Below are 51,004 nucleotides of genomic sequence, written 5' to 3' on the forward strand. Positions count from 1 at the left end.
TTATGCTGATTGCTAATCACCTCATCTTCTAATAAAATTTCTCCTGCTTGAATACTCTCTAATCCATTCATACATCGTAGCAATGTACTTTTTCCACAGCCAGAAGGTCCTAAAACGACGACGACCTCCCCTTTTTTTATCTCTAATGACAAATTAGAGAAAATAATCTGATTATCATAACTTTTTGTAATCTGGTCTAGTTTTAATATCGTTGAGCTCATCTCTTCACCTCACTCCTCCCAATGCTTTTCTAGTTTTGTTGCAGCCAATGAAATCGGATAACAGATTAAAAAATAAAGTAGAAAAATAACCCCATATATCCAAAGAGCTGCCGTCGGAACTGTTAGTCGTGAAGCCTCAATAATTTGTTGTCCTACCTTTACGACCTCAACGACTCCAATTAAAACAATTAATGAAGTCGTTTTGATAATACGCGTCACTAAATTAATCGTTTGTGGAAGTAATCGTCTAATCGTTTGTGGAATAATAATATATTGATAAATTTGACGCTGATTCAATCCAATCGCCAACGCTGTCTCATACTGATGTTTCGGGATTGAATCTAAAGCCCCTCGTACTAAATCTCCCATTTCAGCAATTCCCCAAAAAGAAAACACTAAAATAGAGGCCACTTCTCCTGATAAATTAATCCCAAAAGATTTACTCAAACCAAAATAAGCTAAAAACAATAAGACTAACTGTGGAACAATTCGAACCGTATTTAAATAAAGACGACAGATTAGACGAACGACCTTTGTCTTCACTCTCATGAACATCCCCATTACAAGGCCCAAAACAACTGAAATCATCACAGAAATCAAAGAAATTTCTAATGTCACTCCTAGTCCTTGTAACAATCGAATGAAATTTTTTCCTTCAAATAAAACACTAATTCCCCACTCCTCCATAACGCACCTTCTTCTCAATAACACTTAAAATTAATGAAATAGGTAATAACAGTACTAAATACGCAACAACTAACATCAACAAGGACTCGTCAGTTTTATAATAAAGCCCGATTAATCCTTTTGCTACATACATTAAATCTGCTAATGCAACGACACTAAAGACAGATGTTTCCTTGATTAAAAAAATCACATTTGCACTAAAAGCAGGCAGCGAGACTGCTACTGCTTGAGGAAAAATAATATAACGTAAGACTTGCCATTTGGTTAAACCAAGGCTCAATCCCGACTCCATTTGAATGTCAGGAATGGACTCGAGTCCACTTCGAAAAGCCTCAGCCATATAACTCCCACCTAAAAAAGTTAATCCAAGTACTCCACATGCATATGAACTTAAAAAGATCCCTAACTTCGGTAATCCAAAATATAGAAAAAACAATTGAATTAATAACGGTGTATTCCTTGAAAGTTCTATATACATCCCAATCACACGTTGTAAAATTGGAATCTTATAATATCGAATTAAACAACAGATAAATCCAACTAAAGTAGACAATAAGATTCCCAAAAGAGCGATACTCATGGTTAACTTAGCAGCCTCTACATACATCGGTGCATACGTTTTTATAAATTGAAAATCCATTATCTCCCTCCTAACTATAATCCTCTTGATATATAGTATATTAAGCCCAGAAAAATGTTCGTTAAAAATAAGAAAGTATTGAAATTAATCTACAAAAAAGCTCTCAAGAACAATCTTGAGAGCTTTTTTCATTTTTTAAAAGTAATCTGAAAAATAAGGTGTCTGTTGCTCAATCGCATCCTCTAACATATCTAATGTCTTTGAACTACAACTCAAACGACCAATCTTATGAAGATAATCAGGACGCTTATATCCAAGTAACATCGTCGTCATGGTTTGGATATCAATGCGATCCCCTGTTTTCACACTGGTACGTTTGATTTTACCGACACCCTCCGTATCAATACTTAGCGTAAAAGAGCCTTGATTCCACGAAAGAAGCGGATCATCCATTGTAAAAGTCCACTCCCTTGCAATCGTATCTGGCTTAAATGGATATTGTTCAATAAATTTTTCTAAGTCAACAATTCGTGCCATAAAATACGGTGAAATGGTCTCTTTAATATCGGCATCCTCAAGTAAAAAAGCTAATGGTTCATCCGTATACGTATTTCCAATTACTTTTTTTATCATTGAAAAATGGGCACTAATAAAATTCCAAAGTCCCGTCCTTGCTTCCTCATTTATAAAAATCATATCTTTAATATTAAAAATTTCGTCCTTAATAAAATAAAGAATATACCCATCGGCAAACCCTGCTTCATTATAATAAATAGCCGCCATTAAATCGTCACTATCCCATAGAAAATATTCATTCCATGCTAAATCATCACGAAGTAAGGCACCATGAGTTTGATAAGCAAAGCGTTCATATGCTTTTTTAATTTCTTCACTTTCAGCATCCACACGTTCAACTTCCCCACTCACGCGTCGATGCTTAGGCAATTGATAATCATTAATTTCATACACAATCTTATCTGATACAATCTCCCATCCTTTGCGTCTGTAATAAGGAATAGAATACGGATAAAGATAAGAAATAGGTTGGTTATGATTTTTCATATGTTTTAACGCTTCTATTAGTAATTTATGCATCAGTCCTTGGTTCGCATACTCAGGATAAGTTCCAACCCCTGTCACGCCCCCCATATCATATGTCTGATTAAAAATACGGACACGCATCGGATAAATCGCAACTTGCGAAATCAATTGGTCCCGATCAAACCAGCCAATCACATCTGCTCGCTCAAGCGTTGGGGATTTAGCTCGAATCATTTCTTTTTCCTGCCATCCAATTTCTTGAAGTTCTTGGTCTGTCACCTGAAATACATATCTCAGTAATTGATTGTACTGCTCTAAATGCTCTAATCCAACTTTACTCATTTTCAACTGTTTTTTTCTACTCATAAATCCGTCTCCCTTTATTTTTTACTATCTAAATAGCTGTTTAGTCATCCTTATAAATCGTTTTAATCTTTTTAAAATAAAACAATACGATAATCATATTTGTTAAAGGAAAAGCTAAGAACATTCCCTGTTCTGCTGAAATATTAAAAATATTAAATCTTGAAAAAAGAACCGAAAAAACAATAACTAAAGGAATGAGTAAAACAATTTGCCTTACCACCTCTAACTGGCTAGCCTTTGCTTCTTCTTTCGATACTTGCATAAACGTAATCAATGTATAAATGATTCCCATAAATGGAAATCCCGCTACCATAATTCTAAGGATCGGAATCGCAGACTGGATTAAACTCTCATCACTCGTAAAAATCATTAATAACGGTCTCGTCCATAAGAGACTGACTATCGTGATTACCAAAGCATAAATTAAACTATAATTCACAATTTTTTGTTTCGCTATTCTCTCAGATTGATGGTTCTGACGCCCATGGAAATACGCAATAACAGATTGACTCCCCTGTGTTAACCCAATTAATGGTAACAAAATCACCGTATTTATATTATTACAGATGGCGAAGGCTCCAATTGACGAAACATATCCAAGTCCAATTAAACGACGATTAATAACAAAGCCACTGACACTATTAAGAGCTTGCATCAAAAACTGCACAAATCCAATTTTAATAATAGAAATCAAAATCTCTTTCGATGGATTAATAATTAAATGGACCTTCTTCATCCACAGTTTTTTATGCATTAAAAATAAAACGGCGCAACTAAAGTAGATGACACTACTTGTTAGTGTAGCAAAGGCAATCCCAATAAATCCAAGTCCTAAAATAAACGTAAAGAGCACGTTAAAGAACACATTACTGAGCGTTGAAATAACCCCGATAATAATTTCCATTTTAGGATAACCAAACACCCTAATCATATTAACTAACATATAACCGAGCGAATTAAAAATATTGAAAATTAGTGCCAAATTTAAATACTGTAAAGCATACCGTCTAACCTCACCACTCGCCCCTAAAACAAATAGCAACGGATCTTGTAATAAAAAAATTAATAGTGAAATAGCAATGCTAAACACTCCACAACCATAAAATCCAATCGTAAACGTTTCATTTACCTTTTCTTGATTCTTTTCACCTAATCGTTTCGAAACGACAATACTTGTGGATACCCCAAAAATCAGTTGAGCTGCTAGTAAGATTTGTAAGATAGGTGTTAAAAGCCCCATTGCTGACAAAGCAATACTACTCATACTTCCAAGGTGCCCCGCAAATGCTGTATCAATCATTGAAACGAATGACTCCAAAACTAAAGAAAAAATAGTTGGAAATGAAAATAGAACAATCAAATGTTGAATTGACTTATTTTCAAACAACTTTTCATGACTCATTGTATAACCCCTTTTTTTGCTAGAAAACTAAAATGCTCACTTTCTAATAATATTATATTCACTGTATTTTTTATTACCAGTTTTTTGACATCTATCATAAAAATCCCACTGACATATCTTTTCAGTGGGATTTTTATTTACTTTTCCTCAACTACTTTACGACCAACAAAATCAGCATATTGTGGTGTTCCTAAATGATAACCACCTGATACCTCCATAATATGCCCCGTTACATAAGAAGAATCATCGCTAGCGAAAAATAGAACCGCATTCGCCATGTCTTCAGGTGTTCCCATGCGATTTAAAGGAACATGCGATAAGAAAGACTTAATAAATTGTTCTGGCATATTATCAAGAGCTGCATCGGTTGCTGTTAAACCTGGTAATACCGCATTACATCTTATATTATAGCGCGCATACTGCATAGCGATTTGTTGAGTTATATTGTTAACGCCTGCTTTTGAAACACCATAACCAATACGAGAAATATCTGGGACCGTTCCACCAATCGATGAAATATTAACAATGCTTCCTTTTCCTTGTTTAATCATATGAGGAATCACCAGTTTAGAGATACGATAAACTGATCCGATATTCGCTTCTAAAATATCAAAAAAAGCTTTCTCATCTCCACTAACTAAATCTAAATCTACTTCCGGTCTTCCAGTTCCAAAATTATTAACTAAAATATCAATCTTACCTTGTTCCCTAATCACTTCTTCTACCATCGTTTCATAAGAATCAATGTTGTAGGCATCAAAAAAGACAGGCTTCATTTTCAAACCCTCTTTAGCCACTTCATCACAAATTTCTTGAGTGACCTCTAAACGACGAACTCCCATATAAACAATGGCACCCTCACTCGCTAACTTCTTAGCACAAGCTAACCCAATACCTCTTGTTGAAGACGTGACAAGAGCTATTGCATTCTCTAATTTTCGCATAAAAAAACCTCCAATCTAATCATTATAATTGATATTATGGAGGTTTTTTATACTCGATTTTTTATAACGTTACTTATATTGACTATCTCATTTCGCAAAGATACAAACCCAGGAGTGATAATAGCTTACTTCGTAGAGCCAGTCATTTACTGAAGACCACTTCTCGCAGTAGCTCATAACCAATCAAGTTTCGCCTGTAGCTCACTTTCTTGGATGAACCTTGCATGGAGTGCGCTTATCCACACCAAAATTTCTTCTAATATTGGTCTCACGCAAGTGGCTTCATGCCATTTAGATTTCGCTTTTCAGCTCATCTTCATGGTGAAACTATTGCATAGAGTAGTGCTAACTGCTTACACGTTTTTACGTGTAAGCAGAGCCACTACTTCTACGTGACTTGTCTGAGGGAACATATCTACAGGTTGTGCGACTTCTAGTTGGTATCCACCGTCTACTAGAATTTTAACGTCGCGGGCTAGTGTTGATGAATCGCATGACACGTAGACGATGCGTTTTGGTGCTGCTTCTAGCATTGTGTCTAGTAATGTTTTATCGCATCCTTTACGTGGTGGATCGACGACGATGACGTCTGGAACGATTCCTTGTTCGATCCAAGCTGGAATAACTTCTTCTGATTTTCCTACTGCAAATTCTGTATTTTCGAATCCATTTAATTTAGCATTCATGTTTGCATCGGCAATGGCTTCAGGAATGATTTCAACCCCGTAAACTTTTTTGGCATGTTGTGCTAAGAATAATGTAATCGTTCCGATTCCACAGTAAGCATCGAATACGATTTCTTCTCCTGTTAGTCCTGCAAATTCAACGGCTTTAGAGTAAAGTGTTTCGGTTTGAACAGGGTTAACTTGATAGAATGAACGTGGTGAAATGGCGAAACGAATTCCGTTCATTTCATCATAAATATATCCTTCACCGTAAATGATGTTTGTTTTCTCACCTAAAATAGCATTTGTTACGTTTGGATTAATATTTTGAGCAATAACTTTAATCTGAGGAAATTTTTCTAATAAGCGTGACACAATACGATCCATATTAATGATTTTCTCTTTACGTGTCACTAAAATAACCATAATCTCATCCGTCTTAAATCCTGTGCGCACGATGACATGGCGTAAAATACCAGTATTCGACTCCTCATTATACGGACTTAGTTTTAAATCACGACAAATTCCACGCATCTCATGAATAATTTCATCTGAAATTTCAGTTTGAATTAAACAATGACGCATATCAATAATCTCATGGCTTCGTTTTTGATAGAACCCAGCCACTACATCACCATTAGCTAAACCAAATGGCACCTGCGTTTTATTACGATAACGCCAAGGTTCCTCCATTCCGATGGTCGGTAAAATATTCGCATCTTCAATATGACCAATGCGTTTGAACTGATTTACAACTGTATCATATTTCATTTGAAGTTGTCCTGGATAATTTAGATGCTGAACTTGACATCCACCACATTGTTTATAAATTTTACATGGCGGCGTCACACGGTCAGGACTCTCGACAAATAAATCAACTGCACGTCCAATGGCATACGTTTTTTTAACTAATGTTACTTTCATATTAACTTCTTCGCCTACTAGTGCATTTGTCACGAAAATAGGGAAACCATCAATTTTAGCAACACCTAAACCGTCATGTGTTAAACTTTCAATTTTTACATCATAATATTCATTTTTTACTACTGGTACACTTTTTTTCGACATTTTTCTATCACCTTTATTCACAAAGAGAGGGAGACTAAAATAAGCCTCCCCTGCCTTTTACTATTTCCAATCATATTTTCCTGTCTCAGGATTTAATGTTCCCCAACTTGGGTACTCTGCAATACTTGAAGGTTTAATTTCTTTATCTACTTCTAGCGTTGGAATTTCACCTAATGCTTCTTCTTGTTCTGCAGTTAACTCTGTTAAAGCATCCACACGTTTTTGAAAAGCGGCTGCTTCTTCAGGATAACTCGTTTGCATATAAGCGATATTTTTGTTAGCACGCTCAATATTAGCTACTGTAGGATATTCTTCAGCATATCCTACAACTTGCTCAACAATTGCAACGTCATGTTGTTTAATATAATCTAATTCTTCTGCACGATTTGTATCAACTAATGTCTTAGGATCTTCATTTGCCACAACTAATTGGAAGTTATAGGCCTGTGAAGAATTTGCATTAGCTTTATCCATTGCATCGATTAAATAATCTGAAATCTTCTCAGTGTTTGCCTGAGCAGTCGTAAGTGCTGTTGTTGAATCAACACGAACATCAATATAAACAATCATTCCTTCAACCGTAATATTAACAGATTGTACACCGGATAGACCACTTCCATAAGACTGTGCATCATTTATAATTGATTGATCAATTGTCACTAAACCATCTAAACGGTCACCATATTGCGGTTTTCCTGCTGCTTTAGTGGGTTCAATATAAAAATAACTGATGACATTGTAAGCAAATAAAACCGTTACAACCGCTAAGACTCCAATAAAACTATATAAGGCAATCTCATTTTTACTACGAGCTTTCTTTCCTTTAGACGTCTGAGTCTTTGGTTTTTCGTTCGTTGTGTTTTTCTTTTTCTCTGTTGCCATACGATCACTCCCTTTTCATGATTTGTTTATAAGTATCATCTTAGGATGTTATGATTTTTTTCATTTACAACTTATTATACCACACGTCGGCTTAGCATTCTGCAAAATGTTTTGCAAGACCACCTTGTGCTGTTTCACGATACTTCGCCATTAAGTCGTGACCTGTCTCTTTCATCGTTTGCATCACTTGATCAAGTGTAATTGTATGATATCCATCTGTTAACATGGCATATTTAGCTGCATCATAGGCACGTTTAGCCGCAACCGCATTACGCTCAATACAAGGAACCTGAACATAACCAAAGACAGGATCACATGTCATTCCTAAATGATGTTCAAGTCCAATTTCTGCTGCATACTCACAATGTAAGTTTGAAGCCCCTTTTAAATAAGCAACAGCTGCTGCTGCCATTGAACAAGCAGAACCTACCTCACCTTGGCATCCAACCTCTGCTCCTGAAATTGAAGCATTTGTTTTAATTAAGTTTCCAATTAATCCTGCTACTGCTAATGCATCAACTAATTGATCATCACTATATCCTTCAAATTGTTGAAGCGCAAATAAGGTTCCCGGAATGACACCAGATGCTCCACAAGTTGGAGCCGTTACAACAACATCTCCACTCGCATTTTGTTCAGACACGGCTAAAGCATAAGCATAAATTAAAACTGATAAATCTTCTGGCATTGATTTAGCATGCTCATGAAACTGTTTAGCACGACGTGGATAATTTAGTTTTCCAGGTAAATTTCCCTCAGCCTTTAAACCATTCTCTAACGTTTCACGCATCACCGTTAAAATCTCAACTAAATAAGGTTTAATATCCGATTCATGCTCATAGACATAGTCTGCTAATGTCCAATTTTTCTCTTCACACACTTTTAAAATATCAGCCATTGTTGAATCTGGATAAGCCGCTACTACTTCATTGCGCCCTTGTCCTTCCTCAATAATTGATCCTCCTCCAACAGAATAAACAGTCCAATCTCCTAATGCCTCACCTGCCTCGTTATACGCAATAAATTGCATGGCATTTGGGTGGAATGGACGGAAGTCTTCTGGACGCCATGTAATTTTAACAGGCTTTGGATCCATAGTTTTAATAATGATATAGTCAGTTAGGTGCCCTTCACCTGTTGCCGCTAAACTTCCATATAAAACTGCCTCATAAGATGAAGCCTCTGGATAACGTCCCATAAAAACTTTTGCTGCACGTGCTGGACCCATTGTATGAGAACTCGATGGTCCATTTCCCACTTTATATAATTCACGTAAACTTTCCATATCTTTACCTCTTTCCTTACTAAATGTCCGACAATGTTGTATACCTCAAGGTTTTCTATACCAATAAGACGTTAACAAATTCTTCCTCATTATCTTATTATAAGCCTAATTCAATTTTTAATTCAAGCATTGCATCACGTAACGTTGCAGCTGTTTCAAAGTCAAGTGCTTTAGCAGCTTCCTTCATTTCTTTTTCTAATTTAGCCATCAGTTTTTCTTTATCTTTACGCGACATTTTCTTATCATATTTAGCTTCTTTCTCAACAACCTCAGTCGCTCGAATCACATCTCGAACATCTTTACGAATTGTCATTGGAATAATGCCGTGTTCTTCATTGAAATTCTCTTGAATTTCACGACGACGACTGGTTTCTTCAATCGCACGTTGCATTGAACCGGTCATCTTATCTGCATATAAAATAACACGACCATCTGCATTACGCGCAGCACGTCCAATCGTTTGGATTAATGAGCGATCACTACGTAAGAATCCTTCTTTATCTGCATCTAAAATAGCGACTAAGGATACCTCTGGAATATCAAGTCCTTCACGAAGTAAGTTGATTCCGACTAAAACATCATAAGTTCCAACACGTAAATCACGAATAATCTCAATACGCTCAAGCGTCTTAATTTCAGAATGTAAATAAGCGACTTTAATTCCAAGTTCTTTTAAATAATTCGTTAACTCTTCTGACATTTTAATCGTTAATGTTGTCACTAAAACACGCTCATTTTTTTCAATACGTTTATAGATTTCACCCACTAAATGATCAATTTGTCCACGACTTGGATGAAGCTCAATAATTGGATCAAGTAATCCAGTTGGACGAATAATTTGCTCAACCACTTTATCTGTACGGGCTAACTCATAATCACCTGGTGTTGCAGAAACATAAATCGCCTGATGAATTTTTTCTTCAAATTCATTAAATTGTAACGGGCGGTTATCAAGAGCTGAAGGTAATCTAAATCCGTGATTCACAAGTGTCTCTTTACGCGCACGGTCACCATTGTACATTCCTCTGACCTGAGGTAGCGTCACATGTGATTCATCCGCTACTAACAACCAATCATCTGGGAAGAAATCAAGTAAGCAATACGGAGTTGCTCCACGTTCACGAAGTGATAATGGACCAGAATAATTCTCGACTCCAGAGCAGAATCCCATCTCAGCCATCATCTCTAAATCGTAACGCGTACGTTGCTCAATTCGTTGCGCTTCAATTAACTTTTCTTCCGACTTAAAATATTCAATTTGTTGCTCTAATTCTTCTTCAATATTCTTAAGAGCGATTTTCATACGCTCTTCACCTGTTACGAAGTGAGAAGCTGGGAAAATGACAACATGTTTACGTTCACTTAACACTTCACCCGTCAACGTATCAATTTCACGAATACGATCAACTTCTTCTCCAAAGAACTCAATACGAATCGCATTCTTCTCTGTTGCAATCGGTAAAATTTCTACGATATCACCTCGAACTCTAAACGTCCCACGGTGGAAATCAATATCATTACGCTGATACTGAATACGAACAAGCTCTTTTAATAAATCATTACGTTCCATTTCCATTCCGACACGAATCGAAACCATCATACTCTTATATTCTTCAGGATCTCCAATCCCATAAATACACGAAACTGAAGCAACTACAATTACATCATTTCGTTCTAATAAGGCAGCAGTTGCCGAGTGACGTAATTTATCAATTTCATCATTTGTCTTCGCATCTTTTTCAATAAATGTATCTGAAGATGGAACGTAGGCTTCTGGTTGATAGTAATCATAATAACTAACAAAATACTCAACCGCATTATTTGGGAAAAATTCTTTTAACTCACTATACAGCTGACCAGCCAATGTTTTATTATGCGCCAGTACTAAAGTTGGCTTATTAACAGCTTGAACAACATTTGCAATCGTAAATGTCTTACCCGTTCCAGTTGCTCCAAGCAAAACTTGTTCTTTAACTCCATGCTCAATATTCTCAACTAGTTGCTTAATTGCCTTTGGTTGATCACCTGATGGAGAGTATTTCGAAACAATTTCAAACTTATTATTTGGCATTAAACGTCACCTCACATTATCCCCATTATATCATACCTAAAACACACGTACTATCTCTATATACAAGACGATAAACAATTCATAGTATTAAAACGACTTACTCCCCTAATCCTTTTAATACTAAGTCATCTATGCTATGGAATTCATGTTTTTCCGTAACTGATAGGAAATAAGATATTCTATCTTTATACTAAAAATTTTTAACCTAGCAGTTAAAAATTATTTAACAAACAAAATGCTAACGTCCAGTATTCAAACACAATCCCTTTATCTCATTATTAAATCTTTCCACTTTTAACATTACTTTAAACCTTTTTCGTTAACAAAAAAACTCACCACTTTTATGTGGCGAGCGTCCTTGTTATTCTTGTATTAAAACTTCAAGTGCTGTTTGTAATTGAGTATCATATTGTTTATCACGAACTTTATTACGTAAAGCTAATGTTAATTCACTTGCTGTTTTATTATCAATAATTCCTGTGACTAGAATTTCATTATCTGCTTGGAAGTTTTCAACAGCTGATACTGTTGATTTATCATAATATCCATCATGGCGTCCAACTTGATAACCTAAGGCTGTTAAAATATTTTGTGCATTCGCTATAGAACTATCTACCATGTCATACTCTAAAGATTTTCCATCTGTTAAGTAGACTTGATAGTAGTAATAAAATTCTGGCGCTTCAACAACTAGAGTAGGTTCTACCCCTACTTCGTTAATCCAATTTCCATCTGGTGTTTTCCAAACTTGTGTTGTTAATTTTAATGAAGAATGATCATCAAGTGGCATTGAAACTTGAACGGTTCCTTTTCCATATGATGTTGTTCCGATAACGGGATATCCGCCTGCCTCTTTCATCGCAGCGGCAAATATTTCGGATGCAGAAGCACTTCCTTCGTTAATTAACGTAACAACTTCATAATCTTTCCCCTCAGAACTTGTCATATATTGAGTTCCTTTACCTTCACGATTTTCAATCGTTGTAACGACTTTGTCTGGCGGTAAAATATAATCAACCATTTCAACAACACTTGTTAAATATCCTCCTGAATTGTTACGTAAATCAACAACTAAGGATTCCATTCCTTGATTTTCAAGTGACTCAATTCCTTCTTTAAATTCATTCGCTGTATTTTCACCAAATGTTGTCACCTGTAAATATCCAATCTTTTTATCTCCAATGGTCATTAATTCAGTTTTAACTGTTTCTTGTTCAATTGCGCGTCGTTGGACTTCAATATAAATTAATTCCGGATTATCGTTACGTTGGATACCTAAAGTGACCGTTGTATCCACAGGGCCTTTAATCTTATTAGTTACTTCTTGTAAGTTTTGTCCTACAACGTTCTCGCCATCAATTTCAACAACTAAATCATTGGCTAAAATCCCAGCTTCATCTGCAGGAGAATCTGGAAATGGTGACACAATCATTGTATAACCATTAATACTTGTTACTTCACAGCCAATACCTGAATAAGTTTCTTCTAGATGCTCAACAAAGTTTTCGTAGTCACTCATCGTAAAATACGTAGAGTGTGGATCATCTAATGAACTAATCATTCCAGAAATAGCCCCATCAATTAAAGCTTGATCATCACCATCATAAAAATAATAATATGTTTTCAATGCGTCATAAACTTGAGTAACTGAAGATGTTTCACCGTAATTAGAAGGTGAGACAATCGTTTGTACTTGCGTAGCAGGTTTAAATACTAACGATAAAATTAAAGTTACGACTACACCTAGACTAAAGCTTCCAATGATGAGAAACGTTTTATTTCGTTTCATCATATCACTCCTTTTCCATTCAACGGAACGAATATAACCTCTATAGTATTTCCCATCTATTCCAAATAATGTAGACTTTATCGGTTTATCTTTATTTTATCAATTTTTAGTAACATTGTCATGACTATAAAATGGAATAAATTAGATTAAAATGAGGAAAAGACGTATAAAAAGACTAAATCTCCATTTATAAACACATTCTTATTTAATAGTGTAAAAAAAAGATGAGCCAATTGGCTCATCTTTTCGTTACCATCTAGATGGGAAATTAATATACTTACGTGGATTAACCGCATAAGGATAATTATAATAACCATCATACATTTCAAAGTGTAAATGGGCCCCAAAGGAGTTACCAGTGTTCCCCATGGTTCCAAGTTGCGTCCCTTGATTTATCTGTTGTCCGACAGATACTAAAGGTTTTGAGTGCATATGTGCATAAACAGTTGTAATTATTTTTCCATCCATATTATGTGAAATCATAACATGCCATCCATAAGCTGCATGCCAGCCTGAACGAATAACTGTTCCAGATGCTGCTGCTAAAACTGGGGTTGATGTATCACCTGAGTTTCCTAAGTCAATTCCAGTATGATTTGAATAACACATAAACTCACAACTTACATATCCTGTTTTTAATGGAATAATAAATCCGCCTGATGTCTGAGAAACTAATAAATTCTTTTGTTCTTCTGCAATTGCAATAATTTCAGCTTGAGATAAACGTTCACTCTCTAATTCTTGAATTTGCTTTGCAATAGCTGCCTTCTGGCTTTGAAGTTTTTCTTCATAAGCCTCTAAATTTGCACGCTCTTGTTCTAAACTTGCTTTGCTTGCAGCTAATTCTTCCTTTTGAACTTTAAGAGAAGATAATAAGTTTTGTTGTTCTGACACTAAAGATTTTAATTGATCCATTGCCTCTGCATCACTTTCAGCAAAGTGTGTCACAACACGTAAGTTTTTAATAAAATCAACGATACTTGTTGATTGAGAAATAACTTCTAAAATCGTATTTGTACGAGATAATCGTTGTGAAACTCGCGCACGCTCACCTACAATTTCTTTCAATTCAGAAATTTGACCCTCTAGTTGCTCAATTTGATTCTCACTAGTCGAAATCTCACTTTCTTTTTGTTTAATTTGTTGCATATAAGAAGAAATCGCATTCTCTGTCATCGAGATTTTATCAAGTATTGCCCCAATATCTTCTTGAACGGCATTCAATTCCTGCTGTGCATCATTTTGTTGATTTTTAATATCTGAAATTTGACTTTGGGCCTGGTTAATTAATGCATCACATTCTTCAGTTGTTGTGCATGTTGTTGTTGCCTCGGCAGTTAAATTCTGCTTAGGTGCAAAATGCAATGCCGTTAACACGGTTAAGCTAATTAAAAGTTAACCACGAAAGTTCCTCCTTCCTCATTTAATCATTAAATTTTTAATGAGTAACGAATTACGGCGAAGAAACTTCCGATTAAACTAATAGCAATTGAAATAATTCCAATTCCAAATGATAAAGTATACACTAACGGAAGTGGTGCAGTTAATTGGAACATTGGAATGACTAAGACTCCACCAAATAATTCATATAAGTATTGATATCCAAAAACTGTAAACAAAATCGGTCCAATAGCTCCAAGCACCCCAATAATTAACCCTTCTACTAAGAATGGTACAGTAACATGAGTAGCAGAAGCCCCGACTAACTTCATAATCTTAAGCTCATTTTTACGAGCATAAATTGTTAATTTGATTGTATTTTGAATTAAAAAGACTGCTAATACTAATAATACTACTACAATCCATGAGAATGATTCACGAATCATTTTTGTAATATTAGCAAAAGCTGCTAATGATGATTCTTCACCATAATCGACATAGCTAATATTAGACATCTCTTTAATTTCTTTAGCAACTTGATCGACATGATTAACAGCGTCGGCTGATACAACTAATGTCCCAACTAATGGATTTTCATCGCTTGTATTTTCAAAGAAAACAGCTAACTCTGGATCATCGTTACCAATACGATCGATAAAATCTTGATAGTTTTGCTCTTTAGTTGTGTACTCAACATCAACTACATAAGAGTTTTGTTCTATCGTGTCAATTGTAGATTGAATTTGTTCTGGTGTTGCCACTTTATCAAATTCAACAAAGATTTTAATTTCATTTTCTAATTGCTCTGTAAATTCATTTGAATTATGAGCAAATAAAACAAATAATGAACATAAACTTAAAGTAATCGTTAACGTAAAGATTGAAGAAATCGACATAAATAAGTTACGCCAAATATTCTTTAATCCATCACGAATATAACGGAAAAGTTGTCTAATTAGCATCATAATATCCCTTCACCTCATCACTAAAAATTGTTCCATGATCAACGGTTAGGACACGACAATCTGATTCAAAAATCAACTCATGATCATGCGTCGCCATAATAATCGTTTTACCTTCGCTATTTAATTTTTTAAGAATAGAAACAATTTGTTCAGAATTTTCAGGATCTAGGTTTCCTGTTGGTTCATCGGCAATAATAATCGCTGGATTATTGGCAATCGCACGAGCAATTGCAATACGTTGTTGCTCTCCACCAGACAACTGATTTGGATAGAAACGCATTTTACTTTTTAATCCAACTAATTCGATTGCTTTAATTGCTTTTTCACGCACCTCATTTGCTGGAAGACCAATGGCTTCTAAAGCAAATGCAACATTTTGATAAACCGTTAGTTTCTGTAATAATTTAAAATCTTGGAATACGACTCCAATTTCACGACGTAATTTTGGTACTTTGAATCGACTTAACTTTGTCACATCATGACCATTTACTATAATTTGTCCACCTGTAGCTTGTTCTTGACGATTAATCATTTTCAAGAATGATGACTTACCAGCACCACTTGGTCCGATTACAAAAACGAACTCGCCACTTTCGATATTTATATTAATATTATGAAGTCCAATAACTCCATTCGCATACTTTTTATTTACATTTATAAATTCAATCATAATCTCCCCACCTATCTCTTGTAGAATCGAATTTATTATAACATACTAATCGACACTTACATTTTTTATACGACAATTGCCAACAAATAACAAATGTTATCCACATCTTTGTAAAAAAATAATAACAATAATAATATTTTAGCATACAAAGAGAGATAATAGTATAATATGTCGACGATTTCCCTTCAACTTTTACACTGTTTACATATTATCTTTATCTGTTTAACCATAAAGAGTTTTTTTTTTGGAACAAAAAAGCATCTTTTCCTATTTGAAAAGATGCTTTTTATATTAAGCTGGATAAACTAAGTTCTCTTCTTTAATAACATTTAATGTATTTTCAAGGAATTTTTGGGCCTCATATTTAGCCATTGGCAAATTCATATCTAAATAGTTTCCACAGTCACGAGCACTTGCTCCTGGAACTTCACCTTCATAAGTCGCAACAAATTCAAAGGTTTCCTTAATTAAATCTACAACGTCACCTGATTTTAAATCACCTTTTAAAATTAAATAAAACCCTGTACGGCATCCCATTGGGCCAAAATAAATGGTTTGCTCAGCTGCCGTTGCATGGTTACGTAAAAACGTTGCTGCTAAATGTTCAATTGTATGAATTTCAGCATTATTCATAACAGGCTCACGGTTTGGTAATTTTGTACGAATATCAAAAGTTGTCACAACTTCTTCTCCAATGACATCTTGACGTGAAACATAAATTCCACGTAATAAATCTTCATGATTTACAGTAAAGCTAGGAATTTTCTTCATTTAAAACACACTCCTTTGACTAACACTATCTCATTGAAAGACTTAACCCCCTCTGAACTTCATTAGTTAAGAAGGGGTTATTCTTATTAAATTATTATGCCTCATCTACTATACTTTCGTCAAATCATGATGAAGTATTAAATTGAATATCGTAAATAAGCATCAATAAATCCATCTAAGTCTCCATCCATGACTGATTGAACGTTCCCTACTTCATATGAAGTACGGTGATCTTTAACTAGTGAATACGGGTGGAAAACATATGAACGGATTTGACTTCCCCATCCAATCTCTTTCACTTCACCACGGATTTTTGCTAACTCTGCTTCTTGTTCTTCAAGCTTACGTTGATATAATTTTGATTTTAACATCTCCATCGCTGCTTCACGGTTTTTAATTTGTGAACGTTGATTTTGACACGTTACAATCGTATTCGTTGGAATATGAGTAATACGAACAGCTGAATCAGTTGTATTAATATGTTGTCCACCAGCTCCACTGGCACGATATGTATCGATTTTTAAATCTTCTGCACGAATTTCGATATCAATATCCCCTGAAAATTCAGGCATCACATCACATGAACAGAATGAAGTATGTCGTCTCCCTCCTGAATCAAATGGTGAAATACGGACTAAACGATGAACACCACGCTCTGCTTTAAAGTATCCAAATGCATTTGTTCCTTTAATTTTAATCGTCACACTCTTAATTCCGGCTTCTTCTCCGACAAGGTAATCAAGAACCTCGATTTTAAATCCTTTACGCTCAGCATATCGAGTATACATACGATATAACATCTCAGCCCAATCTTGAGATTCTGTTCCACCTGCCCCTGGATGTAACTCTAAAATTGCATTATTAGCATCATAAGGTCCACTTAATAAAATTTCTAATTCAAATTTGTTTAAATGTTCCGAAACTTCTTCAATTTGTGATTCTAATTCAGCTTGTAAATCAGCATCCGGTTCTTCTAAAATTAATTCAAATGCCACGGCCAACTCTTCTACTTCGCCTTCTAACGAGTAAAATGTATTAACTTTATCTTTAATTGCATTCGCTGCATTAATAACTTCTTGGGCCTTACGTTGGTCATCCCAAAATCCTGCTACCTGCATTTGATCATCATACTCTTTAATTTCCGCTTCTTTTTGCTCAACGTTCAACGAATCTTTAAATTGATTGATACGCTCAGACATTTTCTTAATCTCTGATCTTATTTCATGAATTTCCATTATCGTCACCACTTCTTCATGTCAACTTTTATTAACTTATGCATCATTTAAGAAAACTTTAATGAGACTATAGTTCTACTTTATATCAAATTATTTGAATAACCAAGACTATTCTTCAATCTCTATCTTATTAATCGTTTGGTAGATAGTAATTCCTTCTTAAACGAAAAACAAGTTCAACTGATATTTAAAACATCAGTTGAACTATGATTTCAATCTATCCAATTAGTGTTCTTGTCCACAACATTGTTTATATTTTTTCCCACTACCACATGGACACTCATCATTGCGTCCCACTTTATCAGCTTGACGTGTTACCGGGCGTTTTTTCTCTTCTTTTCCACTATTTGTAGCTGTTGGTTTCGCTACTTCCTCACGTTGTAAGTTTTGGCGAATCTCAGCACGTAAAATGTAACGAGTGACATCATCTTCAATACGTTCAATTAAACGATTGAACATTTCAAACCCTTCAGATTGATACTCATGAAGTGGATTAATTTGTCCATAAGAACGTAAATGAATTCCTTGGCGAAGAGCATCCATTGCATCAATATGATTCATCCAATGCGTATCAACAACACGTAAAACAATAACTTTTTGGAACTCATGGAAGATTGATGGATCAATTGATTCCTCTTTTTGACGGTAATTATCCTTCACAAGAGTTGCAATATATTCAATCATCTCACTTGTTGATTTTCCTTCAAGCTGAGATTTTTCTACATGATCAACTGGGAATAAGTTTGTATTTAAGTAGTTTAATAACCCTTCATAATTATACTCAGTTGATGATTTAGCATCAGAGGCTTCCGCTGGAGCAAATTGTTCTACTAAACGTGTGATTGAAGAATCAATCATCGCAAAGATTACTGATGTTAAATCTTCAGTTTCTAAAATATCTTGACGTTGCCCATAAATCACTTCACGTTGACGACGGATAACATCATCATACTCTAATAAATTTTTACGCATATCATAGTTATTACCTTCAACACGTTTTTGTGCAGATTCAACGGCTTTTGTTACCATTTTACTTTCAATCGGTTCATTTGGATCCATTCCTAATTTATCAACCATTTCGTGCATGCGATCAGAACCGAAACGACGCATTAATTCATCTTGGAATGATAAATAGAAGCGTGTATATCCAGGATCTCCTTGACGTCCAGAACGTCCACGTAACTGATTATCAATACGACGAGACTCATGACGTTCTGTCCCGATAACAGCTAATCCACCTAAAGCCTTAATTTCATCTGTTAATTTGATGTCAGTCCCACGACCTGCCATGTTTGTTGCAATCGTAACAGCACCTTTTTTACCAGCATCCATAATAATTTCTGCTTCACGCTCATGGTTTTTCGCATTTAAAACGTTATGAGGAACCCCTTTACGTTTTAACAACTGAGAAATATATTCTGATGTTTCAACTGCAACTGTTCCAAGTAATACAGGTTGTCCTGTTTTATGACGATTTACGACTTCCTCTACTACCGCGTTGAACTTTGCATTGACATCTTTATAAACTAAATCTGGTGCATCAATACGCGCGATTGGACGGTTTGTTGGCACTTCAACAACCATCATATTATAAATGTTACGGAATTCTTCCTCTTCTGTTTTAGCAGTCCCTGTCATCCCTGATAACTTATTGTATAGACGGAATAAGTTTTGGAATGTAATCGTTGCTAATGTTGAAGTCTCTTGCTTAATTTGAACATTTTCTTTAGCTTGAATCGCTTGATGAAGACCTTCTGAATAAGCACGTCCTTTCATCAAACGTCCTGTAAACTGGTCAACAATTACGATTTCTCCATCTTGAACCACATAATCAACATCACGTGTCATAACAAAGTTTGCTTTTAATGCATTATTAATATGGTGTAATAATACAGCATGTTTAATATCATATAAGTTATCAATGCGGAAAGCACGTTCTGCTTTTTCAATCCCGCCTTCATTTAACTGAATATTTTTCGTTTTAATATCAATATTATAATCTTCTTCATCACGTAATGACTTAACAAAGCGGTCAGCTAAAACATAAAGATTGGCTGTACGTTTTTGTCCACCTGAAATGATTAACGGTGTACGAGCCTCATCGATTAAAATTGAATCGACCTCATCGACAATCGCATAATTTAATTTACGTTGACACATTTGTTTTGCATAAAGCACCATATGATCACGTAAATAATCAAATCCTAACTCATTGTTCGTTGAATACATGATATCACATGCATATTGAGCCTTCTTCTCTTCAGAAGACATTCCAACTAAATTTAATCCAACAGTTAAGCCAAGCCAACGGTATAACTCACCCATTTCACGAGCATCACGACTCGCTAAATATTCATTGACAGTAATGATATGAACCCCTTTACCAGATAACGCATTTAAGTAAGCTGGCATCGTAGAAGTTAATGTTTTTCCTTCCCCAGTTCTCATTTCTGCAATATTACCACCATGTAATGCAATTCCCCCAATAATTTGCACTTTAAATGGTGTCATACCAAGCACACGTGTTGAGGCTTCACGTACAACAGCGAAAGCTTCAACTAATAAATCATCTAATGATTCACCTTTTTCAATTCGCTCTTTAAACTCTAATGTTTTATTTTGAAGTTGCTCATCTGTTAATTGTTGCATATGTGGTTCTAATGCAATAACCTCATCTGCTAATTTATCAGCACGCTTTAATACTTTGACACTTGGGTCTAACATTTTTTTAATTGCTGCAATCATCATCATCGCTCCTTGTTTCTATATCGTCACTAAAAAATTAGCTACATACCTTTAAATATAGTATTAAATAAGTGTAAAAAATATCATTTGAAAATAATTTATTAACTTGTATATTGTTTACAATTATTTTATTAACATAATGTTACCACTTTTAAGAGAACATGTACATAAAAAATCACCCCCCCATTTGGGTAATTTACGTACAGAAATATGATTATTTCAACTAATAACATACTTTAATTAATGAAATACATACTAAAATGAGAATACACACCCATTTTATCACTAAAATTAACTTAAAAAGCTGCCTCTGGCAGCTTTTTAAGCATCTTTTTAAATCAAATTTTATATGCACATCAAAGAGACTATCTAATTAGATAGCCTCTAAATTATTATCGAAAATTAATTATTTGTTTCAATGACACCGTACTTACCATCTTTACGACGATAAACCACACATACGGCATCTACTGCCATGTCACGATACACATAGAAATCGTGTCCTAGTAAATCCAATTGCATAATCGCTTCTTCTACATCCATCGGTTTTAAATGAACATTTTTCACTTTATAAGGGACTTCATCCTCCGCTTGATGAGTGACTGGTGTATCATCAACCGTTACAAAGTAATCGCTGATTCCTTCACGTTCACGAATTTTTTTATTAGCTTTTGTTTTATTACGGCGAATTTGTCTTTCTAATTTATCTACAACCAAATCAATTGCTGCATATAAATCATCATTTTCTTCTTCAGCACGTAAAATGAACTGATTTCCTGGAATCGTTACTTCAACTTTTTGGATGACATCATAGATTTTAATGTAAACACGGGCTTCTAAATCTTGATTATTTGGTAAGAAACGTTGTAAGCTACCTACTTTATCCTCAATGTAATTTTTAATAGCCTCTGTTACAACGAAACGATTAGCTCCCCTGATTTGAATTCTCATTAGAATCACTCCTATCTATCTGATGTACCTTTATTATACTACAAACATTTGGAAAAAGAAAGCGTTTTAAAAAACTTGTCTATTTGTGTAACGATTTTTTTATCAGATGTTTGTAGCCCTTGTCGAATCACTCTTATCGAATCATCAAACACTACTTTAAAACACCATTTGTGTCTAAAAGTGACTTATATAATTGTAAGCATTTATAGGCAAAAATATTCCAAAAACCTCTCACAAAATACTAATAAATCCTTCTTGTTCTATTTTTTCAGGTATCATAGATGTTATTTTTATAGTCTTTCCCCCCTCTCCTTTAAACTGTAATGCTTCTAGTAAGATTTCACTTAACTGATCGTCTACATCATAAGCGATTAACTCTTTAATATCTGATTTAAATTTTAGAAGCCCTTGATGAAGTGTTGGAAGTATGACTTCTAATAACACAAAATCACCAAGATTAAGACGTCTTATTAATTCACGCATAAATTCATTATCTTCATACATTTGAAGGGGAAATGCGATTAATTTATTAGGAATCATCTGCTCATGACATCTTTGACAGAGTTTTGGTTCTACATGGGCAAACACCATCGAAAAACTATTAATGACAATTAAATTTTTACAAATGAGGCACTTCATCTTTTAATAGTCCTCGCTCTCTTGCCTTTTTATTCATCATTTTAATTTGCTCCCGGGCATCATCCATTGCTTGAGTTACGCCATAATGAAAAAAGACGATTTCACCATGAGGAAACTTAGGAGAACGCCCGACCCGACCACTAATTTGAACTAATGCACTTTCTTCAAAAACTTCGTGCTCTGCACCTAAAATGGCAACATCAATATCTGCAATCGTCACTCCACGCTCTAAAATCATCGTCGTAATCAAAAACTGTCCATCCCCTTCTTTAAATCGACGAACTTTATCTAACCGATTAGAATCACCCGAATAAACAAATTCAACCTCAATTTTTAGTTGCTTCTTGAGCGCCCTAGCTAACTGATGTCCCGCTTCAATAGTTGGTACAAATAATAAAGCACGTCGTTTCATCTCTATTTTTTGAAACATCCACTTTTTAACTGATAAAGGTAGCCTTTGACGTGAAATCTTCTGCTCAAAATGACCACACCATTTGAATTTTGGAATATCTAATGGATACAAATGATACCGTGCTGGAATGAGACAACACTTTAAATCACCCTTTTTAATCCGTCGTTGATCTTGCTTTGAAGGAGTTGCAGATAAATAAATCGTGGCACACCCTGGCACACAAGCTTTATTGGCAAGCCTTGGCAACATCGCATCAAACGTATAGGGGAAAGCATCCACTTCATCAATAATCAAAAACTCAAACGCCTGATAAAAGCGAATCAACTGATGGGTCGTTGTAATCACGATATCTCCATACTTATCTTTTTCATCTGAACCTCCATGCAATCCAACGACCAAGGCATTAGGAAAAGCCTGACGCAAACGTGGTACTAATTCAACAACGACATCCGCCCTTGGTATCGCCCAACAAACTCGCTTTCCCTCTTTCAACGCACAAGAGATTGATTCAAACATCATTTCTGTTTTACCTGCTCCACAAATAGCTAATCATGAAAACTGAGATAACTAAATCTGACAATTAGCAACATCTATTATTTTTTACTTTCTCAATACCATCATATTCAATAATCAACTAACTTGTTTTTCTTCACCATATTATGTTATTGAAATTAGTGGAATTTTTGGTATAATAAAACTATATTCTGCCGAATATGCTTACTGGTTATGTGGATATTTGTGAAAAAGATCTTATTTATGTAGGGTCTTTTTTATTTTTATTCTCTAAAGAGTTTGTCATGTTTCATCATATTCGCTATAATGTTTTTGTTACATCTTCCTCCCCGTTGAAGATGTATACTACTCTCAATATATAATGACACTTTTTTTCAAAAGAGATACTGGGCCTCCGGTATCTCTTTTCCATTTTTATACTTTACACTCGTTTCTGCAGATAGTAAAATCATGATTGATGAGTGGGGATAGATAAAACAGAGATTTATATATAAGAAAAAGGTAGCAGTGAACTCACTTGCTACCTTTTTTATTCACATTTTCGTTATCAAAATACTCAATTTATCTGGATAAATACTTTTACATCGTCAATAATCCAATTTTTGGTCGTCTTATCTAAAGTTCCCTCTAGTTGAAACTGACAATTAGGATTAATTAATGCTTCACAAGCTTTCACAAAATCATCTCTTTCTAAGTTTAGTTTTGCAGTATGTTTTTTATTATCTCCTGTATATTTAAAGCTTACAAAAACATCTCCACCTTTATCCATACTTGTTACTTTATCTACTTTCACATCGGTTTTAATCGGTTCTCTTTTTTCTTTTTCTAACGCTTTAAACTTAGTGAATACTTTACTGGCTTTATCTATAGTCTGATTGTTAATTGTGACTTTAGGTGATAAATTATTTGGGTAAGGAACTGCGCTAGTCAACTCAAAAGTATATTCTATGCTAAGATCATCTGCAATCCCTTGTAAAGACGCTAATGTTTCGCATATATTCATACTAATTCCTTCCAATTCACATTTTTCAAAAATATCTGAATCTTTAGAAATATCCAATTTATTTAATTGAGTTAAAGTCTTATTAATTCTACTAACTATTTTTCTTTCAAACGGAGGATCAATATCTAAAACTCCATTACAATCATCTAAATTTAAAGTTAATGGCTTAATATCACTCTGTATCTTGGTTTCTAATGAAACTATAAAACTACCTTTTTGAGTTTGTCCAAATCTAAATTTATCCGCAAACTCTTTTGCATGATTACTTACTCGATAATATTTTAATCGACGTTTTTCCTCTATGCTAGCGCTATATATGACCGTATCATATAAAAACGATGTAATACTGTTAGCAACTGAAATCGGAATACTTCCATCCTCATATTCTTCACTTATAAAACGTATCTTGACAATATCCATATTTACATTTTTGATACGTTTAATTATTTCATCATTATCTATATCCTCTAACTCACTCAAAGTCTTAATTGTTGATTGGATACGTAACTCATAATCACGAAAATCTTTACTACAAGGAACGATTACATCAAATTCATCGCCGTCATACATTTTAGTATATACATTAAATTTATCCTTAACCCCCCTATCCTTAACCCAGCCATCTAGTTCAAGGTATTGATACAAATCAACTAATTCAATCTGCAAGCACTGTTTGGAAAACATTTTTGTTATCATATATCTTCACCACCTTCAATTTTTTTTATCAACTCAACAATCTTTTCAGGTGTCAACATTTGATTTACTGGAATTTTAATTCGCACTGTGGACTCATTTTCACTTTCTTTTAGTCCCTTTAAAGAATACCACCATGCACATTTTTTTATCACTGTTTGATCTTTTTCATAAACTACCCACTCATCCTTATTTTTTGGAAGCTCGTACAGTATTAATATTCGAGGAAACATTACATGCGGATCCACTAAATCATTATAATTTTTGGCTAACAAATCATACTTTATATATCCATCATCTGTATATTCTACATTTTCAGTTGATTTTAATTGAAAATCAAAGCCAAATCCTGATTCAACATATCTTCCTCTCCTATTTTTTACCCCTCGAATTGTTCCATCTATTCCAAAATCTTGTTCAGACTTAGAAATAATCATACCACTTTTAGCTGCGAGAACCATTACATAAGCAAAGCTAATCCTCTCTTTTATATGTTCTACTGGTATCATACCCTAATCTCCTTGTTTATATTGTCGAAAAAATTTTTCTTTAAATAAATCTTATATATGCTAATATAAAAAAAGTGTATTTTATGTTATTTTTTGTCGAATAGAGCAAAAAAAAGGCAAAATAAAAAGAGGTAGAAACGGAATCAACCGAATCTACCTTTTTTTGAGTACTCTACATGATTTATGACCTTATAGGCATTGTGCCATTATTATAACATTCTTCATTGATAATTGAAAGAACCCATTATATAATAGTAATGTACTTATTTACTTTTATATTCAAGTCCTTCAATCTTGAATGATTTAAATTCTAATTTATCTACTTTGAAATAGCGTGTTCCAGCACGCTTTTTCTTTTGCTTAAAAATAGATTTAAACCACTGTATTACTAATTCTTTCATCTATTCACCTCACTTTCTTTATCATGAAAGCCACTAAGTCATTGACCTAGTGGCTTTTTTTGTGAGGTTGTTATTTGACGTTAATCCAGACTCCTGTATAGAATTTATCCAATTTCACTTTAATTTGCTCTGCATTTACTCGATCTTGGTATGATCCACAAATCACTCGATACCATGTTTCTCCTTTTAATTGGACTACATCAATCCAAATATCTGTAAAACCTTTTGCTTCTAACTTCGCTTTCACTTCATTCGCTTTATTTTTTCCTAGGTATGAACCTACGACGACTTGGTACCACGTTTCACCGTTTGGTTTAACTACACTTTCTACTGAGGTAGATTCTTCTACTTCTTTTTCATTTTTTAACTGTTCACGACACCAACGGACACGGTCTACAAAGCTTTCCCAACTCTTCTCATCTAATATACGGTGAGGACAATATTTACCTGAAAAGTCTTGATGTTTCTTTAAAGCACTCATTGGGAATCCATAAACATTCATCACTTTAGCGATATACCAAACCGCATTTTCTTCTGCTTGTTTATATTTATCCCCACCACTTAATGAGTAACAAATTTCAAACTGTAAGTAATTACGGTTTCCATCGCCATTTTCTCCATCTCCTGATGCATAACAGCTACGTTCAAATGGCAATCCTTCCACTACCTCTTTATCATCAATGGCGGCATGGAATGAAACCTTATCTTCTCTTCGCTGCATATATGCCACTTCATTTTGAGCTGGTGCATCATTGTAAGTATTATGGACCACAATTCCTTTAGGATCTCGGTAATGCGGACATTTAATAGAATATTTACGTTCGTCTAATTTTACTTTTTTTACGGTTGGCACTTTATTCATCTTATTGTTCCTCCACTTTAATTAAATTTTTAAACATCTGATGTAAGCCTGTTGAAGCTAAGCCACTAAAAAGCCCACCTAAGACGATAGATGGGTTAATGGTATGATTTATCCAAATATTAATTAAAAGCCCTAGAATCGACAAAATCATAGGGATTAGACTATTATCCACTTTAGAAACACTCGTCTTGATGACATACCCCACACACAAACAAATTCCCACAATGACAGGGATGAAATACTCATTTAAAAATGTGATATCCATTAGTTACTCTCTCCTTTCAAATTTGTTTCTTCCTTCACTTCTAAAACACTATCTTTGACCAACTTAATCTCCGATACTAATTCGTCCTTATAAAAGACTAAACCTGCGATTAAGAATCCGTATGCTGGATTATCGACCATGAAATGACCTAATGCTACCCCCATTACAAGCAACATTAAGGCGACATATTGCTTTTTAATCGGCGGTTCCCATTTATTCAGGAATAGCCCTGTTACAATTAGGATCCCTGTTAGGACTACATAATTTGATAATTCTAAATACATTTTTTCATCTCCTTATAATGAAAGGTCACTCATGGAGTGACCTTTTTCTATGCAACATTTAAATACTCTTTGATTTCGTTTAACTCTTTCTGAAGTGCCTTAATCAACTTCTGTTGTTCCTGACACGTCACGACTAACGATGCATTTAAAGCCTCATGATTTAAGTGTGTAGTAATCTTTCCGTATTCATCTTGATACTCTGTTGTAATCAACTCTGAGTATCCACCATATATAGCCGAACAACACTCACCATCATTATCAACGTACACTCCTGTTTTTAAATTCATAACTGAATCAATGGCTTGACTACGCTCATATCCACTACTATAGATTTCATCTTCTCCATCAAAATTCATAGAGAAAGTGGCAGGTGGTGTCTGTGTATTTTGATATAAGGCACCTTTCATAATGACACGTCCTCGACGAGAATCAAAGAACATATTAGTATATCCATAGTTATCTTGGAATCCAAATGAATTCCAACAACGAATAGACATATTATGAAACCCGTATCTATCAGATCTATCATCATTACCTAACAGAAGTTGATTAATACCAACGTCTTGTCCTGGTTTATGAATAAAATTAATCCCACCACACATATCAAGTGTTGCATTTCCATAATTCGCATCTCGTTCGTATCTAGCTCTGAATAACAATGCGGTATCATTTGAATAAACTGAGAAAGTATTTGTATCATACAAACACGCTCTTAAGTCATCACCATTTGTCCCAAAATACCCCATGTGATTGCCATTCCATGAATTATACGCATGGAACTTCCCTTCTGTTAACCGTAATGTTGTAATGTTGTTATTATAGCCGTACAGCCCATTAGAATCTAATCCAATCCCATTAGAACCACGACTACTATTAATAGCCCACATGATGCTATGTCCATTTTGTTGAATGAGAGATGAGAAATCATTTGCATTAACTTTGGTTGCTATCTGATGTGCGTGTTGATCAATTTGAGATTGAGCCTTATTTACTTTACCATCAATCGTCTCAACACTTGTAACTGTTGATGAAATGCGGTTATCAAGTTGGGCAATCTGTGTTCTTGTTTCTTTCTGTGAAGGTTTCCAACACAAATCAGTATTACCCTCCGTAACCATAAAGTCATGAAACCAAACATGCCCATTATTATTACTTTTCCCCATCGCTAAATGAAGTTGGAGTTTTGTGCGATTTCCACTCCAGTACACTAATCTAATTTTCTTCCATCTAGAAACCTCTGGTCCACCGGTATATTGATCATAATCTGCATCTGTCTTATCAAAAACTAACCAATTACCAGCATCGTCCTTAACTACAGCCATTCCTTCTGCGCGATGAGATGCGATATAACCAGTAAATGTATAATCGGTATTGGGCTTAACCTCTATCTCTTGCGTAAACCCACTATCATATCCCTGTGGATGGTTGGATTGAGTGATTAACAACGCTGTTTTCCCCGTCATCGTCCAATCGGTATTTGCGGTTAAAGTGTAATTAACTGAACTTCCATGATCTCTGTACTGCCAGTTATTTAATTCATTGGTGAAGTTACCATTCGATAATAAATTATCAACGGCTAATGAGGTTTCAATTTTAAACACATCAGAGGTAATACTATCTGCTTTCTGCTGAATAGCACTATTCATTTGCAAAGTTGTTGAATAATTTTTTAATTGATTTGCAGTATTAGAATTTGCACTTTGAATCGCTTCTGTTTTAGCCTGATTAATCGTTTGAGAAACAGTTTGAATAATCGCTGAATCTGTAATCTTTTGTTCAGCCTTACTAATACGACTGGTTAAATCGGTAACACGTTCATCTGTATCGGTAATATCGATACACGTACACGAAGCAAGATACCAAACTAAAGGTGCCGATATTGTAGGCGTAGCCCCACTTACGTGGACATGACCGCCATTAAAGAATGTTCCGGTGCTACCGCAAATCACCCGTCTAATATAGGTTTCCCACTTACCCGTCCCTTTGTTGCTTGTTAGCCATTTATCAGAATACCCATCTCCCATACTGTTTGAAGCAGTATTTAATGTGTACCCACTAGGCAACATAGCTACAAATTTTTGAATGAATACCGCATTTGCCCTAGATTGAATGTTTTGATGAAATCCACCTAGATTTGGCGAAGCCGTTCCTTTATGTGTGATTCTAATACAGTGTGTAGAAGTGGTCGGACAATCCGTAGGCTTAGTGATACGTTCAACAACTACATTACCATTCCCAGTATTGTTATACATAACAACACTGTTTCTTCCTGTTCGGAATGCTATATCAGTATAAAGGACTTTCCCTTCATTCATAGATTTAGCGATAGCCGTTGCCGTATCATATTTTGTCGTTGACTCCGTCTTAGTCTCATAAGTACTTGCTACCGATTGAGTAATAGCATTCTTTGTGACGTCGATTGCTGAATCTGTTTGAGCTTTGGTGTATACCTCTGTTTTAACATATACATCTGAAGAATTAGCCTTTGTATCAATAGAGGATTGAATATCTTCAGGAGCTAGCGACCAATCTGTGTCTTTAGTTCCTTTTTCTAATTTCACAAATGCTATATCAATTCCCGCATTTCCTCTATTACATAAATAAATTTGCTCTTTAATCGTTGATTTAGCAGTTATAGTAACTGAAACTCTTACCCAATCAGTAGAAGTTATGTCGATATTTGTAGAATTATAGTTTCCAACATTAAATTTTATAGAGAAATTGGTTGGCGTAGTCGTAACCGCTCGAACTAAAGCAGATACAACATATTCTTCCCCTTCTATGACATCGACTTTTTGAGAAGTTATGAATGTAGATGAACTTCTAATATAATTAATAGTTCCGTCTTTGCTTATTGTAGGTAATCCTGCCCAACTTTCTTGACTACTAAAGTCAGAATTAAGGAATAAATTTCTCCCAACAAACGGAATCGCATCAATCTTCTCATTAACAGTTTCTAAATCAGCCTTTTGTGCTAATTGTTGGGTGTGAGATTGGATGGTTGTTTCAGCAGTTGAGACACTCGCACTCAATCCATTCAGATTTTGTTTTAGCGACACCATTTCACTATTAAAAGCTGTCATCTTTCCTGTATGATCATCAAGGGTCGTTTGTTGCTTTCCGATAGTAGAACTTAAACTTCCGACTGTTTGTTCGAGTTTAGAGTATTCATCTTTCAATTTAACGGTTTGTCCATCTTTAGTAATCGTTGTATCTTGAATTAAGGTATTGATTTTTCCTTGGGCTACATTAATGGCAGTAGTATTACTCTCCGTTTGAGACTTTGTTCCATCAGCTTGTGTTCTTAAAACATTAAAAGCTACTTCTAATGTTTGAGCAACACCGTCCATTTGAACTTTTGAGGCTTTAAGTAGAGATGATCCCTGATTAATGGAACTCACTACGCTATTGATATTTAACTTTGAACCATCAATGTTAGCATTAGTAGAAATCATATCATTACGAATAATGCTATCTTTAATGGCATCCGCTTTTAGTCCACGGGCATCAAACATCAATTTACCACTTGAATCCCACACACTCATGGAATAATCGTTAGACGCATCTTTTCCGATTTGAACACGCACACGATTCGCATCACGAATTTGGATCGTATTATCTTGAATCACTAAATTCCCGCTACTTGATGTAACATTGACCAACGTTGTATCAATTTGACCTGCTTTAATTTTATTCGCATTCACAGACTGAATCATAGCGTCTACAATGACAACCGTATTCCCTTGAATACGATCGAACGTAATTCCACCTACTTGCATATTCTCTGCGGACAAGTGACCACTCACTAAATGTTTAATATCGGCTAAATCCGCATTTAGGATATTAATATTTGCGACTGCTGCATTTAATTCACTAATATCCGCTTTCCCCGCTACTAAGACGTTAAGATTGGCTATATTCGCTTGTAAATCTTGTACGGCAATAGAGCCTGCAATTAATTGATCAATCTCAGCTTCCTTCACATACAATTTCTCTATTTTAGCGAACTCTGCTTCTAACCGTTCCACAGATACTTTCTCAGCAACTAATGTTTTAACCTGGATTAAGTCAGTATATACAGCATTCACTTTCTGCGTTAAAGTCCCTTGAAACGAATACTCCTTTTTCTCCTGACTTTTAGTTGGAGATTTTAACGATAGAATAACATTGTCATAAACCAATGTGTATTGAGTATAGAGTAGTGGAACTGTCACTTTTGACTCTTCCATTTGAAATGACACCATATCTCCTATTTCTAAGCGATAATCTGCGAGTGATATAGACGTTTCAAAACGAGTATACCTCAATTCTTCTAGCTTATTTAAAACCCTTAAAGCCACTTCTCTTTGATTTTTTAAAAGAGGATTACTAAGCGTTAATAATCCCGCCTTTGTGGTATACTCTCCAACTCGGTAATACCCTTCATCTAAAACTTCTCCGTTTTCTCCTGTCTTTTTTTCACCATAATGAACTTCTAAACAAGTAACCTGATAAGTCGATTCATTCAATGTTGGGGTTTTATACTCACGAGGTGTAAAAGTTAAGTGAGTCGTGGTAAGACCAAAGAACTCAATTTTATTATCACGAGCGATTCGAACATTACACCCCATCGCACTAGCTAGATAGTCGAGTATTTCTTTATAGGTTCTTCCCTCTAACTCCTCTGAATAGATAGCCACATTTTGAACCCCTTTGAATTCAATTCCTAGCTGTTGTGACATATCTTGACAAACCGCAGCTGTTGTCTGATGTTTAGCCGATGGAAAATACCCTTTAGAAGCTAGTTTATACATATAATCGTAACATTTTACTTTACGTTCCATGCCCTTAATCTCTGAATCGTATAAATAAAATCTTTGAAACGGAAGGTAGACGATTTCATAATTTCCCCCGTTCTCTACTTCTAATCCCACCTCAATATCAACATAACTAGATGATGTCATCTCAAATTCTTTCTTTGTATAAAATTCAAGAGATGACGTAAGGGCATATCCAACATGGTACTCTTCAAAGCCTCCATCTGTTGTAATAACCATTTGTGACTTTAGCTGATTAAGAAGAACTACCTTATCATCGATTTTAATTCGATACGCTAATTTCCGATTATCATCCCTCATGGCCTCTTCAAACTTATCTTTTTGTTCTGCCGTAACTTGTATCACCTTCATCCCCTCCTATCGCTCAACTAAAGAAAAGGAGAATCCTGAATTATATCTCATTTCACCATTAATGTACGAATAAATCGGAACTGATTTTTCAGCCACGTAAAATTCTGATGTGATAAACTTCCCCTCTTCAGGAGAAAAATAAGTCACGGGAAAAAAGGTCGGTTTAATGGCTTTTAGAATCCGTGACATTTCTTGGACACTGATCGTATTCCATTCTAAATTGAGACTCACTTTAGTCGCTAACTTATTCCGCATCATGCTTCCGTCCATCGCACGTCCTGAATCATAGTCTAAATCTTGATAGATGATGGTGCAGGCACTTGGAGTAAAGTCCTGTCCACTCATCGTAATAAAAGCCTGTCCCATTCACTCACGCTCCTTTTTAACCTTTAATCATAAATTCGATTTTCTCTAATTCAGATGGTGAAATTGAAATCTCTGCTTTAAATAAATCATGAGTTGAAATGGGTTCAATTTTAAGATTTACCTTTAATTCTAATAACTCCCGAATCTCCTCCATCCATTTCTCGTGGCAACCTTCTTTAAAAATGATATTCCCCATCTCATCCGCCTTTGGCATCCCCTGCTCATCTTTTTCTGCATATTGTCGCAATAGTTTATTTCGGGTCTCATTATAACTTCCTAATGATTGATCCACTTCTTTAATATTTTTGGCCAAAATAAAAGCTACCTTAACGGGTAGCTCTAATTGATTTAACTTACTTAAAACTGGAATACTATTAACTAACGTTTGATTACTTAATTTCATTGATTTGCCCTCCTAATTCATCTTCTAATTGATAAAACATGTCTTTAAACTGGTCCATATCTTTTCGTACTTGAGTTTTATTAGCCTCATACAACTCTTTATTCGCAATACTTTGATTGACATTACTTGATCCATTTCCATCCGTTGAAATCGTCGCATTTAAATAAGCAACAGGCTGTCCCTCAATCTTTGACACCCCATTTAACGTCATACTTTTCACAATCTCTAACATGTTAATCTTCCTTTCTATATCCAATCGGTTTTTAATGATCCAGTTCGTGCTAATTCTTCCGCACTTTCAAATATTCCCTTGGCGACTTCTCGCCCATTCATTTCTAAAACAATCGGTCCGCATTGCCCACGATTTGATTGAATAGCTCTTAACAATTGCTGATTCTGTCTATCAAAATTCGTCTGCATTTGTTTCCATAACACATCAAGAGGTAAAACTGCCTCTGCGTTATTCCCAACTCCGTTATGGGCATCTCCGACACCAATTAAGGTGCGGCTTGGGAAAATCCCTCCGCTTGAATACCAATTAACATGGAATTTCGGCACGGTTTTCTTTTCAAAATCCCAATTCCCACTCACCGATAAGTGAGGCATTTTCAAATGAGGCACAGGGAACGTAAAGTTCATCGCTCGTTTCATTTGATCCGCAAAATATCGAACATCATTCAACATATCATTAAACTTGCTCCATAACCTAGAGGCCATTTGTTCCAAATTTTGATTAAAATGATTTTTAAACTGAGTAGACTCCGACTGAATCGTATTTCGCATCACACTTAATTGATCTTTAACATTTTGATTCATAGAAGTTAATTTCCCTTGTATCAAAGTCGATAACTGATTAAAAATCTCTGTGACTGAGGTTTTCATCTGATTAAAGCGATCCACGACTGTTTTGGCCAATGACTGCATTTCTGTTGTCACTTGTTTCTTAGCTTTCGTAAACTCTAGCGAAATTTTACTTCCAATTCCATTCCATGCCTTCGGAATACTTGTAGCTATTTTATCTGATTGAGTTAAGAAATCACTTAACGATTCCTTCGTTTCTTCTAACTTCTCTTCTACTGATTCTAAAGCAGTTATTTGAGCCTCTGTTGAATTTTCATAAGCTTTCGTTTGAGCTTCTGTGGCTTGTTGTTGAGCATCCGTAACACTTTCAATTCCTTGAATCGTATCTTGTGTTTTTTCCTGCTCCTTTTGAATAATCATCGTATTAATATCTTCTAACATCTGTCTGCGACTATTTTCAGATAATTCAGTATTGGTTAAAATCTTTTCTCGTTGTTGCTTCAAGGCTTCTAATTCTTGTTGATAAACTCCTTCTACCTTCGCTAAGTGTTCATCAATTAAACGATCTTTCTCTTGGGCGGTTAAGGTTTCATTACTCATAATATTCGCACTATATGAAGCGTGTTTTGCCATGAGTTGGTCGTAAGTCAAATGGTTGTAATTTAACCAATCATCATTAATTCCCTTAATATAGCCATATGTTTCATAGAAAATATTTTTTTCGTTATCCGATAATTTTTGATAAGAGTATAAAATCTCTGCGGTGTAAGTTCCACTATCGGCACTCATTTCTTGAAGGACCTCTTGGTTTCCTGTTGCCAAAGCATCTAAATAATTTTTGGCTGTTTGACTCATCATGCCAAACTTCTCATTGAACATGGATTCAGCTTCAGATAAATCGTTGGCTAATTTCCCTGCATCAAATCCAATCGAAGCAAAATGTTGATTGATTTTACTTGCCACCGTTCCGAAGCGATCAGATGTGGTTTCAATTTCTGTTGTCGTTTCTTCAAACGTGTCACCCATTGTTTCAATAGATTCAGTCGTTTCATCAAAGGCGTCTGAAACGTTATTATCATCCTTCCATCCAAAGAAGGATTTAATTCCATTCCAAACCCAGCCGAGCTTTTCACTTAACCATTCTGAAATCTTACTCCACCATCCAAATTTATTTCCAATCGCAACAACAAGCCCAATTAAAACCCCAATTCCCGCTACAATGAGTGTAATTGGAGAAGTCAAAATAGCTAATGCCACATTTAAAGCAGTTGTAGCGACCGTAGCGGCAGTTGTAGCAATCGTCGAAAGATTTAAAGATGTAATCCATGAGATAAAACTCGTAATCGCACTCTTTATATTCCCTACTACCCCTAAAAGAGAAGTCTTTAAACTTGTTAAAGCGGCCACCATCTTACTTTTAATTACAGCGGATACTGTCGCAACTGTCAATTGAAGAGACACAAGCCTATCTTTGAAATTGGTAATTGCTGCTTTAACGCTTCCTTTAATGATACCCACCCATTCACCAAAAGAATGAGATTTTAGAGTCGTATTGAATAACTTAAGCTTTGTGATAGCAGCTGTCACACCATTTGCTAGCGTTGTTCCTATCGCTTTAGTAAATTTCAAGGTATCAACAATCGTACTTTCTAACTTGACAGCCAAATCGAATAAATGCTCACTTAGCCCCTTGATTAATCCTTTCGCCACATTAAGAACTTTCTGACTTGCCCAAGCTAACATAAAAGCACTAATCAATGGCGTTAATTTTTCAATTACCACCAAGACAGCTTTCAACACTCCTGCTAAAACATTTAAAGTCGTCGCAACTGTGCTTAACATCACTTGTCCTGCCCATGAATTAAAGAAGGTTGTTACCCATTGAATACAAGTGGCTAAAACATTCGTTAGGGTGGTTCCTATGAGCATGACAATATCACCCATGACATTAAGGAACGCTTGACCGCCATGATTCACAAAGGTCGCAAACCATCCACTAATAGATTTCACAAACTTCTCACAAGATTGAACTAAAGTATTTAAGGCTTCTAAGAAATTTTTAGTGTATTGGTTCGTAGCTGGATTTAAATAATCAAATAAGTTGGCCACCACTTGTGTCACTTGCGCCGAAATATCTAAGAAAGTACCTACAATCGCACTTGTTAATGCCCCTGTATTTCGGACCAATTCTTCAAGTCCGTTATTCCACGCTCCCACTAAGAACGTTTCAATCGACTGACCTAAATTCTGAAAGGATTTTTTCAAATTTTCTAAGGCTTTATTCACATAGCCTATATTTTGATTAAATCCTTTTTTAAACGTTTCAGTGATCTTTACAATAGCCTCTGCCACACGATTCATCCATCCGACTAATTGACTTTCTTGCTCCTCTAATGAGCTAGATAAATCAAAACTTGGCGTTGTACCTACACTTCCTGATGTTCCTGTTTCTTGACTAGAACTTGAAGTGGAAGAAAGATTATTAATCGTGTCAATCCCCAGTAAACCTTTCGCCAATTTCCCTGCCTCTTTAGCAGCTTGACTCGCACTCTCCCCAATGCCTTCCACACTGTTGGCCACCTCTTGGATAGCTCCTGATGTTTCTAAGATTCCACCTGTCCCACCAAATAACCCGCTCATATCAAATCCTAACAGTGACATAAGTCCTGTCGTGAATGTGGCGATACTTTCTAATACAGAACTTAAGGCTAAGGTTAATTGGTTTAAAATCGGTAAAACCACGACTAGGATAGGTTGAAAACATTTCCCTAACGCAATGGATAGCTTATTGAGGTTATTCGTAAAAATACGTGCTTGATTGGCAGGGGAGTTAATCGTTCTTGCTAAGTCTCCATGTGCCGCTGATGTTTTATCCATCATCAACCCATAACGTGCTAACGTCTTATCTGCAATACTTAACTCTGCCCCAACTCTGGCGATTCCATTCGCATAAGCATATTCTTTAATCGTAGTTTCATTGATGATTGCACCATACTTACTAAAGACCTCTCCACTACCACTTAGAACTGATTTGATGTCACTAAAAACATCTGCTGAACTCATGTTATAAAAAGAAGCCATATCTTGAGATAACATCCCTAAATCTTGGGCTAGCTGTTGTGCCTGTGTTGAGGTTAAATCCAGGTTCTTCGCCATATTAAATAAGGTCGCAGTCGTATTCTGCATTTCCACCTGATTAACACCTAATGTATCTGATAAATCAGTAATCCATGCATTCACTTCCGATGCACGGTGTCCCCAAACAGTCGCAAATAAAGAAGCTGTTTCAGTTGCTTCATTCGCATTCTGAATAGCCGTCTTCAATGTTCCAAAGGCGGCAACCGCAGATAAAATCCCTGCTAAATATCGTGAGGTGAGCGCGCCTGTTCGTCCTGAACTTGAACGAGGTTCGCTTTGTTGTGGAAATGACTTAGGTTTAGATTGATTAGAACTAGGTTGAGTGGCTGGCATCATATTCGCTAACATCTTTTTTACTTTAGTTATCTGTTGTTTTGCGATTTCTGTCATTCGCTTAAAACCTGATTGAGAACCTTTTGAAACCTCTTCAGTGATTCCAAGTCCCATTTTCTCCATCTGTTGACTAACTGCTTCTATAGCTTTACGAGCAGTGGGGCCTAGCTGATTAAAAGCCTTATTCGTTTGTTTACTAACATTTTTAGCTGACTTTTTAGCCACTTCCTCTAACTGATCTACCTCAGTATGGTCAACCTTCACTTTAATATTAACCGGCTGTTGTCCCTCACTCATGTTCTCACATCCTTTCTTTTTAAAATAAGAAGAACACCTACTCGGTGTCCTCCGTTTGATTTTTTATTTTCGCATTCATCATTTCAACCCAAGATAACATATTAGCTTCTAACTCTTGACGAGTTCGTTCTTGTCGCTGTTCTTCTCTCGAAGTTTTCATTTTTTCAATTTCATCCTCAGTAAATAAATGACCATATACCTCTTCCAGTAATGGAGGTTTATTTTTATCAGAAAGAATGCTAGATACATTCGAGGCAATCACTCTTGCTTGAATATAATCCATTTCTGCTTGTTCCTTTAATCGCTCTCTCTGATTTAAATAATAAGACTCTGCTAAACGTCTTATTTCACCTATTGTCAGATGGTAAAATTGCTCCTCTGTTAGTCCATATTGAGACATTCGTTTGAGATGATGTTGAATCACCTCTTCAAAAGAGAAAGTGGAAGTTTGATGAACTTCCTCCTCTAGTGGTGAAGCTGTTATGAGTCCAACTTTTGCTAATAAAAGGGGAATAATTTCTAACAAACTTTGAAAACTTCTCCCCTCTTCGTAACAATCATCAATAAAATCATAACCCACTCCGAGATTCGAGCCTTGAAGGGCGACTGTAAAAAACAATGCTAATTCTTGCGTTGTGGGAATTTGATTTAAAAAATAATCCATTCCCTTCCCCATCTGATTTAATGTATCTAAATCACGAATGGTTAAAGTGAGTCGATAAATCTTTTCATTTACCAATAGAACTAGCATCACTCATTTCCTACTGTTCGTCTGCAAATTCTTCTGATGGAATATAGCCTGATACTTGTAAAATTTCTGTTGTTAATTCAATTAACTCCGTTTGGGTATGTCCTTCTTCTAACCATTCATCAATTAATTGATAAATTTTATTTTCATTTACCCCTGGATGATGCATTAACATTCCGTGTGCAATAATCGTCACAATTTGAGGTAATGCAGGCAACGTATGATCTAATTCCACCTTCATTAATAAATTCAATGGGTTTCCAATTTTAGTTTCTAACATCCCGCATTGACGAGCTTTCATTCTTAATTGATATTCAGTTCCTTTAACAGTCCAAATTGCATATTTCATTTTTATTTCACTCCTTCAGTTGATTTTGTTGTTTTAGAATGGATAGTTAATGATTCTAGTACCGTCCCTTTTGCGACCGTAATTTCAGAAGCTGGAGTTAAGTTAACGGTCATCTTACGTAATCCCCCAACTTCTGAAGCAACATAAGTAACAGATACTGAAGCCGAAAAAGTAAACGTTAAACTATCTTGCTTAAATTTAATCGAAACTTCTTTTGCGGTTCCATCTTCTAACTCCGATAACGTTCCGAATTTTTCAGTTGTATAAAGACATTCAATAGCTAATGAATCCCCTAAGTCTCGAATCCCTGGAACATATACTCGAGCTTCATCGTTTAACGTTGTCGCTTCTACTTTCTCAGGTTCTCCTTTACTCAAATCAGGTAACCCTAAAATTAATTCTGATAAATCTGTTCCTCCTACCGTCACTTGTACACCTTTTACAACACTTGCCTTTGTTGCTGCCATTTTTTCATCTCCTAACTAATCATATAATCCTGCCCAATCTTTTGAACATGGGCTTTAAATTGATAACTTTTATACCAATGATGTGTTTTTCCCACCTTCGACTCTCTAATCTTAGTGAATCCCATTTGTGAGAAGTATTGCACCACACTTTCATTCATCAAAACAGCCTCAATCGTTGGGGCATATAGGTACACCTCAACGTTCACCATTTGTGTGACCGCTTCTTGATTGTATGTTCTGATACCATCTTGAAAATCCATATCGACTGTTAACAAAGGGAAATCAGATGGTTCTAGCCCACTCATAGCTTGATAAGGTAAATAGACGCTTAACCCTGTTTGTTGAGTTAGTCCTTCCTGAATTAGTTCTCTAAACTCAATCATTTCTTTCCCTCCTTACAATCTAAAATAAGTTTAAATAATAATCATTGGCGATTGGCACGTATTGCTTATACGTTTTTGTCATAAATAAACGTGGCTCCATTCCTTCTGTTGTCACCCAACGTCCGTCTGGGGTTTGATATTTCCATTTGTCTTGACGACCATTTCCATTCACCGCATGAATCCCTGTCCCGTACTCCACATACGGAGCATAATGCACAGTAGGATATAATCGTCCCACTAAATAGCTACCTTCCCACCTTAAATCAATCTTCATCTTAGAACCTAAATTCCCGCTTCTTACATAACCTGAACCCTCTTCTTTTTGCGGATAAGCGTAATCTGTTGCAGTATCTTTCATATCAGCTAATAAAGAGAGCGTGGCATTTTCAACACGCTCCTTTATTTCTTTTTGAAGGGCATCAAAATTAATATCCACCTCTACGCTAAACATCTTCATCTATCCTCGTACTAGAAAACGATAAACAAGCGTCTAAGCAATAGAAAGTCGGATAGTATAAACTTCTATCCACCCGATATAAAAGCCCCTCAAATCGAATAAAAAGTTGCTTTTTTTGGATGATAGCTAAATCATGAATCGTTTGATGATAGGCAATCGAAAATTCAGTGGTGGATTGTGATTCCATTCCATACTTCTGTTGACTTTGAGTTAGCGTTAAGGGATCAACACTTGAATGAAACTGCCCCAATGACTCGTACTCTGTTTGGATAATTCCTAACGAATTAGGTCTCGCTTTTTTTCTAATTAGGATTTCAATCTCTTCTGTATACCAATTCATCCACTACCACACCTTCGCATATCTCGGTAATGATAAAGAGTTTTGAATATACTCTTTAATCAGTGCTTCTAACTCTTTAGAGTTTAAAAAAGAGACGCTCCGACTTGATTGAGAAATCGAAGCAATCCCTTTCTCTACACTGGCTTTGGCACTCATAGAATCCCATAAATATAACGCTAAAGCCATCACTTCACAGGAAGCTTCCTTTAACACGTCATAGTTGGGATTATTCACATAAAGTTGACAGGCTCTGATAGACCTTTCAACGATTAGTTTAACCTCAAAATCCGTAGCTTTAGTTTGTTCCTTAAGGTCTTGAATGAGTTCTTCTTTTGTCACTTCCATCACCTTCTATTAACCTTGATCTTTAACAATCATTTGAATCGCATCTACTCGTTTATTTAAAATAAATACATCTTCAAATGATTCCTCAAAATAAACATATTTACCTTCTGATAAAGCACTTGGCGCCTCTAATTGAGCAAATGAATAAGACACAACCGGTAAAACAGATGAAGGATGAATTAATAACATCTTAATATCTTTAGCATCGCCTGCTGCTTCAAATCCTTCTGTAAAGGTGTATGACGTTTTCATTAAGTCCGTGGGAACCGTCACAATATTTACCTCTTCTAAACGTTCAACATCACGTACAATCGTTTTTTGAGCATTAGAGCGAACAATAGCAACTGCTTTTGTAATTAATGTCTTAGTATAGGTATCGCAGTATAAAATACGTCCTGAATATGGAACACGGGCTTCATCCATTGCATCCATCATTTCATCAAATTTATCTAAGATATTGGTTACAGTTAATTCTTCCGCTAATGGAGTAATCGCTTTTTGTTCATTTCGTAATTTGTAAATGGTTGAGAAAATATAAGCATCCATTTCAGGGAATTTCTGTTCTTCATTCATAACCTTCGTAATATTAGCAATCGATGCAACTTGATTCGTTTCATCGATATCTTTTGGATGAACTAACGTCTGCCATTTACGATGATTGTTTAATGTTTTAGTTTCCCAATCATTTTCAAAATTACGAGTAAATGATCCAATCGTATCACGGTTTCCATTCGTACGCCCTCCGACTGAAATGCTTGGGATTTTAATCGTTTTCGCATCAATAACTTTGTATTTAGATGAATTTTCTGTATTCCACAATGCTCCTGAAAACAAAGTATATGGATATGCCTGTGCTAATTCTCTTGCATATTGTTCTGCATAATTTAATGTTGCCATCTATTATTCCTTCTTTCTTTACTATTTTTTAGGTCTAACACCAGTAAAACTGAAACCGAACAATGGTGTGTCTTTTACTTCGCCGCCTCTTTCAGGTATTTGAGCAGTTCCTTTTAATTTTTCATTAACAGCTTTCGTCAACGCCGAATTAAATGTTTTTTCAACGACATCAATCGAAGCTTTACATTGATCTGCATCTGTATAATTCAAAATCTCGGCTAATTCTTTAGGTAATCCTTGTTCAGTTAACGTTTCATAAGCAGTCGCTTTAAGCTCACGAGTTGTAATTTCACGTTCACGTTCTGCTAAGGCTTCCTCACGCTTTTTTCGTTTGTAATCTTCTTGCTCTTTCGCATTCATAGAAGCCATTTTCTCTGCTTCCGTTTTTTCCGCATCTAATTTTTTCTGTTGTTCCGTTTCCCATTCACTTTTAGCTGAAGCTAATTCTTGTGCCAATCGTTTGTCATATTCCGATTTATAGGACTCATCATTTAGCAGCTCATCAAATGTTTTAACTTGTGTCTCTTGCCCATCTCCTGTTCCTGGATTTGCATTCGTATTAGTTGCATCTGCTCCCACGTTAATTCCTCCTTAGTTTTTGATTAAGCCTTTTAATGCCTTGCTCAGGGCAAAATAAAAAGCCTTAATTCACTAAGACTTTAATTAAACTATTCTGTTCTCATTCCGCATTGTTTTGTTTCTAAAACTTTAAATGAATCTTCTGTAATTAAAACGCTGTGGTATGGATGTTTTGTTTTCTTCAACTCTTCCATGAGCGATAAACATAAACGTTCAATTTCAGTTTGGGGTTGATAACCATTAAAAAGATCTCCAATACTGAGAGTATCTACCCATCTTTTCTCAAGATAAACACTTCCATAAGAATCATGCCATCTTTCTTCTTTCTCAAACACCCAATCCTCTGCTAACATATCAGCTTGACTTGCAAGCCAACCGATTTGAACACCCGAGGTTCCAACAAAAGCTATTGCATTATTACCTATTGCTTCATGGTTTGCATTAATTACTTCATTGTTAGTACTTGTATAGCTAATATTTGTTGCTAACTCTATGTATTGGTGTTTACCGTTCCAACCTTGACGTGCTACTTTCTTACCTTTTTTCAATAATTCTAACGCTTGTCCAAAGTTCATTTCATTCACTCCTTTATTTATCTTGCTCGGCATATAACCGTTCACCTTTTACATCACTCACTTCTATCAAGTAACAACGCTCATTCGGATGTGCAATCGCTAAATACGGATTTTTTTCTAAATCAGAAATTAAATAAACACGTCCTTCTAATTCCTGACATTTCTTACAGACACGAGCGTCCTTTACTGTTTTTCGCTTTTTATATTTAAATCCTAATCGCTTAGCGTGTTCACAATTTGCTTTAACTTCACACATACGTAATTCAGTTTGCACTAATCGTTTAGCATGGGAATAAGAAACATTTAATCGTTCCATCACTCTCTTTGCTGTTTGGCCATAAGATTCGCCCCGAATAAATGATTGAGTAAAGATATCTTCTAATTCGCCCTGAATCATCTTAGCCCGCTGATTAATTCGACTCTTATAATCTATTCCTGCATATCCGACATACCAAATATTCTGACTCAAAGTTTGAGCCTGAACAGGATTCTTTAATACTTCCTCAACATACGGTAAGTTTTGAGGATAATTGGCTTGAGCTTGAATGGCTAATGAAATAGGTGTGTCTTGAGCCTGTTCAAGTTTTTTCTTATACGCTGTATATTGTTTATCTAAAGCTTCCATATCCACTAAATCTTTAACAAATAATTGATCTAATGAATCGGATAAAGCCCTAGACTCCACTTTATACATTTCCTCCAAAACTAAACGGGTAGATTCCTTCAAATCCTGTAACGTTTTAAGTTCCGAAAATCTAAACTCAGGACTTTCTTTCAAGATTTTTTCTTTCCTTGACTCCCAAACTAAAATTTCACGTTCAATTTCTTTCATGGCCCATTTATAAACCGTTCTGATTCGCTTAAAAGTAAAATCTGTCTGATAAGTAAAGTTTTCTGCTAATAGGGCTTCCCGCTTCTCCCAGTATTCTTTACTCTTCAGTTTCTTCGTCTTGCTCATCTTCTACACCTTCTAACGCTTTAGCTGAATTAACGAAGTGACCTTGATCATCTAAATCAAAATCCTTAATAGAATTAAGCTTTTCTTCTTTTTCTTTTGCTAAACGTTCTAACTCTTCCTCAACAGATGGAATGAATGGTAATAAATTTTCTAATAAGGTTTCCTTGCTTAAGATAGTCGATAACTGCAACGCACGAGTAGCCAACTCATCATTATTATTAATAGTGTTTCGAGTAAATCGAATATCAACACTCTTAATAATCTCATCGGTTTTGATAGTCAGTTTACCTAACAAGGATAATGCATTACAAATTAATTCAATCCGTCTCAATAACGCCTTTCTAAAATAACTTTCTTTGGTTGCACATTTAAACTCTAATGACGATAGTTTAAACTGCATACTGACACCACTCAGGTTATTCGCAAAATTCTCGTCTGACATATTAGGGACTGAACTAAATTTATGTATATCATCAACTAACCTATTTTTATAATTTTCTAATGCTGCATCAGGCAAATCTTTAAATAAATACGCTGCTTTTCCGCTTACATCTTTAATATTCATAACTCGTGTCGTCTTTAATTTTTCATAATCCTCTTCTTCTAAGTCCATCCCTGTTACCACGAGAATAGCATTTGTGAACATCTCAAAATCATTCGCTGTATCACTCACGACTTTATCAAGTGCATCGATTAAATCAACAACCTTCTCGAAATCTGAACATAAGTCTTTATTATTTTCAACAACTACTACTGGGACATCTCCCCAAAAGTGCTCTTGTTCTTCATACACACTGTTATCATTTGTTGTAAACTTCACGACTTTATAACTATTGTAATATTCAACATAGTCCACATCTTTGTTATCTACATCTTTAATCTTCCAATGCCTGATAAAACCAATTAAATTCTCTTCCACACTGGTATCATAAATAGCAATCGCTTCTAATGGACTAATCGCTTTAAATCGTGGATTCAATTCCTTATCTAAATACATCAATTCACATGATACCCCATAAATAGAGGCATCTGTCGCTAATTGAGTATTCTCAGCTGATTCATCATTGTATTTATAGATATCATCAAATAAAGCTGTTATTTCTTGATTGTCATTAAAGGAGTAAGTAACTGGTTTCCCCATAAAATAGCCAACAATACTATTAACAATATAATCAGCATATGGATGACTAATTTTGTTGTTAGGTTTACTATCATCTGATTGTAGTCTTCCTTTAATACCGTTACGATTCTCATACATATCTTTGAGTTTTAATAAGCGAGGTAATCTCCCATTATGCTGATTAACTAATTCAACAATCTCCGTCCTAGTTAATTCTTCTTTCACTGAATGAGTCTTTAGCACTATTTACCCCCTTTCTAGATTCCAAGTCCATGACCGGAATGGAACTTAGGTTTTCTTCGAGTATTAAACTGTTCAGCAACCCCTGTTGTTGCATCAGGTGCATCATCATTTTTATTTTTACCTTCACGTTGATACTTGACCATTGCGTTGTAATACTCTGGCCATCTATCTCGCCAATTGACTGGAAAATAAATATGTTCCATCACCCACGTACTATTCGATAGAATACGTGCTTTTTTATTTTGGTTTTGATGAAACCAATCTACTTTAGTTTTATTACTGTTAAAGTCTGTTCTTAAAATACGTTCCACACTTCTCGCAAATCCACGACCACCGTTATTAGATTCGATTAATGCCCGATTAACCTGATACTCAACATACCGCTTAGCCACTTCTTTTTCAGTAATTTCCATAGCGTCTTTTGTGTAATACACATCCATCACATAAGCTTCATTATGGTATTCAGCATAGATGATATTGCACAAATAATCACTTCCCTCATCGGCCGTATCACAGTAGGCCTTAATAGAAGTAATCAGGTTTCTTCCTTCCGCATCAGTCGGTAGGTTTGAATAGGTTTTAAAACTGCTATATAAACACCCTTTTAAATCGATTGGCTCTTGCTGATAATTGGCCATCGCAATATCCTCACCCATTGCTTTTATTTTGGCTAGATAACTCTTCTTAGATAAAACTTCATCACAAAGCATGGAACCATCATGCTGCATCGCCTTCATACAAACGTGCCTGACTTTTGCTCCTTGACTTCGATAATGTTCTAATGCTCGGCCTGCTAAATCATCACTCGCCCAACGTGTCATAATAATAATGATTTTTCCACCCTCTTCAAGTCGGGATAACATTGTATTCGTAAACCAGTCCCAATGTTTTTCTTTGACACTCTCATTATAAGCCTCTTCTGCATTCTTAATTAAGTCATCAATAATCAACATAGAGGCTCCGAATCCAGTTGCTGTTCCAGTTGGGGAAGTCGCAAGATAATTATTATAACCACCTTCAAGTGACCATAAATTCATCGCTCCATCCCCACGCTTAATTGCAACACCAGGAAAAACATCACTGAAGGTTGGTTTATAAACATCTGCTTTTAGTTCGGAAATTGAATTACGGACGTTTTTAGAAAACATGGTCGATAATGTCTCGTTATAAGACCCCGTCATGATCTTCTCATTTTGATTCTTACCTAACACCCATTCAACGAATAAACCGGCTGTTCTACTTTTACCATGTCGAGGTGGTTCATTAATAATTAAGACTTCATCTTCACTCTCATAAAACTCTTGAAACTCAGTGCATAGTTCCACAAGATATTGACGATCAGTTTTATAAAAATCAGGTGCTTTTAAATGACAATAAAAAAAGAACTCCCGCCTTGCAAGTTCTATTTTTGCTCCTAATTGTACTAATCCTAAATCCATCCTCTCACCTACTCAATCCCTGCTAATTTTTTCAATTCTTTCTCAGTCAAGTTTTCGTATGGATTAAGAGTTGTCACTGTTCCATTCACTTCAACTTTTTCTAAGAATGCTCCTGAGGTTCTAGCAATTAGTTCACTTGCCTTTAAACGATCTTTCATTCTATTAGCAGGATTTCGCATGGTTTCAGTCCAAAATACTCTAACTTCTACTATATCTGCAGTTCGTTGAGCGTCGATTTCTTTTTGCTTTTCCTCAATATAAGTAACAATGTTAGGTTTTGTTAGGTTTTCACATCCTGTGATACGGGCTGTCTTTTCACTATAACCCGCTTTAATAGCAGCTTCTGTAGCATTTCCTGTCTGTAGATAATAATCAGCAAATGACTGTTGTTTAGGGGTAAGCTTCATTTCAACATCACCCTCTCAACCTAATAAATATAGCTTTTTTAGTTCTTTTTACCTCCTGCTCGCTCAATACACTCTTTTGCTACATTAGTTCTTAATGTTTCATTCCTCTTAGTTTCTCCTTTGAAATATTTGACTTGAATTAGATTAATGCATAAAGAAAAGCCATACCAACTGATATGACTTTTCTTTATGAGGTTTTTTTTATGGCTTTGTAGCAATTCAGAACATCTGTGGGTAGAAAACCACACTATCATAATACCACGGATTTTTGCTTAAAATGCACTATCTTTGCACACTCTTTGCACATTTTATGCACACTTTGTGAAATTTTATATTTTCAATAACTTTATTAACTCTTCCTCTCCAACTTTTATCTTATTCTTAATCACATTACGACTATACCCTATCTGATGCGCGATATAACTAATCCCTTTATTGTGGCAATGATAAAGTAACATAGCATTACACTCGTGAGGATGAGATTCAGAAATTATTTCTAATGCTTTTTCAACCCGTGCCACCTTTCTTTTTGCGAGTGCCAATTTCATTCTAAGTTCATCTTTCTCATTCATCCATTTCCAATAACGTTCTTCTTGTTCAAGACTAACTCCACCACTTGGTTCATATTTGGTTATCTTAATAAAGGTCAACTCTTCTAAACTTCGCAATTCAGTTGTATATATCGCCACCTCTCGCTTTGCTCTACGATATTCTAACAATATTTCTTCTACTGTCACACTCTTCACCTCATATCCCGCTTCTTGATGATTTATTACTTAAACTTTTTTACTTTAAGTCAATAATCGGTGTTGAATCCCCTTGTACTTGCGGCACATCACCGTTCCATTTATTAATTTGTTCTAACTGCAATAACTCATTTGTCAGTGATTCTGAAATTAATCGGTTCGCTTCTGCCTCAGCCTCTGCTTTAATTCTAATGGCCTCTGCTTCAGCTTCCGCTTCTAAAATTTTGGCGTCCGCATCTGCTTGTTTTTGAACTAATAACTTCTCTGCTTCGACTTCTGCTTTTTGAGCCTCTACTTTTAACGATTCTAACTCTTGTTGTTTATTAATTTTATCCTGGATTGCCTTAGCCGTTTGATCATCTAATTCAATTCTTGATAAGTTAATCGAATCAATTATAATCCCAAACTCAGCAAACTTCTCTCTTGCATATTCTAGAATTGCTGCATTTAGTTCCGTTCTCTTCTCACCATAGATATCTAACACACTAAACTTTGATGAAACGTCATTTGCATATGTTTTTAATTTACCTCGCATAAAGGTAGTCTCAATCTCTTCTCCACTTTGTCCTTTAAATTGAGTAAAGGTAGCTGGTAAATCCTCCACATTAAAATGATAAGAGTATTCTAAATCGACTTCTACTGTTTTTCCGTCCGATGTTGCAATCATGAACGAATCATCATCTTTTGAACCTTCTTTTTGGTCTTTAGATAAATTACCTTGTGTCGTTGCCACTGAGTAGCTGGTTACTTTCATAAACGGACTTTTTAAATGCAACCCTTGATTTAAGACTTCACCTTGAATTCCATTATTTAATGAATACTGAATTCCAGCATAACCAGGATCAATTCTGACTGTACAAGTAACAAATAATCCTCCCGCTACGACTAATCCTGTTAACATTGTTGTTCCAATTTTAAATTTATTCATTTTTCATCGTCTCCTATTTCTTAATGATTTATTATTTACATACTTTGTATTATATAAAACCCATTGAATCCAAATATAAATATCAGGATCCATAAAATTATAAATTGCTCCGTATCTCCTTCTGCTTCAAATGCTAACTGCATTCCTGTTATCGCAAATCCTACATTTATTAGAATTAGAATTACACCTAGAATTTTCAAAACCTCACCCCTCCACCATACCTTTTATTTTTTCTAACCTTATAATGATATCTTTTGGTGTTAAATAACCCTCAACATCTTGAACAACAGGATATCCATCATTGTCAAATTGAAGTATTGCCATTTCATACAATCCAACATCACATCCGTATGAACCGAATCCATCACACACTTCAAACTTAATGACCGAAGCTCCTTTGCCGTTAGGAAATCGATAAATATATTGAACTCCTTTTCCTATAGGATATGGTATTTTGCTAACTAAAAATTTTCGAATACATTTCTTTCTTAATCTCATTTTCATAACTATCACCTCTTTTTAAGCACCTCTGATACCTCTTGTGGTCCACCTACACCCACAATCACAACGATACCAACGTTTATGTTCATCTTCTAATGAAAATAAAATCGGAATACTGTTAACCCAGTAATTTCTCCTACCGCAATCTGGGCAAGGCATTTCACTTGGATAATACCGTTTCTTTTTTATCTTTAAGCTCATACTCTCACCTCAAATCGTTAGTTCTCCATCTTCTCTCTCACCAATGCAATGCCATTCAACATGTTGTCTAAAAATAGTAACTTTGTCTAGTTTTAAACACTTTTCCAATTCCTCTGCCATTTCATAAGCTTCACTATCTGTTGTTATAGTGTCATATGTTCGATTTTCTGCATGACCGTTCCTATATAACGTGAATAAGTAACTGTCTCTACGCATACTCTCACCTCATAGATCATTAATTTTGATTAACCTTGATATTTAATGAACAGTTCACTCATTTTCATATTATTTAACTTCGCTAAAGCCTTAGCAAAACCACATACCACAGGACCATTGAACCATGATACTCCGTGATGTAAACACAAGTATTCTAACAAATCTGAATATCTTGCATTATCATCAAGTGCTCCCTTCATTTTTTCGCCCTTAATATAAACAAATCCAAATTTACCAGCTAACCTCTTCTCAGGTTCATCACACCAACCAGTATTGATCCAAGTTCCTTTAGAATCAGGTTCTGAACATAGAACTTCATACTCTTCCTCAGTTACTTCACATACTCCGTATTTCTCACCTTTATACGTTTGACGAACATCAATTCCTAATCTTCTAAAATCGTTTGTTACATCACCTAATACTAATATTTCTTTCATATCCTCACCTCATAAAATTAGTTTTCTATAAACTGACTGCTAAATCCTAATGTTTCTTTATTGAAATCAATGATTCCGATTATATTTTTCCCATCATAGACTTCAATCCAATAATCTGCTCTCACTCCATCGGCTACATCACTAAGATAACAGCTTTCCAGTGCGAATTTAGCTCTCTCTACGTCTGTGCTGCCGACTAATACACCGTTATTAGAAGAACAAGCAACATAGACATCTACATAACCATATACACAACCTTTACTCATACTATCACCTCATAAAATTAACTTTCTATTCGTTGATAATTTGCTGAATGCGTCTTAACTGGTCCAGTGAAAGCTTTGTCTTATTATTCCATCCATCAAAACAGTTACTTTTAATTGTTTGATAGATTCTATCAGCCTCAACCTCATCTAAATAAACTTGTTTTGTTTCATATAGTTTCCAATTACCGAAGCCAATATTGTTATCCTCTCTCCACGTTTCAATATGGAATCTAGGCTCCCACACTAAATCAGATACATAAAAATATTTTCTTCCTACCTTTGTTACAATGACCTCTTTGCTTTTCTCATTTAACTTTCTACCGCCTACCCATACCGCAAACAAAATTTCTCCAACGACTGGTTTTCTCAATTTAATCACCTCTTCTTAAAATAGTTCTTCTATCAAAATAAGCTCAACTGATTCTCACTAACTTTCTTCTTACGCTTTACTGGTTTAGTCTCACCTATCACATATAGCAGTAATGAAGGAGCTAACAATCTACTTAAATGCTTATCCCCCTGTGGGAATATTAGCTTGCCTGCTTTCAACTTTTCAACTGCACATTTACCACAACGATCTAATTCATCAAAAGTGTG

The 51,004-nt window shown here is 35.3% G+C and carries 54 protein-coding genes; all 54 read right to left on the reverse strand.

Going from position 1 to position 51,004, the window contains the following annotated elements; all coding sequences use genetic code 11:
- Positions 1–221 (reverse strand): ATP-binding cassette domain-containing protein (locus QWC74_RS00005; RefSeq protein WP_288993756.1); only part of this gene is annotated, 221 nt, incomplete at its 3' end.
- Positions 222–230: 9 nt separating this feature from the next.
- Positions 231–908, reverse strand: a complete 678-nt coding sequence (locus QWC74_RS00010) for an amino acid ABC transporter permease (protein ID WP_006784639.1) — start codon at positions 906–908, stop codon at positions 231–233.
- Entirely contained in the window at positions 889–1,548 is a 660-nt protein-coding gene (locus tag QWC74_RS00015; RefSeq protein WP_006784638.1) for an amino acid ABC transporter permease, read from the reverse strand. The genes QWC74_RS00010 and QWC74_RS00015 overlap by 20 nt, the downstream gene beginning before the upstream one ends.
- 135 nt (positions 1,549–1,683) lie before the next feature.
- Complete coding sequence (eis, locus tag QWC74_RS00020; RefSeq protein WP_006784637.1) at positions 1,684–2,895, reverse strand: enhanced intracellular survival protein Eis; 1,212 nt, start codon at positions 2,893–2,895, stop codon at positions 1,684–1,686.
- Between the two features lie 40 nt (positions 2,896–2,935).
- Complete coding sequence (locus QWC74_RS00025) at positions 2,936–4,297, reverse strand: MATE family efflux transporter (RefSeq protein ID WP_006784636.1); 1,362 nt, start codon at positions 4,295–4,297, stop codon at positions 2,936–2,938.
- Between the two features lie 137 nt (positions 4,298–4,434).
- Positions 4,435–5,241 (reverse strand): SDR family NAD(P)-dependent oxidoreductase, encoded by an 807-nt coding sequence (locus QWC74_RS00030; RefSeq protein ID WP_006784635.1) that lies wholly within the window; start codon positions 5,239–5,241, stop codon positions 4,435–4,437.
- A 353-nt stretch (positions 5,242–5,594) separates the two neighbouring features.
- Positions 5,595–6,974 carry a 23S rRNA (uracil(1939)-C(5))-methyltransferase RlmD gene (gene rlmD, locus QWC74_RS00035; RefSeq protein WP_132942573.1) on the reverse strand — a complete coding sequence of 460 codons (1,380 nt, stop codon included), beginning with the start codon at positions 6,972–6,974 and terminating at the stop codon, positions 5,595–5,597.
- A gap of 60 nt (positions 6,975–7,034) precedes the next feature.
- Positions 7,035–7,856, reverse strand: coding sequence for a hypothetical protein (locus QWC74_RS00040; protein WP_006784633.1), 822 nt, complete (start codon positions 7,854–7,856; stop codon positions 7,035–7,037).
- A gap of 91 nt (positions 7,857–7,947) precedes the next feature.
- Positions 7,948–9,141, reverse strand: coding sequence for an L-serine ammonia-lyase (locus tag QWC74_RS00045; RefSeq protein WP_006784632.1), 1,194 nt, complete (start codon positions 9,139–9,141; stop codon positions 7,948–7,950).
- 97 nt (positions 9,142–9,238) lie between these two features.
- Positions 9,239–11,212 (reverse strand): excinuclease ABC subunit UvrB, encoded by a 1,974-nt coding sequence (gene uvrB, locus QWC74_RS00050; protein ID WP_006784631.1) that lies wholly within the window; start codon positions 11,210–11,212, stop codon positions 9,239–9,241.
- A gap of 361 nt (positions 11,213–11,573) precedes the next feature.
- Positions 11,574–13,001: a S41 family peptidase gene (locus QWC74_RS00055; protein ID WP_006784630.1), complete on the reverse strand. Its 1,428-nt coding sequence runs from the start codon at positions 12,999–13,001 to the stop codon at positions 11,574–11,576.
- 249 nt (positions 13,002–13,250) lie between these two features.
- Positions 13,251–14,378, reverse strand: coding sequence for a murein hydrolase activator EnvC (locus tag QWC74_RS00060; protein ID WP_288993759.1), 1,128 nt, complete (start codon positions 14,376–14,378; stop codon positions 13,251–13,253).
- Between the two features lie 53 nt (positions 14,379–14,431).
- Complete coding sequence (ftsX, locus tag QWC74_RS00065) at positions 14,432–15,346, reverse strand: permease-like cell division protein FtsX (protein WP_006784628.1); 915 nt, start codon at positions 15,344–15,346, stop codon at positions 14,432–14,434.
- Positions 15,333–16,016, reverse strand: a complete 684-nt coding sequence (gene ftsE / locus QWC74_RS00070) for a cell division ATP-binding protein FtsE (RefSeq protein ID WP_006784627.1) — start codon at positions 16,014–16,016, stop codon at positions 15,333–15,335. Before ftsE ends, ftsX begins: the two co-directional genes overlap by 14 nt.
- Positions 16,017–16,307: 291 nt before the next feature.
- A complete protein-coding gene (locus QWC74_RS00075; RefSeq protein WP_006784626.1) occupies positions 16,308–16,787 on the reverse strand; it encodes an S-ribosylhomocysteine lyase in 480 nt (159 codons plus the stop codon).
- A 137-nt stretch (positions 16,788–16,924) separates the two neighbouring features.
- Positions 16,925–18,022, reverse strand: a complete 1,098-nt coding sequence (gene prfB / locus QWC74_RS00080) for a peptide chain release factor 2 (protein ID WP_006784625.1) — start codon at positions 18,020–18,022, stop codon at positions 16,925–16,927.
- 225 nt (positions 18,023–18,247) lie between these two features.
- Positions 18,248–20,770, reverse strand: coding sequence for a preprotein translocase subunit SecA (gene secA, locus QWC74_RS00085; protein ID WP_006784624.1), 2,523 nt, complete (start codon positions 20,768–20,770; stop codon positions 18,248–18,250).
- A gap of 399 nt (positions 20,771–21,169) precedes the next feature.
- Positions 21,170–21,718 (reverse strand): ribosome hibernation-promoting factor, HPF/YfiA family, encoded by a 549-nt coding sequence (gene hpf, locus QWC74_RS00090; RefSeq protein WP_006784623.1) that lies wholly within the window; start codon positions 21,716–21,718, stop codon positions 21,170–21,172.
- A gap of 231 nt (positions 21,719–21,949) precedes the next feature.
- Positions 21,950–22,357, reverse strand: coding sequence for a hypothetical protein (locus QWC74_RS00095; RefSeq protein ID WP_009606116.1), 408 nt, complete (start codon positions 22,355–22,357; stop codon positions 21,950–21,952).
- A complete protein-coding gene (locus QWC74_RS00100; protein WP_331855437.1) occupies positions 22,338–23,312 on the reverse strand; it encodes a DEAD/DEAH box helicase in 975 nt (324 codons plus the stop codon). Before QWC74_RS00100 ends, QWC74_RS00095 begins: the two co-directional genes overlap by 20 nt.
- A gap of 526 nt (positions 23,313–23,838) precedes the next feature.
- Positions 23,839–24,981 (reverse strand): hypothetical protein, encoded by a 1,143-nt coding sequence (locus QWC74_RS00105; RefSeq protein WP_155222965.1) that lies wholly within the window; start codon positions 24,979–24,981, stop codon positions 23,839–23,841.
- Positions 24,978–25,487: a DUF4365 domain-containing protein gene (locus QWC74_RS00110; protein WP_155222964.1), complete on the reverse strand. Its 510-nt coding sequence runs from the start codon at positions 25,485–25,487 to the stop codon at positions 24,978–24,980. The genes QWC74_RS00105 and QWC74_RS00110 overlap by 4 nt, the downstream gene beginning before the upstream one ends.
- Before the next feature lie 263 nt (positions 25,488–25,750).
- Positions 25,751–25,888, reverse strand: coding sequence for a hypothetical protein (locus QWC74_RS00115; RefSeq protein ID WP_155222963.1), 138 nt, complete (start codon positions 25,886–25,888; stop codon positions 25,751–25,753).
- Between the two features lie 70 nt (positions 25,889–25,958).
- Positions 25,959–26,750, reverse strand: a complete 792-nt coding sequence (locus QWC74_RS00120) for an N-acetylmuramoyl-L-alanine amidase (protein WP_288993761.1) — start codon at positions 26,748–26,750, stop codon at positions 25,959–25,961.
- Between the two features lies 1 nt (position 26,751).
- Positions 26,752–27,015 (reverse strand): phage holin family protein, encoded by a 264-nt coding sequence (locus QWC74_RS00125; RefSeq protein ID WP_155232666.1) that lies wholly within the window; start codon positions 27,013–27,015, stop codon positions 26,752–26,754.
- A complete protein-coding gene (locus tag QWC74_RS00130) occupies positions 27,015–27,299 on the reverse strand; it encodes a hypothetical protein (protein WP_155232667.1) in 285 nt (94 codons plus the stop codon). The genes QWC74_RS00125 and QWC74_RS00130 overlap by 1 nt, the downstream gene beginning before the upstream one ends.
- A gap of 47 nt (positions 27,300–27,346) precedes the next feature.
- A complete protein-coding gene (locus QWC74_RS00135) occupies positions 27,347–32,461 on the reverse strand; it encodes a hypothetical protein (RefSeq protein ID WP_288993764.1) in 5,115 nt (1,704 codons plus the stop codon).
- A 12-nt stretch (positions 32,462–32,473) separates the two neighbouring features.
- Positions 32,474–32,833: a DUF6711 family protein gene (locus QWC74_RS00140; protein WP_155223087.1), complete on the reverse strand. Its 360-nt coding sequence runs from the start codon at positions 32,831–32,833 to the stop codon at positions 32,474–32,476.
- Between the two features lie 16 nt (positions 32,834–32,849).
- A complete protein-coding gene (locus QWC74_RS00145) occupies positions 32,850–33,236 on the reverse strand; it encodes a hypothetical protein (RefSeq protein ID WP_155223086.1) in 387 nt (128 codons plus the stop codon).
- Positions 33,223–33,468 carry a hypothetical protein gene (locus tag QWC74_RS00150; RefSeq protein WP_155223085.1) on the reverse strand — a complete coding sequence of 82 codons (246 nt, stop codon included), beginning with the start codon at positions 33,466–33,468 and terminating at the stop codon, positions 33,223–33,225. The genes QWC74_RS00145 and QWC74_RS00150 overlap by 14 nt, the downstream gene beginning before the upstream one ends.
- A gap of 14 nt (positions 33,469–33,482) precedes the next feature.
- A complete protein-coding gene (locus QWC74_RS00155; protein ID WP_155223084.1) occupies positions 33,483–37,805 on the reverse strand; it encodes a hypothetical protein in 4,323 nt (1,440 codons plus the stop codon).
- Positions 37,806–37,842: 37 nt separating this feature from the next.
- Complete coding sequence (locus tag QWC74_RS00160; protein ID WP_155223083.1) at positions 37,843–38,556, reverse strand: hypothetical protein; 714 nt, start codon at positions 38,554–38,556, stop codon at positions 37,843–37,845.
- A 10-nt stretch (positions 38,557–38,566) separates the two neighbouring features.
- Positions 38,567–38,902 carry a DUF6096 family protein gene (locus QWC74_RS00165; protein WP_155223082.1) on the reverse strand — a complete coding sequence of 112 codons (336 nt, stop codon included), beginning with the start codon at positions 38,900–38,902 and terminating at the stop codon, positions 38,567–38,569.
- 2 nt (positions 38,903–38,904) lie between these two features.
- Complete coding sequence (locus tag QWC74_RS00170) at positions 38,905–39,369, reverse strand: hypothetical protein (RefSeq protein WP_155223081.1); 465 nt, start codon at positions 39,367–39,369, stop codon at positions 38,905–38,907.
- 11 nt (positions 39,370–39,380) lie between these two features.
- Positions 39,381–39,752: a hypothetical protein gene (locus tag QWC74_RS00175; RefSeq protein ID WP_155223080.1), complete on the reverse strand. Its 372-nt coding sequence runs from the start codon at positions 39,750–39,752 to the stop codon at positions 39,381–39,383.
- A gap of 19 nt (positions 39,753–39,771) precedes the next feature.
- Entirely contained in the window at positions 39,772–40,209 is a 438-nt protein-coding gene (locus QWC74_RS00180; RefSeq protein WP_155232445.1) for a hypothetical protein, read from the reverse strand.
- On the reverse strand, positions 40,196–40,549 hold the full coding sequence (locus QWC74_RS00185) for a hypothetical protein (protein WP_155223078.1): 354 nt from the start codon (positions 40,547–40,549) through the stop codon (positions 40,196–40,198). Before QWC74_RS00185 ends, QWC74_RS00180 begins: the two co-directional genes overlap by 14 nt.
- A gap of 3 nt (positions 40,550–40,552) precedes the next feature.
- The gene (locus QWC74_RS00190) at positions 40,553–40,897 is read right to left on the reverse strand and encodes a hypothetical protein (protein ID WP_155232446.1); all 345 of its coding nucleotides are present in this window, start codon (positions 40,895–40,897) and stop codon (positions 40,553–40,555) included.
- Between the two features lie 6 nt (positions 40,898–40,903).
- Positions 40,904–41,791, reverse strand: coding sequence for a capsid protein (locus QWC74_RS00195; RefSeq protein WP_155223076.1), 888 nt, complete (start codon positions 41,789–41,791; stop codon positions 40,904–40,906).
- A gap of 21 nt (positions 41,792–41,812) precedes the next feature.
- The gene (locus QWC74_RS00200) at positions 41,813–42,370 is read right to left on the reverse strand and encodes a DUF4355 domain-containing protein (protein ID WP_155223075.1); all 558 of its coding nucleotides are present in this window, start codon (positions 42,368–42,370) and stop codon (positions 41,813–41,815) included.
- A gap of 89 nt (positions 42,371–42,459) precedes the next feature.
- Positions 42,460–42,978: a DUF2829 domain-containing protein gene (locus QWC74_RS00205; RefSeq protein WP_155223074.1), complete on the reverse strand. Its 519-nt coding sequence runs from the start codon at positions 42,976–42,978 to the stop codon at positions 42,460–42,462.
- Entirely contained in the window at positions 42,959–43,903 is a 945-nt protein-coding gene (locus QWC74_RS00210; RefSeq protein WP_155223073.1) for a minor capsid protein, read from the reverse strand. The genes QWC74_RS00205 and QWC74_RS00210 overlap by 20 nt, the downstream gene beginning before the upstream one ends.
- On the reverse strand, positions 43,875–45,266 hold the full coding sequence (locus QWC74_RS00215; RefSeq protein ID WP_155223072.1) for a phage portal protein: 1,392 nt from the start codon (positions 45,264–45,266) through the stop codon (positions 43,875–43,877). The genes QWC74_RS00210 and QWC74_RS00215 overlap by 29 nt, the downstream gene beginning before the upstream one ends.
- 14 nt (positions 45,267–45,280) lie before the next feature.
- A complete protein-coding gene (gene terL, locus QWC74_RS00220) occupies positions 45,281–46,705 on the reverse strand; it encodes a phage terminase large subunit (protein WP_155223071.1) in 1,425 nt (474 codons plus the stop codon).
- An 8-nt stretch (positions 46,706–46,713) separates the two neighbouring features.
- Positions 46,714–47,112: a terminase small subunit gene (locus QWC74_RS00225; protein ID WP_155223070.1), complete on the reverse strand. Its 399-nt coding sequence runs from the start codon at positions 47,110–47,112 to the stop codon at positions 46,714–46,716.
- Positions 47,113–47,441: 329 nt separating this feature from the next.
- On the reverse strand, positions 47,442–47,858 hold the full coding sequence (locus tag QWC74_RS00230; RefSeq protein WP_155223069.1) for a hypothetical protein: 417 nt from the start codon (positions 47,856–47,858) through the stop codon (positions 47,442–47,444).
- A 40-nt stretch (positions 47,859–47,898) separates the two neighbouring features.
- Positions 47,899–48,786 (reverse strand): prohibitin family protein, encoded by an 888-nt coding sequence (locus tag QWC74_RS00235; RefSeq protein ID WP_155223068.1) that lies wholly within the window; start codon positions 48,784–48,786, stop codon positions 47,899–47,901.
- A 204-nt stretch (positions 48,787–48,990) separates the two neighbouring features.
- Positions 48,991–49,290: a hypothetical protein gene (locus tag QWC74_RS00240; RefSeq protein ID WP_155223067.1), complete on the reverse strand. Its 300-nt coding sequence runs from the start codon at positions 49,288–49,290 to the stop codon at positions 48,991–48,993.
- Between the two features lie 15 nt (positions 49,291–49,305).
- A complete protein-coding gene (locus QWC74_RS00245; RefSeq protein ID WP_155223066.1) occupies positions 49,306–49,488 on the reverse strand; it encodes a hypothetical protein in 183 nt (60 codons plus the stop codon).
- Between the two features lie 9 nt (positions 49,489–49,497).
- Positions 49,498–49,704: a hypothetical protein gene (locus QWC74_RS00250; protein ID WP_155223064.1), complete on the reverse strand. Its 207-nt coding sequence runs from the start codon at positions 49,702–49,704 to the stop codon at positions 49,498–49,500.
- 29 nt (positions 49,705–49,733) lie between these two features.
- Entirely contained in the window at positions 49,734–50,141 is a 408-nt protein-coding gene (locus QWC74_RS00255; protein ID WP_155223063.1) for a hypothetical protein, read from the reverse strand.
- A 17-nt stretch (positions 50,142–50,158) separates the two neighbouring features.
- Positions 50,159–50,407, reverse strand: a complete 249-nt coding sequence (locus QWC74_RS00260; protein WP_155223062.1) for a hypothetical protein — start codon at positions 50,405–50,407, stop codon at positions 50,159–50,161.
- Positions 50,408–50,432: 25 nt separating this feature from the next.
- The gene (locus QWC74_RS00265) at positions 50,433–50,777 is read right to left on the reverse strand and encodes a hypothetical protein (protein WP_155223061.1); all 345 of its coding nucleotides are present in this window, start codon (positions 50,775–50,777) and stop codon (positions 50,433–50,435) included.
- Between the two features lie 32 nt (positions 50,778–50,809).
- On the reverse strand, positions 50,810–51,004 hold a 195-nt coding region (locus tag QWC74_RS00270; RefSeq protein WP_288993772.1), incomplete at its 5' end, for a hypothetical protein.

Source organism: uncultured Turicibacter sp. (genome assembly GCF_938044715.1).
GTDB classification, from domain to species: domain Bacteria; phylum Bacillota_I; class Bacilli_A; order MOL361; family Turicibacteraceae; genus Turicibacter; species Turicibacter sanguinis.

Excerpts from the sequence above, each read along its gene's own strand:
- QWC74_RS00010 (WP_006784639.1), bottom strand. The coding sequence starts at position 908 with ATGGAGGAGTGGGGAATTAGTGTTTTATTTGAAGGAAAAAATTTCATT.
- QWC74_RS00015 (WP_006784638.1), bottom strand. The coding sequence starts at position 1,548 with ATGGATTTTCAATTTATAAAAACGTATGCACCGATGTATGTAGAGGCT.
- eis (WP_006784637.1), bottom strand. The coding sequence starts at position 2,895 with ATGAGTAGAAAAAAACAGTTGAAAATGAGTAAAGTTGGATTAGAGCAT.
- QWC74_RS00025 (WP_006784636.1), bottom strand. The coding sequence starts at position 4,297 with ATGAGTCATGAAAAGTTGTTTGAAAATAAGTCAATTCAACATTTGATT.
- QWC74_RS00030 (WP_006784635.1), bottom strand. The coding sequence starts at position 5,241 with ATGCGAAAATTAGAGAATGCAATAGCTCTTGTCACGTCTTCAACAAGA.
- rlmD (WP_132942573.1), bottom strand. The coding sequence starts at position 6,974 with ATGTCGAAAAAAAGTGTACCAGTAGTAAAAAATGAATATTATGATGTA.
- QWC74_RS00040 (WP_006784633.1), bottom strand. The coding sequence starts at position 7,856 with ATGGCAACAGAGAAAAAGAAAAACACAACGAACGAAAAACCAAAGACT.
- QWC74_RS00045 (WP_006784632.1), bottom strand. The coding sequence starts at position 9,141 with ATGGAAAGTTTACGTGAATTATATAAAGTGGGAAATGGACCATCGAGT.
- uvrB (WP_006784631.1), bottom strand. The coding sequence starts at position 11,212 with ATGCCAAATAATAAGTTTGAAATTGTTTCGAAATACTCTCCATCAGGT.
- QWC74_RS00055 (WP_006784630.1), bottom strand. The coding sequence starts at position 13,001 with ATGAAACGAAATAAAACGTTTCTCATCATTGGAAGCTTTAGTCTAGGT.
- ftsX (WP_006784628.1), bottom strand. The coding sequence starts at position 15,346 with ATGATGCTAATTAGACAACTTTTCCGTTATATTCGTGATGGATTAAAG.
- ftsE (WP_006784627.1), bottom strand. The coding sequence starts at position 16,016 with ATGATTGAATTTATAAATGTAAATAAAAAGTATGCGAATGGAGTTATT.
- QWC74_RS00075 (WP_006784626.1), bottom strand. The coding sequence starts at position 16,787 with ATGAAGAAAATTCCTAGCTTTACTGTAAATCATGAAGATTTATTACGT.
- prfB (WP_006784625.1), bottom strand. The coding sequence starts at position 18,022 with ATGGAAATTCATGAAATAAGATCAGAGATTAAGAAAATGTCTGAGCGT.
- secA (WP_006784624.1), bottom strand. The coding sequence starts at position 20,770 with ATGATGATTGCAGCAATTAAAAAAATGTTAGACCCAAGTGTCAAAGTA.
- hpf (WP_006784623.1), bottom strand. The coding sequence starts at position 21,718 with ATGAGAATTCAAATCAGGGGAGCTAATCGTTTCGTTGTAACAGAGGCT.
- QWC74_RS00095 (WP_009606116.1), bottom strand. The coding sequence starts at position 22,357 with ATGAAGTGCCTCATTTGTAAAAATTTAATTGTCATTAATAGTTTTTCG.
- QWC74_RS00105 (WP_155222965.1), bottom strand. The coding sequence starts at position 24,981 with ATGATAACAAAAATGTTTTCCAAACAGTGCTTGCAGATTGAATTAGTT.
- QWC74_RS00110 (WP_155222964.1), bottom strand. The coding sequence starts at position 25,487 with ATGATACCAGTAGAACATATAAAAGAGAGGATTAGCTTTGCTTATGTA.
- QWC74_RS00115 (WP_155222963.1), bottom strand. The coding sequence starts at position 25,888 with ATGAAAGAATTAGTAATACAGTGGTTTAAATCTATTTTTAAGCAAAAG.
- QWC74_RS00120 (WP_288993761.1), bottom strand. The coding sequence starts at position 26,750 with ATGAATAAAGTGCCAACCGTAAAAAAAGTAAAATTAGACGAACGTAAA.
- QWC74_RS00125 (WP_155232666.1), bottom strand. The coding sequence starts at position 27,015 with ATGGATATCACATTTTTAAATGAGTATTTCATCCCTGTCATTGTGGGA.
- QWC74_RS00130 (WP_155232667.1), bottom strand. The coding sequence starts at position 27,299 with ATGTATTTAGAATTATCAAATTATGTAGTCCTAACAGGGATCCTAATT.
- QWC74_RS00140 (WP_155223087.1), bottom strand. The coding sequence starts at position 32,833 with ATGGGACAGGCTTTTATTACGATGAGTGGACAGGACTTTACTCCAAGT.
- QWC74_RS00145 (WP_155223086.1), bottom strand. The coding sequence starts at position 33,236 with ATGAAATTAAGTAATCAAACGTTAGTTAATAGTATTCCAGTTTTAAGT.
- QWC74_RS00150 (WP_155223085.1), bottom strand. The coding sequence starts at position 33,468 with ATGTTAGAGATTGTGAAAAGTATGACGTTAAATGGGGTGTCAAAGATT.
- QWC74_RS00155 (WP_155223084.1), bottom strand. The coding sequence starts at position 37,805 with ATGAGTGAGGGACAACAGCCGGTTAATATTAAAGTGAAGGTTGACCAT.
- QWC74_RS00160 (WP_155223083.1), bottom strand. The coding sequence starts at position 38,556 with ATGCTAGTTCTATTGGTAAATGAAAAGATTTATCGACTCACTTTAACC.
- QWC74_RS00165 (WP_155223082.1), bottom strand. The coding sequence starts at position 38,902 with ATGAAATATGCAATTTGGACTGTTAAAGGAACTGAATATCAATTAAGA.
- QWC74_RS00170 (WP_155223081.1), bottom strand. The coding sequence starts at position 39,369 with ATGGCAGCAACAAAGGCAAGTGTTGTAAAAGGTGTACAAGTGACGGTA.
- QWC74_RS00175 (WP_155223080.1), bottom strand. The coding sequence starts at position 39,752 with ATGATTGAGTTTAGAGAACTAATTCAGGAAGGACTAACTCAACAAACA.
- QWC74_RS00180 (WP_155232445.1), bottom strand. The coding sequence starts at position 40,209 with ATGAAGATGTTTAGCGTAGAGGTGGATATTAATTTTGATGCCCTTCAA.
- QWC74_RS00185 (WP_155223078.1), bottom strand. The coding sequence starts at position 40,549 with ATGAATTGGTATACAGAAGAGATTGAAATCCTAATTAGAAAAAAAGCG.
- QWC74_RS00195 (WP_155223076.1), bottom strand. The coding sequence starts at position 41,791 with ATGGCAACATTAAATTATGCAGAACAATATGCAAGAGAATTAGCACAG.
- QWC74_RS00205 (WP_155223074.1), bottom strand. The coding sequence starts at position 42,978 with ATGCCGAGCAAGATAAATAAAGGAGTGAATGAAATGAACTTTGGACAA.
- QWC74_RS00210 (WP_155223073.1), bottom strand. The coding sequence starts at position 43,903 with ATGAGCAAGACGAAGAAACTGAAGAGTAAAGAATACTGGGAGAAGCGG.
- terL (WP_155223071.1), bottom strand. The coding sequence starts at position 46,705 with ATGGATTTAGGATTAGTACAATTAGGAGCAAAAATAGAACTTGCAAGG.
- QWC74_RS00225 (WP_155223070.1), bottom strand. The coding sequence starts at position 47,112 with ATGAAGCTTACCCCTAAACAACAGTCATTTGCTGATTATTATCTACAG.
- QWC74_RS00235 (WP_155223068.1), bottom strand. The coding sequence starts at position 48,786 with ATGAATAAATTTAAAATTGGAACAACAATGTTAACAGGATTAGTCGTA.
- QWC74_RS00240 (WP_155223067.1), bottom strand. The coding sequence starts at position 49,290 with ATGAAAATGAGATTAAGAAAGAAATGTATTCGAAAATTTTTAGTTAGC.
- QWC74_RS00245 (WP_155223066.1), bottom strand. The coding sequence starts at position 49,488 with ATGAGCTTAAAGATAAAAAAGAAACGGTATTATCCAAGTGAAATGCCT.
- QWC74_RS00250 (WP_155223064.1), bottom strand. The coding sequence starts at position 49,704 with ATGCGTAGAGACAGTTACTTATTCACGTTATATAGGAACGGTCATGCA.
- QWC74_RS00255 (WP_155223063.1), bottom strand. The coding sequence starts at position 50,141 with ATGAAAGAAATATTAGTATTAGGTGATGTAACAAACGATTTTAGAAGA.
- QWC74_RS00260 (WP_155223062.1), bottom strand. The coding sequence starts at position 50,407 with ATGAGTAAAGGTTGTGTATATGGTTATGTAGATGTCTATGTTGCTTGT.